This window comes from Lacinutrix jangbogonensis (assembly GCF_000797445.1).
GTDB lineage: Bacteria > Bacteroidota > Bacteroidia > Flavobacteriales > Flavobacteriaceae > Lacinutrix > Lacinutrix jangbogonensis.
The window spans coordinates 173015-230685 of sequence record NZ_JSWF01000035.1 but is presented as its reverse complement, the minus strand read 5'-3'; the positions used below and the strand labels follow the sequence as shown (position 1 = coordinate 230685).

The window sequence follows — 57671 nt, the reverse complement described above, 5'->3', positions numbered from 1 at the left end:
ATAATTCAAAATTAAAGAACCACTATAGGTTATTAAAGGGTTCGCCATTTCATAGATTCTTAGAATCGATTCTTTTCCGCCAGAAACATATACCAGGGAGCTTGATAGATTAATTTCGTTATCTGCAATTTCATAATCAACACTTGGACTCATTTTCAAACCAAATGCATTTAACGAAGCCCCAGCACCAATAACAATACTAGAAGTACTAGAAACTGATATTTGTTGAGCAAATGCGGTTAAGCCAATAAAAAAAGTAAATAAAGTAATTTTTTTCATAGAGTATATTTTAAAATATTAAATTAAATAAATTTATTTTTTTGATACGACTTAGTATAAATATTGCTATTGGTATTAATGAATTTATACTCTAAAAAAGCCTTGGACATATTCAATCCAAGGTTTATAAGATCAACTATTGCTCCGTTACAAAATAACTTAATTCTGAAGAATTTTCATTAGTTAGTGTTGCTAAGGCAATAATTAGTATCGAATTGTTTCCGTGAGAAGTGTTATCACTTAATCTTAATAAATTGGTATCTAAATGTGGAGCTATACCTACCGGAGTCACAACAACTAAACTTGAAATATCATTATGATTAACTTCAATATACGAGCTTAACTGTCCGAAATTTAAATTAGAAACAACTTTCTTGTCAGAAGTTTCACCTCCAATATAAATATCTATTGCACCTATATTCTGGTTTGCGTTAAAATATTTAACTCTTACATTACCTGTTTCTGGAATGGTTTCATCTAATTCTGAAAAAACCATTGTTTTATGAGCTGAACTTCCAATCATACTTGCGTAATATAACTTGCCGTTGCTTAATGTATGCGAAGAAGAAATTAAATGACTATTGTTAGAGTCTGTTACATCAAAAAGCACAGAATACTTGGTCGTTTCCCATTCAAACTCAACTTTATTTCCATAGGCATAATTTTGATTATCAATTAATTCAATTTCCTCTATTCCCCAATTTAGCAATGTGTTCTCTGTATAATAATTCTGCATAAATACATTTGCTTTATGAAATTCTGTAGGTGGTGTAATAGGTTCTTCATTACTATCACTTCCGCTACAAGAAGAAAGAATTAATAGCACAAAAAATAGAAGTGTAGGTTTAATTATTAGCGCTTGCATGAATTTAATTGTTTAGGCTTTTTTTCAAAATTAGAAATCAATTTCTTTAATGTGCTTGGGTACGTTGTTTATTTTTGATAAATTCAGTTCTATTTTTAACATATATGTATTAAATGAAGCGAATATTGTATTTTTTAGTGTTTTTATTTTCTCTTTTAACAGTTGAGGCTCAGGACACAATTTTTGTCAAATCTTTAAATTTATCAAATGTAAAAAACGTTACCACCGACAATAAAGACCTTTATTTTAGAATGGATAATAAACTCTACTATTATAATCAAGAGAAAAGCAAACCTATTGCGAAAACAAAAGGAAATTTAAAATATAGTTGGTTGGAATTCGATTCGGACAGTCAAGATTATGCAGTGATGAATTCGAATTACATACCGCTAAATAGACGGATAAATTGTAAATACTATGAAAATATAATCCCAGGATTTTGCAATAAACAAGCTACAGTGGTAAGAGTAAACAATAATCTCTTTATTTGTTTAAACGGAAAAATACTGCAATACCGAATAGATACTAATTATAAAATAGAACATAAAGGACGTTCCATTCGACATGTTTTTTCTGAACCTGGCAGAAGAATAATCTCAACATATAGTGGCGTATTTTCGGACTCATTATGGACTCAATTTTCTAGCATCAAGATTAAGGGTGATTTAGAATATTCGAATGGTGTATTATCTAAAATTAATGGTAATTACTATTTATGTCAAGACGATCTACTTAAATTAAATATCAATAATTCAACATTTGAAAATGTTTTAGCTACCGAGAATGGCCCAAGGACAAGAAAGTTAGTAGATTTCAAAGGAGTCATCTATGCGATGTATAATTCAGCACTTGGAATTATTGATTTAGATAATTCAATTAATAACAAAATATTAATTAATGATGAGTTTACAGATATTCAAATTCATCAAAATAAACTCTATGCATGTTCAACAAATGGTAATTTATATATTATAGATTCAAAAGGTAGCATAGATGTTTATACTTTCGATTATTCTTTTAATGATATTAGTATTTATGATTCTCAAATATACTTGGGAACTAAAACCAATATGGTTAGATTAAATGAAAACTTAGGTTTAGATGTAGTTTTCGAAAACGAGGAAGTAATTCAATCAATGTTTTTAGATGACTCATTACTATTTACAAACAATAGAGGGTTTCATATATTTTTAGATGGACAAATTAATACAATAATTGATAATATTGAATTTAATAAATTTGCTTTAAGCTTTGATGATAATTATATTTACGCAGGGTCTGTAAATGGATTATACATCATAGAAACCTCAACTATGCGAGAAGTAATTGTTCCAAATTTATTAGATAAGGTGTATATCAAGAATGATAGTTCTTTGCTTAAATATACTTATTTAATAATAATTTTTTCACTATTAATTATAATTTTTTCATTTTGGTTTGTTCTTAAAAGGAGAAAAGATAAAAATCTAAAACATACAATTAGCTCTGAAATTATAATACAAATTATTGAGGATAAACCAAAAGTGATATCCGTAGAAAATTTGGCAGAATATCTTAACACGTCCGTAGTCCAAATTAATAGAAATCTTAAAAGAGAAAATACTACTGCTTTAAAAATTTTAATAATTGCTAAGAAAAAAATTACGAGTGATATGCTTAAAGAAGGAGCTTCAATTAAAGAGATTTCAAAAAGAGTTGGTTACTCAGAAAGATATGTTAAGGAAAAGTTGATTATTGATTGTGCTATAGATTAATGTATTTACTTTTAATATTAGTAGGGTGTAAGTATCATAAATATTTTTAATTTAATTATTGTCAACGCCCTATTTAGTACGTTTTATTGTTGAGATCCCGCAAACAAGCCAGGGTATGGATAGTTCCAGAAGGGTAATTTATTTATTTATTCAGTATATAAGGAGCTTCTTGTTTGTTATAACTTTTTCCTTTTATTTCAATACCTCAGGCATCTTAGCTTGAAAACGTTTTAACCGTGGTAGAGAGACGCCCTGAATGTATCTGTTTTCTGGATGCAGTTTTTCGTAGTTTTGATGGTAATCTTCGCCAATCCAAAATTTTTGAAAAGGATACACTTCTGCAGCAATTGTTTTACCTAGTTTTTTTGCTAAAACGGCTTTCTTTGTTTCAATAATTTTCTTTTGTGCGTCATTCTGGTAAAAAATAATAGAACGGTATTGAGATCCTCTATCTGGACCTTGACCATTAACTTGCGTTGGGTTTTGCGAGGCGAAATAAACATCTACAAGTGTTTTAAAACTAACAATTTTGGGATTGTAAATAATCTCTACAGCTTCTGCGTGGCCTGTTCTACCTGTATTGCTAGCTTCGTAAGTTGGGTTTTTTGTATGCCCTCCAGCATAACCACTAATAGATGCTTCTACACCTTTTACACTTTCGTAGACGGCTTCTACGCACCAGAAGCATCCACTAGCAAAATAGGCTTTTGCCATACCATTCTCCAATGAGACTTCAATAGGTTGTGTCGTTTTTAAATCTTCTTTGTTTTTTTTGTTTTCGGAGTTTTGCGCAGCGTTTTTGCAGTTAAATAATAAACTTACAACGAATAGTAGTAGTATCTTTTTCATGGTTTTTTTAGAATTAGTCGTACAAAGTTAAGTATCCTTAATTATATTTATTTTAAAATTTTGCCAAAAAAAAAGCCTTCATTAAAAATGAAGGCTTACTTTATAATATTAAAATGAAATTATAGTTTTTTAAACATTTTTTCCATTTTTGCTTTTTGTTCTTCAGCTAAAGCCTCATCGACTAAAATACGACCAGAATGCTCATCTGTAATAATTTTTTTACGAGAAGCAATTTCCATTTGTACTTGTGGCGGAATAGTAAAGTATGAACCTCCCGAGGCACCTCTTTCAATTGGTACAACAGCTAAGCCATTCTTTACATTAGTACGAATTCTATGATACGCTTTTACTAAACGCTCTTCAATTTTCTTTTTATAATCTTCAGACTTTTTAAGAAGCGCTTCTTCTTCTTTTTCAGTTTCAGATAAAATAGCATCTAACTCACTTTTTTTGTGCTTAAGGTGTGTTTCACGCTCTTTAACGTGTGCTTTAGTTTTGTCTACAACTTCTTTCTTTTGCTCTATTTGCGCTCTAAATTCTCTAATATGCTTTTCAGCAAGCTCTATTTCAAGCTCTTGATATTCGATTTCTTTAGTTATAGAGTTAAATTCTCTGTTATTTCTAACGTTTTTTTGTTGCTCGTTATACTTTTTTATTAAAGTTTTAGCTTCTTCAATTAGATTCTTTTTGTCGCCAATTTGAGAATCTGTAGACGCTAAATTGTCTTCAAGTTTTTCTAATCTTGATCTTAATCCAGTGACTTCATCTTCTAAGTCGCTAACTTCTAAAGGTAGTTCTCCACGAACATTTCTGATCTCATCTATTCTAGAATCGATTAACTGTAAATCGTATAAAGCTCTTAAACGTTGTTCTACACTTATTTCTTTACTTTTTGCCATACTTTAAAAATACTTAACAGGATTGGTGTTTGTCTTTGATAAAACGACTGCAAAATTAGTAATTTTTTTTGTAAGATGTGCTACTAAACCGTTTTTTGTGTACTGCTCACTTTCATAATGTCCAATATCTGCGAGAAGGATGTTGTTTTCTGCAGAAAAAAAATCGTGATACTTTAAGTCTGAAGTTACAAAAACGTCTGCTCCTGCTGCTTTTGCAGCTTGTATAGCAAAACTTCCAGAGCCGCCTAATACTGCTACTTTTGTAATTGATTTATTTAAATAATTAGAATGGCGAATACTTTCAGTATTCATTTTAGTTTTTAAAAACTTAAAAAAGGCGCTTTCAGGCATTGCTTTTTTTAAAGTGCCAATCATTCCCATGCCTATATTTTGGTTCTTATTTTCTAAGGTTGTTATTTCATATGCCACTTCTTCGTAAGAATGATTTTTAAATAGTGTGTCTATAACTTTTGCTTCCAAATGCTTGGTAAATGTGATACTAATTTGCGTTTCTTCTTCAAAATGAAGATTACCTTTTTTTCCTTTTACCGGATTAGAGCTTTGATTTCCTTTATAAGTTCCAATGCCTTCAATATTAAAACTACAATGACTATAATTACCAATTGTTCCTGCACCAATGTTAAAAATGGCGTGTCTTAAGCTTTCTGCTTCTGATTTTGGAACATAAGTGGTGAGTTTTTTTATTGTTTCTACTTTTGGTATTAATATTTTTCTATTTGTTAAGCCTAATTGCGCGCAAATAATGTCGTTTACACCGTTTATATGGTTATCTAATGCCGTATGGATGGCATAAATAGCAATGTCGTTTTTTATCGCTTTTTGAACCGTACGTTCTACATACGTTTTTCCTGTAAGCTTTTTTAAGCCTTTGTATATAATAGGATGGAAACTGACTATAAGATTACATTTATTAGTTATTGCTTCGTCTACAACCGCTTCAAGGGTGTCAAGCGTGACTAAAACACCAGTGAGTTTTGTGTTTTTATCTCCAACAAGTAAACCTACATTATCGAAGTCTTCGGCATAAGCCAAAGGAGCGAAGTCTTCTAGGTGATTTATAACGTCTTGAATTATCATATAATTTTGAGAATTGATTAGTAATATCAAATAATTTTTAAAATAATTGAGATTTAATTTCAATCATTTTCAATCGCATTTGGAATAACAAATATAAAATTTTTACTTTCGTTACTATGAAACGAGCTTGCTAAAAATTCTATTACCCTTGATAATGATTAATAGCGAACTGCATGTGGTCATAAAAAACACAATAAATATAAACACATGAAATTATTGAGATACCTATTATTTCCTATCGTTCCCATTTATTTTTTAATAACATGGTTGCGTAACAAGTTGTACGATTTGGGGCTAAAGAAATCAAAAGCTTATCCGTTTCCAGTAATTTGTGTTGGTAATATAAGTACTGGTGGAACAGGAAAAACACCAATGGTTGAGTATTTAATAAGACTGTTGAAACAAGATTACAATTTAGCAACTTTAAGCAGAGGTTACGGCAGAAAAACTAAAGGTTTTGTATTGGCTTCTGCGGACTCTTCGGCTGAAAAAATAGGCGATGAACCGTTCCAGTTTTACAATAAATTTAAAGATTCTGTTACAGTTGTTGTTGATGAAAACAGACAAAATGGAATTTCTATGCTAAGAAATATTAAAACGCAGCCTAATTTAATTATTTTGGATGATGCTTTTCAGCATAGAAAAGTAGCAGCTAAACTTAATATTTTACTCACTACGTATTCTAATTTATATAGTAGTGATTTTGTATTACCAACAGGTAATTTACGTGAGCCAAAACAAGGTGCTAATCGCGCACAGATAATAGTGGTTACTAAATGTCCAATTGATTTAGCAACAGATAAAAAGAAAGTAATTGAAGGTAGGTTGAAACCTGAAACGCATCAAAAAGTGTTTTTTAGCAGTATTAGCTATGCTAGTGAGGTAATAGGGAAACAAGATGAAATCGCTATAAATAAGCTATTGCAATTTACACTTGTTACAGGGATTGCAAATGCTGAACCTTTGGTACGTTTTTTAAGAAATGAAGGCCTTGTTTTTAATCATTTAGAATATAGCGATCACCATAATTTTTCTAAAAAAGATATTGAAACTATATCTAAAAGCAACTTAATTATTACAACAGAAAAAGATTATGTAAGATTAATTAGTGAAGGAAGTTTAACTAGTAAACTCTATTATTTACCAATTAAAATAGTGTTCGATAAGCAGGAAGAATTTGATGAATTAGTAAAAAGTAAAATTAAAGATTAAGCAGTTTTTTTAAATTTAAAGCATCGAACAATTTCTTTTCGAAATCCTCTTTTTTAAATGGCTTACTAATAATATCTGTAAAACCAGCTTCGTCAAATTCCTCCATTTTATCCCCAATGGCTACAGCAGTAAGCGCAAAAATGGGAAGCTCTTTATTAAATGTCCTAATAATTTTTGTGGCTACAAGACCACTTATTCCTGGCATGTGAATATCCATTAAAACAATATCGTATTTAGTAGATTTTACTTTTTCAACCGCATCTTCACCATTCTCAACCACTTCGCTTTTAAGCTTCATTTTAGTTAAAATTTTCTGAGTAATCATTTGATTGATTTTGTTGTCTTCAACTATAAGTATTTTAATTTCACTTAATGCATCTTCGTTAATATCTTTAAAGCAACTAATTTCCTCTTTTTCTATTACTTCGTCCGTAAATTCAAGTTGTAGCTCGAAGAAGAACAATGAGCCTCTACCAAGCTCGCTTTTAAGGTAGATTTTGCCTTTTAAAACATCTATTAAACCACTTACTATAGAGAGTCCAAGTCCTGTTCCTCCGTATTTTCTATTAATTTGAATAGAACCTTGAGAAAAACTTTCGAACATATGTTCTTGCTTTTCTTTGCTTATACCTATACCATTATCTTGAACCTCAAAACGGAGGTTATAAAGCTTGTTATTGTTGGTTATTTTTTGAACACGAACCCAAATATCTCCATCTTTAGTAAACTTAATAGAGTTACCAATGAGGTTAATTAATATTTGAGATATTTTAAGTTGATCTGAATTATAATTATGTGGTAAATTTTTGTCAAATTCTAAATGAATTTTAGTGTTATTTCCTGCGGCAGAATTGTTTAAAGAAGAGATAATATTAGCTATTTTCTTTTCTAAATTAAACACTTCCTTTTCAATTATGGATTTGCTAGCTTCAATTTTATTAATTTGAAGGATATTATTAATAAAGGTTAAAAGGTAATCGCCAGAAAATTTTAAAGACTTTAGATGCTTCGTTTGTTCTGGTTTATGGTCTTCGTCCAAGAGTATATTTGTTAAACCATTAATTGCATATAGAGGTGTTCGTAATTCGTGAGTTACTGTAGATAGAAAGTTTGCTTTTGTTTTTGAAGCTAACTCAGCTTTTTCTTTACTTATTATTAGTTCGCTATTCTTTTTGTGTAAAAGGTTGTTAGATTTTAGTCTAATATTATTGTTTTTATAAAGCGATAATGTTAGTAATGACAGTATGGTAATTAATAAAACACTCAAGATTGTAGTTAATTGATTAAGAGTATTTGAGCCGGTTTCATCTTCTAAGTCTGCTGTGCTTTGTTTTTGGTGATTTATTTGCTTTGCGACTAAAAAAGCATTTCTTTTTTCTAGTGATACTAGTAATCTTCTAGCCTTTAGTAAAGAATCGGATAGTTTTAAATGTGCTCTTAAATAGGTGTTTGCAAGTTGGTAATTATCATCTGCTTCTTGTAAATTGCTTAATGTTAAATAGCTGGTATTTAATACGCTGAATATTTTATTTTCTTTAGCAATAGTCATTCCTTCATTAGCGTTTTTTATTGCTAACTCTAGTGTTCCATTCTTGGCTTGTGCTTCTCCCAAAAGGGTTAGGCTAGTACTTAGTAATTTGTTAATTTTGAATCGTTTAGATAAAGAAACGGCCTTGTTAAATGTGCTTTCAGCATTTTTGTAATCTTTTAAAGCGAAGTATGCTTGCCCCTTTTTTAAAACAGATTCTGTTTCATCGTAGGTTAGTTTTTTTTGTTAAATAACGTTTCTGCTGCGTTGTAATTATCTAAAGCCTTTTTAGGTGTTTTAGTTTTCATATACACATCACCAAGTGTTTTATAGGTTTCGGCAATGTTTGTATTATCTTGAGCTAAACGTTGAAATTCTAATGCTTTAATTAGTGTTTTAATTGCTAGGTTCGACTCTTCTAGGAAGTATTGAGTTTTCCCAAGTTTAGAATATACGAGACCTAAGCTTTTTTCATTGTTGAGTATTTTTGCGTTTACAAGTATTTTTTCTAAACTGTCTTTTGCTTCGAAATAGTTAAAAATCTCAATGTTTTCTTGTGCATAAGAAAGATCTTTATTCACTTTATCTAGAAGCGCATCACGTTCTATTTGTGTAAGTTGTTGAGCAAATGAAATTACTCCACAAAATATAAAGAATACATAAAGTGTTTTACGAAATTGTAACATTATTGTAGATAGGTCTAGAGACAAATATAATTATTTGTCCGATAAAAGTTTATGTGTTCTCGACAAATTGACAATTAAATCAATAATACGATTTGAGTATCCAGTTTCATTATCATACCAACCAATAATTTTCACCATGTTACCAATTACAGAGGTCATTTGAGAGTCGAAGATACAAGAATGTGGGTTTCCAACGATATCAATAGATACTATCGGATCTTCGGTATATTCCAAAATACCTTTGTATTTGTTTTCTGAAGCGTTTTTAAAAGCGGTATTAATAGCTTGTATTGATATTGCTTTTTTTACATTAAAAGTGATATCTGTAAGCGAGCCGTTGGCTACAGGAACACGAATGCCACAACCACCAATAACATTTGCTAATTCTGGAAAAATTTTGGTTAAAGCCTTAGCAGCTCCAGTTGTGGTTGGTACTATGGATTGTCCTGCGGCACGAGCACGACGTAAATCGCGATGTGGCTGGTCGTGTAAACTTTGGTCTGTAGTATAAGAGTGTATTGTTGTAATATAAGCTTGATTAATGCCGCAAAGTTTGTTAATAATAGCAATCATTGGCGCTGCATTATTTGTGGTACACGACGCGTTAGAAATTATTGTTTCAGTACCATCTAAAGTGTCTTCGTTGGTTCCTATAACAATGGTTTTAATCGCATCGTCTATTGGTGGCACACTTAAAATAACACGTTTTCCACCATTTTTTAAATGAAATTCTAAAGCTTCAGACGTTTTAAATTTTCCAGTAGCTTCTATAACAAAGTCTGGATTAAAAGGTTTCCAATTTATATTTTTAGGATGGGTTTCGTTAAAAAGAGGTATTTCAATTTTATTAACTATAATACTATTTTCATCATGGGATATTTCACCTTTAAATACGCCATGAATACTGTCGTATTTTAGTAAATGACTTAATGTTCTAGCATCTGCTAAATCATTAATCGCTACAATTTTTATGTTTTTGTGTTCTTGTATTAGCCTAAAGACACGACGACCAATGCGCCCAAAACCGTTTATAGCAACTGTAAGCATTTAATTTATATGCTTTTGAGCCTTGTAAGATGAGCGCACTAATGCACTACTTTCTACATGACGAAAACCTAAACCTAGGCCAATCTCCTCAAACTCTTTAAACTGGTCTGGAGTAATAAATTCTTTAACAGGTAAATGTTTCTTACTCGGCTGAAGGTATTGGCCAATAGTAACAACATCTACATCGTTAGCACGTAAATCGTGCAAAGTTTCTATCACCTCTTCACGAGTTTCACCTAAACCTAGCATAATACCAGATTTTGTTCTACGTTGTCCTTGTTGTTTTAAATATTTTAAAACACCTAAACTACGTTCATATTTTGCTTGAATTCTAACTTCTCGCGTTAAACGTTTTACTGTTTCAATATTGTGCGAGACCACTTCTGGTGCAACATCTATAATGCGATCAATATGTTTTTCTATTCCTTGAAAATCTGGAATTAGTGTTTCTAATGTGGTTTCTGGATTCATTCTACGAACCGCTTTTACTGTTTCAGACCACATAATACTCCCCATGTCTTTTAAATCGTCTCGATCAACACTTGTAAGTACTGCATGTTTAATTTGCATGATTTTTATTGAGCGCGACACTTTTTCTGGTTCGTCCCAATCTACAGTTTCTGGTCTTCCTGTTTTTACGCCACAAAAACCACAAGAACGCGTGCAAACATTTCCTAAAATCATGAAAGTAGCTGTGCCTTCTCCCCAACATTCTCCCATATTTGGACAACTTCCAGAAGCACAAATTGTATTTAATTTGTATTTGTCTACTAAACCACGAAGTTCTGTGTATTTTTTTCCAGTAGGCAATTTAACACGTAACCATTTTGGTTTTGGTTGTCTTACTTTTGTTGTTATCGTTGAAGGAGTTTCTGTAGTCATAGATTTTTCTTTCGAGCTACAAAGATACGAAGTATTCTATAAAATAGTTAAATACCAAACACTAAACCCAATTAGAAAAATAATACCTAATATACTAAGTAAATGTAACGGTTTAGAGGGTCTCCAATTCTCTGGAGTATGCTTGCTACTTATTAAAATATAATTAATAATGGCATAAAAAGGTGCTGTAATAAACGATAGTATTGTTGCTATTTTTATAAGTAGTCCCATTTCTGAAGCAAAGACAAAGAATATAAAAATGGTACCTAAAGCTAAAAGTAAAATCCAGAATGTGTAACCAAATTTCTTTTTTTTGTTTGTGAGTAGCTCAATGGTTTTATTCATAGCTCTTGGAGAAGCATCCAGCGCAGTAAGTGTTGTGCTAAACATAGTTGTAAATGCTGCAATACCAATAATAACATAAGACCAATGACCTAAACTACTAGCATACATTGTTATTAACTGATTTGAAAACACTCCAGCCTTATCACTAAAATTTTTACCAGTATTAAACATTACTAATGCCCCTAGAAGTAAGAAGCCTATCCCAAGAAAAATGGCAGTAATATAGCCAATATTGAAATCTAAAAGTGATGCTTTAGGCGTGATATCTATATCGCTTTTTTTCTTTTCAACTGTCCAGAGCGAATGCCAGACCGAAATATCTAAAGGAGCAGGCATCCAACCCATAAAAGCAATTAAGAAGCTAATTTCTATACTACCTTTAGGTAGCACTTGAACTATAGATAAAGTGTTGGGTGTTTTAGAAAAGGCTAATACTACCGCTAGTATTGTGCTAATGGTTAGTGTTACAATTATAATTTTCATTAATCGGTCTAAAAGCTTGTATTTACCAAAAAACAGAATGGAACCACATATAAATAGAATAATTATTGTCCATATTTTAATTGAAATGAAATCTCCAAATAAAGAAGACGCTAATCCTGCGGTTACAATGGTTACAGCTGTTTGAATGGTAAACATAGTAGCAAATGTGAGTGCGAAATAGGCAACCAATACGCCTTTACCTAATTTGTTATAACCTTCTAAAAGGCTTTCTCCAGTTGCGGAAGCATAGCGTGGGCCAAATTGGAAAAAAGGATATTTAAAAATATTAACTAAAATTAAAGCCCAAAGAAGACCTAAGCCGAAATCGGCTCCAGCTCTAGTAGATTGCACTAAATGAGAGACTCCAATTGCTGCACCTGCAAATAATAAACCTGGACCAAGTTTTTTTAGTGAAAGCATTACTCGTCTTTTTTACATTTAACAACTACAGTTTTTGCCACAAGATCGCCTAGTCGTTTATTTTGTTTATCATTATAAGCTATAATTAGTCCAACTAAAAAAACATAATCAAGTAAGCCAATAAAAAATCTGGCAAATGATTGCCCTAAAGAAATACTTTCAGAATCATCTGTTAAAATTTCTATATTAAAAAACCACTTCCCAATCGATTTACCAGTTAAGCCTTCGCTAATTGGCCATATAACAAATGAACAAGCGAACATTGCCAAAGCAGGTAACCCTTCCAAATGGAAACCGGCGCTTTCTGTTGGTTTTCCATAAAAATAACCAATGGACATTCCAATGAGCCAAAAAACTAAGAAATTAATTAAAAACGCAAATATTCTAATTCTTATTCTAGCAATTTCAAATCCCTTTGATGTTGTTTTAGTCATTTCTTACAATTACCTTTTTATAATTTCAGCCAATAACTTTTTTGCGCGAAGTAATTTTACTTTTATATTATTCATGGGTTCGTTAAGCTCTAGGCTAATTTCAGTATAGCTTAATTCTTGAAAATAACGCAAATTAATTACATCTTGATAATGTGGTTTTAGCATCTTAATGTCACGAAGTAATTTTGCTAGATTTTGTTCCGTAATTAGCTTGTCTTCAGGTGAAGGAGAGTCGTCTAAAACACGATAGATTTTATCGTCTTCATGATCTATTATTTTTGAGTTAATAGAGCTTTTTTCTTTGCGTTGTAAATCTATTTGAATATTTTTGGAAATGGTAATTAGCCATGTTTTAAAGGCGTATTTTTCATCGTACTGATCTATTTTATCAAAAGCTTTAGAGAAGGTTTGTATGGTGATGTCTTCGGCATCATATTCGTTGGTAACCCGTTTTAGCTGAAACCCATAAACATAATCCCAGAATTCATCCAGTAAAAAATTGAATGCTTTTTGATTGTTTTTTTTTGCGTTTGCTATTGCTTCTTCTATTTCCAATGCTTAGGTTTTGAGATAAGATTTGTGATAAATATAGTTAATTGGAAGCCAATTAAAAACAGTTCGAGAAACGGCAGTACATATAGTACATCAATTTCATTTAATTTTTTTGCTGAAAAACCAATCGTTAAATATTGAATAATCAGTCTGAAAGTAACAATACAAATAACAAATTGCCAATTATAAAAGAAGCTTAATAATAGTATTGAAAGCACCCAAAACAAAACTTGCGATATATAAAATATGGCTAATAATACTTTGTGTTTAAATTGGTATCTGTTAGCAGTAGAAACATGACGTCGTTTTTGACGAAACCAACTATTAAAAGTGGTTTTAGGATTAGATGTTGTAAAACTCTCTTTGGTAAAACAAATTGTTGTGTTTTTAGAATTTGCGGCTTCGTTTATAAATAAATCGTCGTCACCAGATCGAACATCTATATGGTTTATAAAACCATTGGTTTTATAAAACTCTTCTCTGTAGTATGCTAAATTTCGACCGACACCCATAAAAGGCATGCCTGATTTTGCAAAAGAAAAATATTGAATGGCAGTTAATAATGTTTCGTAACGTATTAACTTATTAAGGAACGAGTTTTTAATTTTATGGTAGGCTCCATAACCTAACACTATCGTTTTTTCGTTTGTGAAATTGAAACTCATTTCGGTAACCCAATTTTTAGAAATAGGTTTGCAATCGGCATCTGTAAATAGTAAATGATTATATTTTGCTGCCTTTATACCTAGTGTTAGTGCATATTTTTTATTGGCCCAAAAAGCTTCATTATTTTTAACATTAACAACTTTTATGTTGTTATGCTTTTCTGCAAACACTTCCATAATTTCTAAAGTGCCATCTGTTGAAGCATCATTAATTAATACAACTTCAAATTTGGAATATTTTTGATTGAGTATTGAGGGCAGGAATTGTTTTATATTTTTTGCTTCATTTTTAGCACAAATGATTACAGATATTGGAAGATTTTTTGATGGTTTGTTTTTTGCTTTTTTAAAAGCAAAACGACCAAAAAGTACACCGTAAAAAAGAACTTGAATACAGACTACAACCACCAAGCTGTAGAAAATTATATCAAGTAAAATCATAAAATGTTACGAGTGTTGTGGTTCGTTACAGTTATCGAACTGGTCTGAGGTTTTTCCGCAGAAACCACAAGCATCACCATCTTTATTAAACATCGGGTTTTGGCTCGCGCAAGTTCCAGCAAATTTACCGTCTTTTTTTGCCCAAATCTTAATGGCAATTCCAGCGACTGCAATGCCTAATAATGCTAATGTAAGTAGTAAGAGTTTCACGCTAATTTGTGTTTTAAATATAAAGTGTAAAGATAATAGTTTTATCTCATTTTATTGTAAGATGTAGAATTGCTTTTTTTAACTACGATTTTTGCGTTTAATCGTATTTTTTTAAATTGTTGAAGAATATTTATTGTAAAAAGCACTGAATGTAATAAATTGAAGTTCTTAACTTTAAATTAATTATAATTATGAAAAAATTATTAGCAGAATTTATTGGTACTTTTTGGTTAGTACTAGGTGGATGTGGTAGTGCAGTATTAGCTGCAGGTGTTGCAGATGTGGGAATAGGACTTGTAGGCGTCTCTTTAGCCTTTGGTCTTACTGTTCTTACAGGTGCTTATGCATTAGGACATATTTCGGGTGGTCATTTTAATCCAGCAGTGTCCATTGGGTTATTTATGGGTGGACGTTTTGATGGTAAAGATTTACCTGGATATATTGGAGCCCAAGTTGTTGGTGGCGCAGTTGGTGCAGGAGTTTTATATTTAATTGTAAGTAGTTCTGCCGATTTTACTGGTGTTGGCTCTAGCCCGGGTGCTTTTGCAACTAATTTTTATGACGCGAATGTATATGGTGTAAACTTTGGTTTAGTAGGTGCATTAGTTACAGAAATTGTAATGACATTTATGTTTTTAATTGTTATTCTTGGTGCAACGCATAAAAATGCTTCTCCAGGTTTTGGTGGTATGGCTATTGGATTAGCATTAACACTAATCCATTTAATAAGTATTCCTGTTACAAACACATCTGTTAACCCAGCAAGAAGTACAGCGGTTGCAATATTTGCAGGAGCAGATGCTATGGGACAGTTGTGGTTGTTTTGGGTAGCTCCAATAGTTGGTGCTGTTTTAGCTGGAATTGTATATAAAATTATGGCTCCAAATAAGGATTAAATTTAGGTGTATTATAAAAATAAAGAGCCTCGTAAATTTACGAGGCTCTTTTATATTATAGATTTATATAAAATATTAATCTTCAATTTTTAATTCTATTTCCGCAACAGGAGTATCTCGATTGTTATTAGGTTTAACGCCTTTTTCTTCTATAGTAATGCTTAAACCTAACGCGTCTTTAGTGTATGGGATTTGTTGTAAGCGTCTATCTCGGATACTTAAAATACCCAAATTAACTTGTTTGTCTTGTAACTCTGCCCAAATTTGATATTCTTGATTTTCAGGTAAAATTGGTAGAGACACGACATCGATCATGGATGTTTTTTCTTTAGAGTTTATATATGCTACAGTTTTTAAATTTTTAGCACGAAGGTTTCCATTTAGAATATATTTTTCGGTTTCAGGATTGTTTAGCTGAGAAAATTGTTCGGCTAGGGCATTAAGTTTTGAATTGTTTTGGTCTATATCGCTTCTTAGATCGTATAGTTCATCTACAATAACTTGATTTTCATTTACTAAATCTTGATTTTGAAAATAAAAATATACAGAACTACCAGCGAAAACTAATGCTGCGATACTTGCTGCAATCCCGAAATTAAATGATGATTTTTTTTGCTTTTCATTTAAAATAATTACAGGTTTTTCGTCTAAAGATTCTAATATATTGCCAAGCAAATGTGTAGGTGCTTCTTCGGCATTAGCGAAGGCTACTAATTCTAATTTATTTTGAAGTGTATTGTAGGCTTCTTTAATTTCTGGAAAGGTATTTATATAACTTTCTACCTCAATGCTTTCTTGAGTATTAGTTTGACCCGTTAGATATCTTTCTAACAAATCAGATTTTAAAAATGTGTCTTTATTATTACTCATCACATTATAATTAAGGGTTGTAGATTTTTTTCAATTCGCGCAATCCTATTTTTAATCTAGATTTAATTGTTCCTAACGGAATATTTAGTTCTTCGCTTGCTTCTTGTTGGGTCATGCCTTCAAAATAGAGCGCATTTATAACTACCTGATATTTTAATTCTAAACTACTTAAGTGCTTTTGTATGTCTAAAGTGTCTTGATTTAAACTCTTGGTCGTTAATTTATATACGTTGGAATCTCCAATTCGGATTTCTTTTTTAGTCTTATTATTTTGAGATCGGATTTTATCTATTGCAGAGTTATAAAAAATACGATATAACCAAGTAAATAATTTCGCTTTAGAAGGATCGTAAGTCTTCCCTTTTTTCCAAACTTTTATAAAACTTTCTTGAAGAACGTCTTGCGCGATATCATTATCTGAAATCACTTTTTTAACAACGCTTAAAAGCGCGCCAGAATAGTGCTCATATAAGAGTGAAATGGCTTTTTTGTCACCGTTTTTTAATAAAGTTATTATGTCTTGTTCAATGGAAGTACTCAAACTTTGTTAGTGTCTTTTATTAGTTAGTTTAACTTTGCGATTGCAAAGTTATTGTTTAAAGAATATTTACTTCGGCTTCTATCCAGATATTAAAGATACGATAAATTGTTTTTTGTATTAATTTTGAAAGTGCAAGGATGTCTTCGCCTTTGGCGCCACCATAATTAACTAAAACAAGTGCTTGCTTTTTATGTACACCATAATTACCAAAGGTTTTACCTTTAAAACCAGCGGTTTCAATTAGCCAGCCAGCTGGAACTTTTACTTTATTATCTGAAACAGGATAGCTTGGTGCTTCAGGAAAACTTAGTTTCAACGCTTCGAATACTTTAGAAGGAACAACTGGGTTTTTAAAAAAACTACCACTATTTCCAATCTTTTTTGGGTCTGGAAGTTTGCTTTGCCTTATTGCGATTATTGCGTTAGACACATCTTTAATTGTTGGATTGCTTATTTGCATAACTTCTAATTGCGAAGTAATAGCGCCATAATTAGTCTGTAACTGATGTTTCTTCTTAGTAAGTTTAAAATCAACACTTGTAATAATGTATTTGCCTTTAGCTTCATTTTTAAAGATTGAATTTCTGTAACCAAAATTACAATCTTCATTTTTAAAAACTTCAATTTCTAAAGTGTTAAGATTTAGTGCTTCACAAGACACAAAACTATCTTTTAATTCTACGCCATAGGCTCCAATATTCTGAATAGGAGAGGTACCAACATTTCCTGGAATGAGAGACATGTTTTCTAAGCCGCCAAAGTTTTTATCTAAACACCAAAGCACAAATTCGTGCCAGTTTTCTCCAGCATTCGCTTTAATAAATGCATGATCTGCAACTTCATTAATTACAGAAGTTCCTTTTAAATTTATATGAATAACGAGCGCTTCTACATTTTTAGTTAAAAGCATGTTGCTGCCTCCACCAAGCATCAGTTTATTTGGGTAGTCTTCAAGCTTTAAAACTGAAGTTAATTCGGTTAAAGTATTCACCGAAATAAAATGCTTTGCATTTACATCAAGATCAAAAGTATTGTATTTTTTTAATGATATGTTGTGTTGAATGTGCACTATTCTTTATATACTTTTAATGCTTCTTTTATTATATTTACTGCTTTTACTAAGCTCTCTTTGTTGAGTACGTATGCAATTCTAATTTGATTTAACCCAACACCAGGTGTAGAATAAAATCCTGCAGCTGGCGCAACCATTACTGTTTCTCCATCCACATCAAATTCTTCTAAAAGCCATTGTGCAAAAGCATCACTGTTTTTAATTGGTAATTCTGCAATGCAATAAAAAGCGCCTTTAGGATTGGCAACTTTTACACCTTCAACTTTATTTAATTCAGCAATTAAAGTGTTTCTTCTTTCTACATATTCTTCAATAACATCATCAAAATAACTTTGAGGAGTATCTAATGCAGCTTCACTAGCAATTTGTGCTAATGTTGGCGGACTCAATCTTGCTTGAGCAAACTTTAATGCGGTTTGAATAACTTGTTTGTTTTTAGAAACTAAACATCCAATTCTTGCGCCACACATGCTATAACGTTTAGAAACAGAATCGATTACGATTGCATAATCGTCTAATCCTTCTTCCTGTAAAATAGAATAGTGTTTTGCGCCATCGTAAGCAAACTCTCTATAAACTTCGTCTGCTATTAAAAATAAATCGTGTTTTTTTACAATGTCTGCTAGTTTTCTAATTTCTTCTTTAGAATAAAGATATCCTGTTGGGTTTCCAGGATTACAAATTAAAATACCTTTGGTTTTTGGTGTTATTAGTTTCTCGAATTCTTCTATTGGCGGTAATGCAAAATTATTCTCAATTTTCGAAATTACAGGAACTACTTTTACTCCAGATGCTATTGAGAATCCGTTGTAGTTAGCGTAAAAAGGTTCTGGAATAATAATTTCATCATCTACATCCATAATGCTTCCAAAGGCAAATAAAAGTGCTTCACTTCCGCCAGTAGTTACAATAATATCGTCATGTTTTACATGGATATCATTTTTTGCATAGTAGTTTCCTATTTTATGCCTGTAAGCTTCAGAGCCTTCAGATCTTGTGTAGGCTAAAATATCTAAGCCATGCATTTTTACAGCATCTAAAGCTATTTGTGGTGTTTTAATATCTGGTTGCCCAATATTTAAGTGGTATACTGTTTTTCCTTGTTTGTATGCTTTTTCAGCAAATGGAACAAGTTTTCTTATTGGAGACTGAGGCATTGATTGCCCTTTTTTAGAGATCGATGGCATAGAATTAATTTTATAAAACAAAGTTGCAAAAAAAAGTGTAATCTGTGTTATTTAATTTCTTAACTTCAGTTGTTATGAAAATTAAAAAAAGCTTACTTTTTATGCTCTTGTATTTGCCGCTTATTTGTTTTTCACAAGGAGAATATGTTGTAAAAAATAAAAGAGGAGTCGATAAAATTAATTTTAAGTTACTTAATAATGTTATTATTATTCCTGTTGAGGTTAATGGTGTTATGCTTTCTTTTCTTTTAGATTCCGGTGTTAGCAAGCCTATTGTGTTTAATTTCTTAAAGGAGTCAGATTCTTTAGAAATTTTAAATGCTGAAACTATTTACCTTAAAGGTTTAGGGAATAATGGAAAAGTAGCAGCGTTAAAATCTTCAGGAAATACCTTTAAAATAGGAGATGCTGTAAATAATAGTCAGGATTTCTATGTTATTTTCGATTCTTCTATAAATTTTGCACCTAAATTGGGTGTGCCTATTCATGGTATTATTGGATATGATTTATTTAAAGATTTAGTAGTTGATATTAACTATATAAAAAAGCAAATAAAATTAACTAATCCTGAAAAGTATAAATACAAAACCTGTAAGAAATGCGAGACATTTGGATTGGAATTCTACAACAATAAACCTTATTTTAATGTCTCAGTTAATGTTTTAGGTAAAAATATTCCCGTAAAACTATTAATAGATTCAGGTAGTAGTGATGCGTTATGGCTTTTCGAGAATGATAGTCTGGGTTTAATCGTTAAGGATAATTATTTTAACGATTTTCTTGGTTATGGTATAAGTGGCAGTGTACATGGTAAGCGTTCTAAAATTGAGGCTTTTAAATTAAAATCTTTTATATTAAATAGGCCATTGGTGGCGTTCCCAGATTCGTCTTATACTTCTGTGTTGAGGCAAATAAAAGATAGACGAGGAAGTGTTGGAGGTGCCATTTTAAAACGGTTTAATATTACTATAGATTATGATAAAGCAAGAATAGTGTTAAAACGTAATTCAAATTTTAAAAACCATTTTAGTTATAACAAAAGTGGGATTGAAGTCGAAAATGAAGGTATTAGAATAATAACTGAGTACGAACAAAATACAGTGTCAAATAACATGTCTAGAGACACTAATATTATTAATGTACAAGCCGTTTTTGTAAACTCAAGAAAATATATGATTAAGAAAGCGTATACCATTTCTTATATAAGACCAAACTCTCCAGCGTCTAGAAAAGGACTGCAAAAAGGCGACGTAATTATTAGAATTAATGGAAACGATACCATTAAATACAGCTTGCAAGAATTAATATACAAGTTCTATGGAAAAGAAGGTGATAAAATAAATTTGGTAGTAGAAAGGCTAGGCAGGAGAATAAAGGTTGTTTTTAATTTAGAATCTTTAATAAAATAAAAAAGCCAAAAACTAAGGTTTTCGGCTTTTAAAATAGATAAGAGTTTGGATTATTGCTCCATAACGCTTTTACCTTTTGTTTTAGTAAGAACGCTTGTTTTAGAAGGGTCAATAACTTCACCTTTAATTTTTAACGAAACTGTAGGTGTGGCAGCATTAGATAAAACAGTAATTGTTTTTCTAATTGGCATCACACGTTTAGTATCATACTTTACTTCAATTTCACCAGTCATTCCTGGCATAATAGGATCTTTCGGCTTCTTAGGTATCGTACAACCACAACTTGAACTTACCTTAGAGATAATAAGAGGGGCATTTCCAGTATTTGTAAACTCAAAAGTTCTAATGCCATTAGCACCTTTTTCAATTGTTCCGTAATCTACAGTTGTTTCTTTAAATTCGATTTTTGCTATCTTTTCTTGAGCATTAATTGAAAAGGTAACTAATCCGATAAATAATAATGTTATTAAATTTTTCATTTTATTTTGATTTTTAATGGTTTGTAAATTTAGTACTTTTTAATCCTTCTGCAAAAATAATTAGATGTATTACACGCTTACAAGTACATTCAGCACATATAACTATACATTAATACTATTTAATATTTCGCAGAAACAGAAATATAAGTATTTTTGCTAATTAATATTCAAAAACTATTCCAAAGTATGAGCATTCCATCTAAATATGATGCAAAAACTGTAGAAAACAAGTGGTACAGCTACTGGACAGAGCATAATTATTTTCATTCTACGCCAGACGAGAGAGAACCTTACACTATTGTAATACCTCCTCCAAACGTCACAGGTATTCTACATATGGGACATATGCTAAATAATACGATTCAAGACGTATTAATACGTCGTGCACGTTTACAAGGTAAAAATGCCTGTTGGGTACCAGGAACTGATCATGCTTCTATTGCAACAGAGGCGAAAGTTGTTGCACGTTTAAAGGGACAAGGAATTGATAAAAACGATTTAACACGCGATGAATTTTTAAAGCATGCTTGGGATTGGACCGATGAATATGGTGGAGTAATATTAGAACAGCTTAAAAAATTAGGATGTTCTTGCGATTGGGAAAGAACAAAGTTTACAATGGATGACGATATGTCTGAAGCTGTCATTAAGGTTTTTGTTGATTTACATGAAAAAGGTTTAATATATAGAGGTTACCGAATGGTAAATTGGGATCCTGAAGCAAAAACAACCTTGTCTGATGAAGAAGTAATTCATGAAGAACGTCAAGGAAACTTATACTACATTAATTATAAAATTGAAGGAAGTGAGGAAACGTTAACCATCGCAACCACAAGACCTGAAACTATTTTTGGAGATTCAGCAATATGTATAAATCCTAACGATGAGCGTTTTGCGCATTTAAAAGGCAAAAAAGCAATTGTTCCCGTTTGTAATAGAGTTATTCCTATAATAGAAGATGAATATGTAGATATTGAATTCGGTACAGGTTGTTTAAAGGTAACACCTGCTCACGATGAAAACGATAAAGTTTTAGGAGACAAGCATAAATTAGAAGTTATAGATATTTTTAATGATGATGCTTCTTTAAATAGCTTCGGAATGCAATTCGAAGGTCAAGATCGTTTTGTAGCAAGAAAAGCAGTTACTAAATTATTAGATGAAACAGGTATTTTAATAAAAACTGAAACGCATATTAATAAAGTAGGAACTTCAGAAAGAACAAAAGCGGTTATCGAGCCCAGATTAAGTGACCAATGGTTCTTAAAAATGGAAGAGTTAGTAAAACCTGCTATCGAAGCCGTTTTAGGTGAAAATGCTGAAATTAAATTATTTCCTAAGAAATTTGAAAATACGTATCGCCATTGGTTAGAAAATATTCGTGATTGGAATATTTCACGCCAGTTGCTTTGGGGACAACAAATCCCTGCGTATTTCTATGGCGACGGAAAAGAAGAGTTCGTAGTTGCAGAAAATATAGAATCCGCAGTTGAGAAAGCACAAAAAGTAACAGGTAAATCAGGTCTAAAAGCTGAAGACTTAAAACAAGATACAGATGCTTTAGATACATGGTTCTCATCTTGGTTATGGCCAATGTCTGTGTTTGATGGTATTCGTAATCCAGAAAACGAAGAAATTAAATATTATTATCCAACAAACGATTTAGTAACTGGACCAGATATTTTATTCTTTTGGGTAGCACGTATGATTATTGCAGGTTACGAGTATAAAGATGAAAAGCCTTTTAATAATGTATATTTAACAGGTTTAGTGCGTGATAAGCAACGACGTAAAATGTCTAAATCTTTAGGAAACTCTCCAGATGCTTTAAAGCTTATTGAAGAGTATAGCGCAGATGGTGTCCGTGTTGGTATGCTATTTAGTAGTGCGGCAGGAAACGATTTAATGTTCGACGAAGCACTTTGTCAACAAGGTAAAGGTTTTGGAAACAAGGTTTGGAATGCCTTTAACTTAACAAACTTATGGGACGTTAGTGATACAATACCGCAACCTAACTCAAGTAAAATAGCATTAGATTGGTACGAAGCTAAGTTTCAAACGGCTTTAGTAGAAATTGAAGATCATTTTAGCAAATATCGCTTAAGTGATGCTTTAATGTCAATTTATAAGTTGATTTATGATGATTTCTGTGGTTGGTTATTAGAAATAGTTAAGCCCGCTTATCAACAACCAATTGACGTAAAAACGTATAATAAAGTGATGGCGGTTTTTGAGGATAACTTGAAAATATTACATCCTTTTATGCCATTCTTAACAGAAGATATCTGGCAATATATTGCAGAGCGTACTCCAGAGGAAGCCCTAATAGTTGCGAAATGGCCGGAAGCGAAACCTATAAATGAAGATTTAACCTCTCAATTTGAATTTGCTTCGGAAGTTATTTCTGGAATAAGAACAGTAAGAAAAGAAAAGAATATTGCCTTTAAAGATGCGATAGGTTTTTCTGTAATTAATAATGAAAAATCGAATACGACATTCGATGAGGTTATATCTAAGTTGGGTAACCTTGAAAGTATAGACTACGTTAATGAAGCTGTAGAAGGCGCTTTAACCTTTAGAGTAAAATCTAATGAGTATTTTATACCAATGGATGGCGCAATTGATATTGAGGCTGAAATTATAAAACTGACAGAAGAATTAAGTTACACTGAAGGTTTTCTTAAATCTGTTCAAAAGAAACTCTCTAACGAGCGTTTTGTTGCTGGAGCTCCAGAACAAGTAGTTGCCAGTGAGAAAAAGAAAGAAGCAGATGCTTTAGCTAAAATAGAGACTTTGAAAGCTAGTTTGGAGAGTTTGAAATAAAAAACAACTAAATTTTTTTAATAAAGATTATTAAACCTCACAGATTTTTAAAGCCTGTGAGGTTTATTTATTATGGTCATAAAATGAATCATCATGTCTAACAAAACTAAATATTCTATACTCACAGCGCTAGTGATTATTGCAACCTTATTAATTAAAGATTATTTAATTAATGAAGAGCAAGTAGAAATTGTATCTGGAGGAACAATAATAAAGAATGATACCAACGCATACTTCTTACCAACAAGTACCACGGGACAAATTGTGCATCATGAAGGTTATTCTTTAAGTTATAGCGAACCACACGAACAAGCAGAATGGGTTGCATACGAACTTAAAAAGGCGCATTTAAGCAGTACTCATTTTAAGCGACCATACTTTGAAATAGACAAAGCTGTTAAAACTAAATCGGCCCATTGGCGAAATTATAAAAAATCGGGTTACGATCGCGGACATTTGTGCCCAGCAGGAGATAGAAAATACAGTCAATTTGCTCATGACGAAACCTTTTTAACAAGTAATATTTCTCCTCAAAAACACGCTTTTAATGCTGGAGTTTGGAATCGTTTAGAACAAAAGACAAGGTATTGGGCAGATAAATACGATGGTGTTTTTGTTGTTTCGGGAGGTGTTTTAAAAGGGGAAATGAAAACTATTGGAAGCGAAAAAGTGGCAGTGCCAAATCAGTTTTATAAAGTATTGATTGATAATAATTCTGGCGAAACTAAAGTGCTGGCATTTTTAATGCCTCATGAAGAGTCTAAACAACCTTTGTATCAATATGTAGTCTCAGTAGATACAGTAGAAAAACTTACTGGTATCGACTTCTTTTCAGAATTAGAGGACGAACAAGAAAATAGATTAGAGGCTTCTAATAGTTATAAGAATTGGAGTTTTAAATAAGTGTTTTGTTATTCACTCGAGTTCACTAAAAAGGGAATCCCATAATCTATTCTTAAAGCCCTAATTTTTTTCGCACACCTTTCCAGCGTAGTTTTCTAATAAAAAGACCTTGCTCCAAAGTAACTAAAGGTTCAATGTTTTTCTTTTCAGCTTTAAAATATCCAAAGACTGTATTTATAAAATACATAAGACTTTTTTTGCTAATCGCACTTTTTAAGGCAGAAAACAGTGTTAAAGGCAATCCAAAGCGCATTTTATATAGCGCTTCGCCTTGTAAATATTTACTACTTTTATGGTATGACTTACCTGTAGGTTTTAGGTGTTTAACTTTTAAAGATTTGTCCGTTTTTATTGTCCAACCATAAAATTGTGCTAATAAAACATCCATCGTGTCCCAGCCAATACTTTGTTTTAGGCCACCAATATTTGCAAAGCACTCTTTTCTGTACGCTTTAAATGGACCGCGAACATGGTCTTTAGATGCTATAGTCTCGTAAACCCATTCGTCATTTTTTTCTATAAATGCTAATCCGCCAGCGATACCAATTTTCTCGTTAGTTTGAAAAAGAGTTGCTATGGAAGCTAAATAATTTTCTGGTAAAATAATATCTGCATCAAACTTGCATATAATATCATAATTGTTATCCAAGGTTTCAAAACCTCTGTAAAAGGCATTGATTACTTTGCTGCCTGGAATATGTTCTTTTGATGATGTAATGGAAAGACCTTGAATCCAATCGTTTTTAGTTGAAAATTTATCAATTATTTCTTGAGTACGGTCTGTAGAATGGTCATTAACCACTACCACTTTTTTTGGTAAAAGTGTTTGATTAGCTAAAGATTCGAGCATTAATGCAATGCAGTCTTCTTCGTTATGTGCAGGGATGACGATGTAAATATTCATGTAAACAAATTACACTATTAAAAAACCAAAATCCAAAGCCAATTGAATAAGTTTTTGGGTTCTTAGAGATTATCTTTTTAGAACTGGCTCATACCTTTCAGCATAAACTATATAATACCTATTTGTGAAATAACGCAAAATAGGACGAATACCAATTTTTTTAGTGGGATTAGTCCATTTTTGACGATCGATAATTTTCCAACCTGCTTTTTCTAAAAGCCAATCAAATTGCCAGTCTTCAAATTCATGGTAATGCCTGTCCCATTTATCAGTTTTACTTCTATAAGCCGAAGAAAACCATAATCGCATTGGAATACTAGCAACTAATTTATCTGCTTTTATAGATTTTAAAACCGTATAAGGAGATATTAAATGCTCAAAAATTTCGAAAGCCGTTACAACTTTAGCATTAGAATTTTCAATAGCTGAGGTGTTTTCATCTAAATCTTCGCCTGAAGTATTTTCGATTTTAAAACCACCACTTTTCATGGTTTCTGTAAACGGATTTGATATGCCTAAATCTAGAATCTTCTCATCGTTAGAAATGTGTTTTTCTAAAAATTGATAAGTAAGTTTATATCTTTTATGTGGAAATTTACCTTCGTACACGAATAGTTTTTTTGTCTTTTCCACGACTGCAGAAATTTCTTAATATTTTTAAAGTTTTGACCTTTAATGTTTATAAATTATCGCATTAATATTCATGCCAGCGCCAACGCTAGCAAACATAATAACATCACCTTTATTAATTTCTTGATTCTCAAGTTCACCTTTTAAAATCATATCATATAATGTAGGGACTGTTGCTACGCTTGAGTTTCCAAGCTTATTAATAGTCATTGGCATAATGCCTTCAGGCATTTGCATGTTATGAAGTTTATAAAAACGTTTTACTATAGCTTCATCCATTTTTTCATTCGCTTGATGAATCAATATCTTTTTGACATCAGTTATAGAATAACCACTTTTTTCTAAACATTCTTTTAGAGCTAAAGGGACATTGGTGAGTGCGAATTCATAGATTTTTCTGCCGTACATTTTAATGTAACGACGTTTATTTTCAATTTCTGGATGATTAGTTTCTCCAAAATAAATAAAATGAGCTTCATCTAAAGCAAAAGTTGCAGAATAATGTGATATAATGCCACCTTCGTCTGCAGTCTGTTCAACAATTACAGCTCCTGATCCATCACTATAGATCATGGAGTCTCTATCGTGTTTGTCTATAACTCTAGACAGTGTTTCGGTACCAATAACCAAACAGCGTTTGGCTATTCCAGATTTAATAAATGCATTTGCTTGAATAACACCTTCAATCCAACCTGGACATCCAAAAAGTAGATCGTAACCAACACATTTTGGATTTTTAATTTGCAACAAGTGTTTTACACGAGAGGCTATACTTGGAACAGTGTCACTTTGCTCAGAATTATGTTTCAGATCTCCATAATTGTGCGCAACAATAATATAATCTAATGTTTCTTTATCAATTTTTGCATCTGCAATAGCTTTTTCTGCAGCATAAAAGGCAATATCAGAATTTAATAAATCTGGTTTTATATACCGTCTTTCTTCAATTCCTGTTATGGCTTTAAATTTTTCTACAATAACTTCATTAGGTTGATTTATTGTCGAGCCATCAGCATTTAGAAATTCATGACTGTAGAAGTCTTCATTTTTCTCAATGCCTTTTGGAATGTACTTACCTGTACCTGTAATCTTAATGTTCATAGAAAAGGAAATTGCCTTTAGTTAATATGCTAATATAAGCATCAAAAACTAAAAGCAATTTATTAGTTTAATAATTTTACGATGTCCAAAACGATATTAGGCTTCCATATAGGCTTCAATTGGTGCGCAAGTACAGATTAAATTTCGGTCGCCATAAGCATCATCAACACGTCTTACGCTTGGCCAAAACTTAGTATCATGTACATAATCTAAAGGAAAAGCGGCTTTCTCACGAGAGTAAGGTAATAACCATTCGTCACTTGTTATCATAGCCATTGTGTGTGGTGCATTTTTTAACGGATTATTATCGTCATCTTTATTCGCTTCTGCTATTTCTTTTCTAATAGAAATCATAGCATCACAAAAACGATCCATTTCTGCTTTACTTTCACTTTCTGTCGGTTCAATCATCATGGTTCCTGCTACAGGAAAAGATACCGTTGGCGCATGAAAACCATAATCCATTAAACGCTTAGCAATATCAACAACTTCAATACCATTGGCTTTAAACGGACGACAGTCTATAATCATTTCGTGTGCTGCGCGACCACGTTCTCCAGAATACAATGTCTCGAAAGTACCTTGTAAACGTTGTTTAATATAGTTGGCATTTAATATAGCAACTTCAGTAGATTTTTTAAGTCCTTTTACGCCTAGCATTTTTATATAACCGTAAGAGATTAAACACGCTAAAGCAGAGCCAAAAGGAGCTGCGGAAATCGCTGTAATGGCTTGGTCTCCTCCAGTTTTAATAATTGGATTCCCAGGTAAAAACGGTACTAATTGTTTTGCAACACAAATTGGTCCAACTCCTGGGCCGCCACCTCCATGAGGAATAGCAAAAGTTTTGTGTAAGTTTAAGTGGCAAACATCTGCACCAATATTTCCAGGATTAGTTAATCCAACTTGAGCATTCATATTGGCACCATCCATATATACTTGACCGCCATTATCGTGAACAAGTTGAGTAATCTGTTTGATTGCAGATTCGTAAACACCATGAGTAGAAGGGTAAGTTACCATTAGAGCAGCTAAATTATCTTTATGCAATTCGGCTTTCTCTCGTAAATCGTCTACATCAATATTGCCTTCTTCGTTAGCTTTTGTAACCACAACTTTCATTCCAGCCATTACAGCACTTGCCGGATTTGTTCCATGTGCAGAGGATGGAATTAAGCAAATATTTCTATGATTGTCTCCACGAGATTCGTGATACGCTTTTATAACCATTAATCCAGCATATTCACCTTGAGCACCAGAATTTGGTTGTAAAGATGTGCCTGCAAAGCCTGTGATTTCAGTTAATTGGTCTTCGAGAGTTTTTAAAACTGTTAAGTATCCTTTAGCTTGTTCAACGGGAACAAAAGGATGAACATTACCCCAATTAGTATTACTTAATGGCAACATTTCTGCTGCTGCATTTAATTTCATTGTGCAAGAACCTAAAGAAATCATTGAGTGATTTAATGATAAATCTTTACGTTCTAGATTTTTTATATAACGCATCAATTCTGTTTCAGAATGATGTGTGTTGAAAACGTTTAAAGTTAAAAATTCTGTTTTACGCTGAAGTGTTTCAGAAATATTATTCGCTTCAGAAATGTTAGCAATAGCGAAAGTTTCCTTTCCTAATGCTTCAGCAAAAATTGAAATAATTTCATTGATGTCTGAAACTCTTGTTGTTTCATTTACAGAAATAGTAACAGTTTCTTCATTTGGATAGTAGAAGTTTACTCTTTGCTTTTCGGCAAAAGTTTTAACAGCTGAAGCATTTGCTTTTATTTGAATGGTATCGAAGAAAGAGGTATTCGTTTGTTCAAGACCTAATTTCACTAAAGCATTAGCTAAAGTGGAGGCGGTATTGTGTACTTGGTTTGCAATAAAAGTTAAACCTTTTGGACCATGATAAACAGCATACATTCCTGCCATAACAGCCAATAACACTTGTGCCGTGCAAATATTAGAAGTAGCTCTATCTCTTTTAATATGTTGCTCTCTGGTTTGTAAAGCCATACGAAGTGCACGGTTCCCATTTTTGTCTTTCGAAACACCAATTATACGACCTGGAATATCACGTTTGTAAGCTTTTTTAGTCGCGAAATATGCCGCATGTGGTCCACCATAACCTAATGGAATTCCGAAACGTTGTGTTGTTCCTACCACCACATCTGCTCCAAATTCACCAGGTGCTTCTAATTTTACGAGGCTTAAAATATCTGCGGCAACAGCAACTTTAATTTGTGCTAATTTCGCTTTTTCAATGAATGTTTTTATATCGCTAACTTGTCCGTTTTTTCCAGGATACTGTAAAAGAGCTCCAAAAAAATCAGAAGAAAAATCAAAATCATTTTCATTTCCAATGACTAATTCTACACCAATTGGAGCAGATCGCGTTTGTAATAATGATAAAGTTTGTGGTAATATGTTTTCTGATACAAAAAACTTATTGATGCCAGCTTTCTTTTGAGCACGTTCGCGAACAGCGAACAGTAAACTCATAGCTTCTGCTGCCGCAGTACTTTCATCTAAAAGTGAAGCGTTTGCTAATTCCATTCCAGTAAGGTCTGTAACCATGGTTTGGAAGTTTAACAGTGCTTCTAAACGACCTTGTGCAATTTCTGCTTGATAAGGTGTATAGGCAGTGTACCAGCCTGGGTTTTCTAAAATATTACGTTGGATAACAGCAGGTAAAATTGTTGGATGGTAGCCTAAACCAATATATGTTTTATAAATACTATTTAATTTAGACAATTCATTTATGTGAGACGAATATTCGAACTCGCTCATGGCAGCATCTAAATTTAAGTCGGTTTTTAAACGAATATCGTCCGGAACTGTTTCGAAAATAAGTTGATCCATACTATCGACACCAATGGCATCGAGCATTAGTTTTTGATCGTTTTCTCTTGGTCCAATATGGCGAAGTGCGAAAGTATTTGTATTCATGTAGTTGTGTGTAGATTTTGTCATGCAAAAATAACAAAAACTTAAGGCATTATTTCTTAAATAAATGAAAGTTTTTAACCAAAGCGCATGGTTATTAACAGTTTGATTAACTTTGTTTAATGCGAATAATAAAACAGCTTTTCGATTTTTACTTGAACAGTAGTATTCATGTAGCTTTAGCTGTTTGTGCTTTGAGTTGGATAACGTTGAATCAGTTCAACATTTTTTACGATGAAAACATATTGTATTTTATTTTCTTTGCAACCATTACTGGTTATAATTTTGTAAAGTATTTTGGGATTGCAAAGTTTCATCACAGAAGCCTAACTGATGCTTTAAGAATTATTCAAGTCTTTTCGCTTATTTGCTTTGTATTACTATGCTATTATGCGATACACTTACAATTAAAAACATTGATTTCTATTGCTGTTTTTGGTATCATTACTTTTTTGTATGCTATTCCTTTTATTCCAAAAAATTTCTATTTAGATAATCAACAAAACCTTCGTGATGTAAGCGGACTTAAAGTTTATGTTATTGCTTTGGTTTGGGCAGGTGTTACTGTGTTTTTGCCTTTAATTAATAACGACTTTAGCATCAATACAGATGTTTACATAACGACGTTTCAAAGGTTTGTTTTTGTTATTGTTTTAATGTTGCCTTTCGAAATTAGAGATTTAGATTTCGATAGTTTAAAACTAGCAACTATTCCTCAGAAAATAGGAGTGAAGTACACAAAGATATTTGGATTATTTTTATTAGTTCTTTTGTTTTTTGCTGAATTTTTAAAAGACGAATTAAGTCATGGAAGCATAATTATGACCTTACTAATTTCTCTAATAACTTTATCTTTTCTGGTTCTTTCAAATAAAAAAAGGAACTGTTATTACAGTTCCTTTTGGGTTGAAAGTATACCAATAATTTGGTTACTTATTATTTTGTTTTGCTAGTTCTTGTTCGAAAGCAGATTGAATTTTATTTTTTTCTGAAGCTTGTAATTTCACTTCTTTATGGTTTATTAAATTAGTTAATTTAGCATTGTTTTTTGAATACTTTCTGCAAGCTGCACACCATATTAAATGAAGGTTTAACTTTACTTTTTCCCAAAGGGTAGCTTCCTTATATTGCATTTTATCGCAAGAATGGTTTGCTTCTTCGCAACTTGTAAATCTTTTTGTGCTCATTATTAATACCAGTTTTTTTCAAGACAACCAGCCATAGCAGTTCGTGCTCTGTGAATGATTACCCAAAGATTAGACGCAGTAATATTTAATTCATTACAAATAGCTTCGGTATTGTAATTTAAAATGGTCTTCATTTCGAATACTTGAGCTTGTTTTGCTGGTAATTTATCCAAGCAATTATGTATTGCTACACCTAATTCTGTATTTTCAATTGTGTCTTCTGCAGTTTTATCGAATGGGTCTGCTACGCGTTCTTCTAGCCAATCGCCTTCTGTTTCAGAATCGCTATTGTAGCTCATTCTTACTTCGGCTTTGCCTTTTTTAGAATTTATTTTGCGATAATGGTCGATGATTTTTCTTTTTAATATTGAAATGAGCCATGTGCGCTCACTAGCTTCACCTTTAAAGTTTTTCATAGACTTTAAACCTGCTAAAAAGGTTTCGGAAACTAAATCTTGAGCCATGTCTCTATCGCTTACACGAGAAACTGTGTAATTAAAAAGATAATCGGAATACAAATTAATCCATTGATTAGGATCTATTTTGTGATCTGGCATAGTTTGCAATTGTTTTTTCAAAAGTAGAGAAAAAATATCATTTCTACTTCGTACAACTTATAATATAATATCCAAAACCCTTCATATGCAATCCCGAAAGCAAAGCATAGAACGAACCATTAAGGTTATGTAAGCTTTCTCGTTTAAGCGCATTTAAAGTAAATATTTTTTTTAGTATAAAACCCACAATAGCAAATGGAACGTGAAGCACTGATGGAGCAACTCTAAAAGAAATATCTTCGGCTTTCACATTCTTGAAACCTAAAGATTCTAAGTCTTTTATAACATTATTAATTGACCCTAAATTGGTTAAACTCCAATGGTCGCAAAGTCTTCGATGAGAATAGTGTGCGCCATAACATAATTCGCTTTCTTCTTTTTTTAGAAACGCATCTGCAATTACAAAACGTCCTCCAGGTTTTAAAATGCGGTAGGCCTCTTGTAAAGATTCTTTTTTGTGTCCAGAATGGCATAGGCTTTCTATTGCTAAAGCAGAATCAAAGGTGTTTGATTTAAATGAAGTATTATTATAGTTTTCGTTTAAAATAGTTCCTTTTTTGCCTTTAAGTAATGCGTTGCCTTTTTTACTTGAAAACTAGACAATGTCACTCCAAAGGCAGATACGTTTTTATTTTTTTTTAAAGCAAAACTCATAGTGCCACCAACACCACAACCTAAATCTATTAAGTTAGATTTGTCTTTTGGGATATTTATACGTTTTAAGACTTGGTTGTTCATCTCGTTAAGCATTGTTTTTCTGGCAAATACACTGTTTTTAAATGGGCTATAATAACCAAAATGCATGTTTAAATCTTTACTCCAAAATTCATAATCTTCTGTAGCTTCGTCATAAAAATCTATCATTTCTATTTTCGTTTGCTCTACTTTATCTTGTTGATTTATGGTTATGGATTTCATAGTGTTTTCGTTTTAATTAAATATGTGATTCTTAAATGTAGAAATGCTATAATTATAGAAATTGCTATCATACTAAAAATTAGTATACTACTTGATGGTATGAAAGCGCAGTACATTAATAGAAATATAACTAATATCGAAACGGTTGTTAAAGCGTATATATTATATAAAGTTGAAACTTCTTTTGTTAACTGCTTTTCGTTGTAAGCAATTATTACACTCATAATAATTTGAGCGATTCCTAAAACTATTAGAAATAGTAGGCCTAAATAAATGGTTAGACCGAGTATTAAGTTTATTATTATTAATACTTTGTTGATTTGATATAGATGTTTCATGTGTTTTAGTTTGTTTTAAACTTTCAGAAAATATTGAAAGTTTATATTAAATTTTTTTATTTGAATAATTTTAGAACAGATTTAGTAATCCAGTTTCGTTTTTGATCTACCAATTTATTTATCATTACATCCATTGTTTCTGTTAATTCATGTAAGGCTTTAGTTTGCTTAATTAGTTCTTTGGTTTTTTCGCTATTATCATTTTTTATAGAGGATACTTCTTCTAAAACTTTAATCACTGGTTTTATTTCGCGTCTACTTCTCTCTTTAGCAATAATTCTTGATAATTCTTGTACGTCTTTTTCGGTTGTAAAAAACTCCTTCCGTTCTCCTGGAACTAAAGTTTTGGTTACAATTCCCCAATCCATCAATTGGCGTAGATTCATAGATGTATTGCCACGAGAAATTTTAAGGTCTTCCATAATCTCTTCCATGGTTAATGGTTTTGTAGAGATAAAAAGCAAAGCTTGAATTTGAGCCATTGCCTTGTTAATCCCCCAAAGAGTACCTAAACTTCCCCAAGTACTAATAAATTTATCTTTTGCTTCTTGGTATTCCATACAGCAAATATATAATAAATTTCGAACTTTCAGTAATTATTGAAAGTTTATTTTTATTGTCATTCAGAGCTCAGCGAAGAGTCTCAAATTTACACATAAAAATAGCGTTGAGATTCTTCTCTAAGTTACTATTTAACTTGTAAATGAATGTGGTCATCATGTCTTACAGCATTGCAGCCATGAAATCGTATTTTATTATAATTAATTAAGCCAAGATTTTGTTTTAAGTAAGGCTCAATAAATATTTTTTGAGTTTCTTTTTTCGATATAAAAGTTAGAATAAGTTTTTTTGTGCTAGTTGTATCAAAGTCCAAATCATTGATTTTCCCTAAAGTTAAATATTTAGTAAAATCGTATTGCCAATAGCCTTTTTTTATACAGCTTTGGCTACTGTATTTGTCTTTTACATAAACGCCATAACCTGATAAAGCAGGTTTTTCATCTGTGATTTTCCCATTCTTGGTTTTGTAAATAAAACAGATATCAATCTTTTTTCCATCATTATGACTTCTATGAGGCAATAATGGGAAGCCATCAAAGAATGGAAAGTTTGCATCTAGATAAACTATCTTAATATTGTCATTAACTAGGTTTTGTGAAGATTCAATAAGAAGTTTATTTAACTCTGGTACTACATAATTTCTAAATAAAAGCGGATAGAATAGGTTTCTAGGTTTTAAATTTTCCTTAAAAACAGGTAATTGAACTCTTCCAAAATATTCTGCAATTGGAGGAATAATGATTAAATTAAATACTAAATATAAGATAGGAAAGGCAATTGTTTTCTTCAAGTTTCGGAATTTACAGAGCATTAATGTAAGAATCCAAATCAATCCGCCAACTTGCGTGAATGCAGTTAAAAATGCAATCCATAGCATGTGAAGAAATGTTTTAAATAGTTTCATAAACAAGAAAAGACGTTGGTTTTTAGTTCAACGTCTTTTTAATCTCTTTTATTTTATATCTGTCATTCAGAGCGCAGCGAAGAATCTCAAAAAAGAATAAGTATAATGAGATTCTTTGCTACGCTCAGAATGACATTTAGTTATTTTATCAATCCTGCGCGTTTTAATAAAGCTTCAGGTTTTGGAGCTTGACCTCTAAAACGTTTGTATAAAGTCATTGGGTTTTCTGTTCCACCTTGAGACAAGACATGCTCTTTAAATTGAGTTGCTATTTCCTTGTTGAAAATACCTTTTTGTTTAAAATAATCGAAGGCGTCGGCATCTAATACTTCAGCCCATTTGTAGCTATAATAACCAGAACTGTAACCACCTTGAAATATATGGGCAAAAGCTGTACTCATGCAATTTTCTTCAACATCAGGATATAAATCGGTGTCTTTAAAAGCTTCAGTTTCGTAAGTCTTTACATCTTTAATATTTGCTGGGTTTTTACTATGCCATGACATGTCTAATAAGCCAAAACTAATTTGTCTTAATGTTTGCATGCCTTCATGAAAAGTAGCAGACTCTTTAATTTTATTTACTAAATCCATTGGTATTACTTCTCCAGTTTCGTAATGCTTAGCAAACAATTCTAAAGCTTCTTTTTCGTAACACCAGTTTTCCATAACCTGACTCGGTAATTCTACAAAATCCCAAAACACACTTGTTCCAGATAAACTTGGGTATATTGTATTTGCAAGCATACCATGTAAGGCATGACCAAATTCGTGAAATAACGTAGTAACCTCATTAAAAGTTAATAAGGAAGGTTTGCTTTTTGTTGGTTTTGTAAAGTTGCAAACAATAGAAACGTGTGGCCTTTCTTCATTACCATCTTTTACAAATTGTGGTTTATAGCTCGTCATCCAAGCGCCATTTCTTTTGCCTTTTCTTGGAAAGAAATCAGCATAGAAAATGGAAATTAAGTCGCCATTATCATTTGTTACCTTATAAGTTAAAACATCTTCGTGGTATTTGTCGATATCATTTATCGTTTCAAAATGTAAACCGAAAAGTTTTTGTGCCACTGTAAAAGCGCCATCTATTAAATTTTCTAATTTAAAGTATGGTTTTAATTGTTCATCATCTAAACTGAATAATTTTTGTTTCAATTTTTCAGAATAATAAGCAGAATCCCATTTTTCTAATCTTTCAATATTATCTAATTCTTTAGCAAAGTTTTCAAGATTCTTATATTCATCTATTGCTGCTGGTTTTGCTTTCGAAAGTAAATCGTTTAAAAAATTTAGAACGGTTTCTGGAGTTTCTGCCATACGTTCTTCTAGTACAAAATGCGAATGTGTTTTGTAGCCTAATAAATTGGCGCGTTCAAAACGTAAGTTTGCAATTTCTAATACTATATTTTGATTGTCTAAGCCATCACCTTTAAATGCTTTGCTTCCTGCAGCTTTAGAGAGTTCTTCTCTTATAGCCCTATTATCGGCATAAGTCATAAATGGAATATAGCTTGGGTAATCCAAAGTAATTAACCAACCCTCTTTGTTTTTGCTTTCTGCAAGTTGTTTTGCCGCTTCTTTGGCGCCTTCTGGTAAGCCAGACAAATCACTTTCTTTAGTTAAGCATAATTCATACTTATTAGTTTCGGCTAAAATGTTTTCTCCAAATTGTAATTTTAGTTTAGCTAGTTTTTTATCTATTTCACGAAGCTTGTTTTTATCATCTTTATTTAAATTAGCACCATTTCTTGAAAAGCTTTTATATTTCTTATCTAATAAAGTGTGTTGTTCTGTGGTAAGTTGTAAGCTTTCCTTTTTATCGTGAATCGTTTTAACACGTTTAAATAAGTCTTGGTTTAAAGTTATATCATTTCCGAATTCTGAAAGAATAGGCGATATTTCTTGAGCAATCTTCTGGATGTCTTCACTAGTTTCTGCTGAATTTAGGTTAAAGAAAATACTAGTAACGCGATCTAATTGTTGACCTGAGAATTCTAAAGCTTCAATAGTATTTTGAAAAGTTGGAGTAGCTGGATTTTTAATAATTGCATCAATTTCTGACTTGGCTTCTTCAATAAGAATCAAAATGGATGGTTTAAAATCCTTGTTTTCAATTCGAATGAATGGCGCTGAGTTGTATTTGGTCGAAAATATAGTTGTTAATGTGTTCATTTTCAGTATTTTGTATATTTTTTTTTTAAAAGTTGTAATAAAAGATGTAAAAAATCGAAATAATCTTTAAATTTGCAACAGATTTTTTCTCGAGAGTTGGTTACTCTCTTAAAAATTATTGATTAATAGCGATGAAAAGCCTCAAATTTATTTGAGGCTTTTTTTTATGCTATTAACTCTCGAAACTTGTTTTTTTAGCTTAAATATGTATTTTGACGATTTTTCAAGCATTTCGTCTAAAAAGTTATTTTTTTTTGTTCTTATTTTTTGGTTTGATAAAATTTTAGGACTTTCGCTGTAAGTTTTTTTGATGTGAGTCTTACTCATAAATAGAAAGATTAATAGCTAGTGAAAGCCCAGGGGACTGGGCTTTTGCGTTTTCTGCTATTTAAGGTTTCTAGAAGCTTCTTCTACTTTAAGTTTTAAACCTTCTTTATACACTATAATTTTATCTAAAACACATTGGTCACTAGTACCAATTATTTGTGCTGCTAATATACCAGCATTTTTTGCGCCATTTAAAGCTACTGTTGCCACAGGAACGCCTCCGGGCATTTGTAAAATAGACAAAATAGAATCCCAACCATCTATAGAGTTTCTGCTTTTTACAGGAACACCAATTATTGGTAAAGGCGATAAAGCAGCTACCATTCCTGGTAAATGTGCTGCGCCTCCAGCTCCAGCAACAATTACTTTTATACCACGGGTATGTGCGTTTTTACTGTAATCGAATAATTTTTCTGGTGTTCTATGTGCCGAAACAATATCTACTTCTACTTCTATATCGAAACCTTTTAATATATCTATTGCTTCTTGCATTATAGGAAGATCGCTATCGCTTCCCATTATTACGCCTACTTTGCTCATGGTGAATTTTAGTATTGGTTCGTGTTTATGTATACAAAAATACGTTTTTTAGTTTTTTAATGTCATTGGTTAATACCGATAATTTAATCTTATTCATTATTTCTTGATTGTAGTTCTGCATTTCGCGATGTAAAACCTGCATCTCACGACATTTATTTTTGTAAGCCTTGATTTTGTTGCAGTTTTGGATTGCAATTAGTTGATAAACAAAACACCCTTTGCTGGTTTTTAGGTAGAGGGTTTTGTTACAAAACTTAATAATACTAAACTATAAATACTAAAATTATGAAAAAAAAACTTCTCACAATGCTTTTAATATTTTGCTTCTGTAAAGGTTTCAGTCAGGAAATTAGTAAAGGAGGTAATTTCTATATCAACGCGTCTCGAAACTGGAATGAAATTTCTACATTAAAAGAAGGAGTAACTAAGAATGATGCAGTAATAAACACATTAAAAGGTGCAAATTATAAATTGAAAGTAAGTGCTATTAACGATAGTATTGTTTATTTCAAATTTTTGTACTTCAATAAAAATGATACTTTAAGAGCAGCCTTAAACGGTATAAATAAAGACAAAATTTTTAATATGCCTATTTCAGATTTTGAGAGTATGACAGACGTTTATTACAATAGAGTGGATTGGCGTATTGGTGTTTTTACAGTTCCTTTTAAGATAAGGTTAGATGATTTTGCATTTACAGCAAATGTAAATATGGGTTCAAGTATTAGTGCTAAAATAAGAACTGATAGAAAAGAGGCTAATGCTTTAATGATAGAGCCACTATTATCTATTGGTATTGCTGGCGTTGAATTAAACGATGAAAATGCAACTATTACTGAAGATACACCAACAAGTTTGTTTGCATTCTCTTTTTCTGGAGGCGTGTTAGTTCATATTACAGAGGAAGTCAATATGGGTTTTTTTCTTGGTATGGACAAGCTATCTAATACAGACCAATCCAAAGTTAATTGGAAACATAATGGCAACTTGTGGATGGGCATAGGTTTTAATGTCAGTTTTTCAAATAACAAAAATAATGCTTCTACAAAAAATCAAGGTTAAACTTTTAAATATTAATTAAATTAAACACAATTATCATGAAAACAATTATGCTTTCCCTAACCAAAATAGCAATTTTACTATGTGCTATAACTATTACAAATGCGCAAACAACATTTACAGTAGACAATACACCAGATAGTGGTGCGCAATTTTCAAACTTACAAGATGCAATTGATGCTGCCAGTGATGGAGATATAATTTATGTGCAACAATCGGGTGCTGCTTATTCATCAACTGCTGCTGACGGAAATTTAAGACTAGATAAAAGTTTAACATTAATAGGTCGTTCTCATTCTGATGAATTTTACAGAACTCAAATTGTTACTTTAATTTTAGAAGATGGATCAAGTAATTCCATTATAAGAGGATTCAATATCACAGGTAGTGGATTAATCATAAAGTCGTTAAATGATAATGTTGTTTTAAATAATTATAGTATTGAAGATAACTTCATTAATGGAGTTAGTATTGGCAGACAAAGTTCAACTCAAGCTGATTATACCGTTTCAAATGTTAGCGTTACTGGCAATGTTGTTATTAACAAAATGGACGTTGGGACAGATGTATCAAATATTATTTTAAGTAATAATTACTTTACGGGTAGTTCCAATGGCGGTTCTGCTTTTGACATTTCAGAGCCTTTAAATGTAATTATTTCAAATAATATTTTTAGACCAGGCAGTGGGTCTAACTTTTATATGAGATCGCCAGGTGTGCTAAATATTACCGATTCAGTTTTTCTTATATCTAGCATATTTAGAATTTCAGGGGATTTTAGTTTAAATAATTGTGGTTTTACAAATACTAGCGGAAATATGGTAGTTCCTGATAATGGTGTTGCTGTTCAGAATATAAACAATGGGATATTTAATGTCGATAGTAACGATTTTGCTGATTGCTTTTTCAATTTTCAGTTTTTACCAAGAAATTGTGATGTGCCTGCTGGTTCTCCTTTGATAGGAGCAGGAGCAAATGGTGGAAACATAGGTTTTCAACAAAATTTCATTTTTAAATATTTAGGTAATCCAAAAGGCGTTCCTGAAGTAAAGGTAACTAACTACACAGGCGCAACTACAAGTAATGGCACAGTTACATTTAACATTGAAGCTAAATCTAACTAAGATCAGTCATGAAACAATATATAACACTTTTAACGCTGCTTTGCTTTTGCACGTTTACAACAGCGCAAAACATAACTAATGCAGAGTATTTTATAGATACAGATCCTGGTGTTGGACAAGGTACAACCTTAACAATTAACAATACAGGTACTGATATCACAGATACATTTACAGTAAATGTCGGTAATTTATCTGTGGGTTATCATAGATTATACACACGCGTACAAGATGCTAATGGCGTTTGGAGTCATTACGATAAAATGCTGTTTTATGTTGCTGAAAATACTGCAATAACAAATCCTGCATTGCCAAATATTACAGCCATAGAGTATTTTATTGATACGGATCCTGGTTTAGGTTTGGCTACAAGTGTTGCTGTTAATACTATTGGCACTGATATTACCGATAGTTTTACAATAAACATAGGTGTCTTAACTCAAGGGTTTCATAGGTTTTATACACGTGTACAAGATGCAAATGGTATTTGGAGTATGTATGATAAGTTTTTATTTTATGTATCGGATGGTGCACCAATTACTAACCCAACATTACCAACTATTGTTGCCGCAGAATATTTTTTGGGAGTTACAGATCCTGGTTTTGGGAACGCAACTGCGGTAGCTTTAACACCAACTGGGAATAATGAACAATTTATGATTGATGTAGATTTTTCTGGTTTTACAAGTTGTACCACAACTCCATTTCATTTAAGAGTACAAGATACAAATGGTGTTTGGAGTCTTTATGATTTTGATCCTGCAGTACTTATAGATTTTGAAGCGCCAATTGCTGATGCAGCCACCCTTAACGAAGTACAAGGCGTGTGTGAGGTTACAAACATTACTGCCCCAACAGCAACTGATGGTTGTACATTGACACAAATGGTTGGTACTACTGATGCGGTTTTTCCTATAACTTTAAACACAACTATAACTTGGACGTACAATGATGGTAATGGTAATACATCTACACAAGCTCAGAATGTGGTTATTACAGACAGTACGGATCCAGTGGCATCTGGTCAAAATATTACTGTAGATCTTGGTGTAAACGGCAGTGTAACCATTACTAGTGCAGATGTAGATAATGGATCAAATGATAATTGTGGTTCTGTTGCACTAAGTATTATGCCAGACACTTTTACTTCTGAAGGTGTGTTTTCTGTAACGCTTACCGCTACCGATATAAAAGGAAATACTAATGATACAGTTGTCCAAGTTACTGTTACAGGGACTTTGAGTATAAATACAATAACTTTAGAAAACCTTGTTGAAATATATCCTATTCCTTCAAAAGAAATAATTTTTATTTCTACAGAAGTTGGGCTAAAACAACTTATTATTTACGATTTAGTAGGTAAAAAGGTAAAAACTCAAAAACAAAATTTAAATCAAATTTCTTTACATAACTTAAGTAAGGGCATATATTTATTAGAATTAACATCCTTAAAAGGAAATAAATTAATCAAAAGAATAATTAAGAATTAAAACGAATTTTTTAAAGAAACTCCTCGAAATTAAAACATTTAGAGTTTCTAATTTGTAAGATTTATTTATTATAAGACATAAACACAACGTTAATTGGTCTTTTATTTCGAGTGCAGTCCAAAATAAATATCAAGAAAACATTTTTTAGAATTCTAGCTGGAGCAGAAAATTCACTTTACAACGAAAAAACATTTAAAGATGCTTCTGTAAAAATAAGTATAGGAATACCATTAAATCTCTTTACTAAATAATAAAATATTATATTTAATAACTAACCAATAAATAATTAAAATTATGAAATCATTTACAGCCAAAGTAGAAATTTGTAAAAACAAAACTAAAAAACTTAAAATAACTTTTGAAGGTGTGTCAAATACATTTGATGATCTTAATAAATTTGAAATTAAAAGTGTTAAGGATATAAATTTAGAGGGTTTTGAATTAGTTATTATTCAGATTTCGCATTCTGATGGAGTTACAATCAATGAAGGTAAAAATAGACATAGTATTACATGTGATATTCAGACAGAAGTTGATTTGGAAAACAAAATAGCATTATTGTATAATGATGATAAAAATAAGGGAATAGCTACTCCAGAGCAATCAGGAAATGGAGGCGTAGTTGGTGTAATATCTTGCTAATATCTTGAAAAAACTAGCCTTCATACTACTAACACAATTTGTTTTCGCTCAACAAATCCCAATAGATTCTATCTCTTACGAGTATTTCTATGAAAAAGAGCTAGAACAAATTGTGTTATTAAAAAAGCATCAAAAAATTAAATCTTTTAATGCTAAAAAGCAATTAGAAATTGCAGATCTCTACAGAAGTATTAACTGTGAAGATTCTGCTTATGCAAGTTACTATAAAATATATGAGCATGAAAAAGAAACTAGAACTTTTAGTGATGAAGAATTTAAAGAATTGCTATTTAGCATACACAAAGTAGAAACGAGCAAGCATAATTATACCAAAGAGCGGCGCTTTTTTTTAAACGCATTAATTGCACTGTCAAAAAACGATACTAACGATAAATGGAAAGCCAAAACAGAGCAAGAGATTGCTATCGATTTTTTTGTGGACTCTTCTGATTACGATGCGGGTTATCATAAAATGCTAGCCATTCAAAGTACAAATTACTATAAAAATAATAAGGAGTTTAAAGCTGCAACGTTATCTACTCTTGGGAATTTTAATATTACACTTAAAGAGTATGAGACAGCTTCCAGTTTATTAAACGAATGTTTTTTACTTGCAAAGCAAAACGATGATTATTTGCATCAATCGTATGCTAAAATCAATATGGCAGTAAACCAACTAAATCAACAAAATTATGAAGCTGCAATTAATAATTTAAATGATATTAAGACCATACCAAATAAAAAATACTTAGTTAAAATAAATAGGATTGTACACAAGCTTAAAAAACGCGTTTACGATAGTTTAAAAGATGCTAAAAATAGCAACATTCAAAAACTATATGTACAAAAATATGATAGTTTAGTAAACGACTTCCGTAAAAACAGCAATTTCTACGAAATAGATGTGGCATACCAAGTTAAAGAAAAAGATAGAAAAATAAAAGAACTAGCGGCTGCTCAAGAAGCTTCTAAAAAAAATAAAATAGTGTATAGTATTCTTCTGTTTTGCGTATTTCTACTCGCTTTATATTCTTTTGTGCGATGGAAAAAAGTAGATAGAAGAAAAAGGCTTTTAACAATAGAAAATCAATCGTTAAACATAGAGAACGAAAAAACAAAAACAGAATTAGAAACCGTAAAATCTTTGGTGACTAACGATTATATTTTGCTTAAAAACAAATCTAAAGTGTACTTAAAAGAGCTTATTTATGTAAATGCAGATGGCCATTATTTAAACTTATATACCAATACTAAAAAGGAATTTGTAAGAGGTAAGATTTCGGAAATTGAAACACAATTGCCACCAAATTTTATAAAATGCCATCGCTCTTATATTGTGAATCAAAATTGTATAAAACAATTTGCAAATACAGAAGTTTTTATGGTAAATGGAGATGCCATTCCGTTATCTAGAGGTTTTAAGTTTTAAAAAGGATTATGAATTATAGTACTGACCTAAGATTATTTTACGTAAAAAATGAATTGAAGCGAAGGGTTAAACAAAAATCGTCGATACTAAAATTTTTAGTAACATAAATTATTGCGAAACATTTGAGGACTAATCTTAAAAATCTATAAACTTTATTTTTGTGCCGCAGCAATAGAAATTTTTAGAAAAATAATACTCAGTCTTGATTTTTTTGTTTCGTTTTTTTATCAATAAAAAAATAAAAAAATAAAAATAGAAAGATTGTAAATAATTAAAAAAATATTAATTGTTGAATAGCCCAGTATTTATAGGTAATTCCATTTTCTTAAAATCCAACTTATGCATTTTTTGCACTAGTTTAATTTTTATTCACTGGTTTGGCTAAAGTACATTTTTTACACATTGATTTTGTGTAAATATTCTATTGTTTTGAAATCACTCTAATCGTTTTCTTAACCTCCTCAGCAACTTTACGTGCTAAACTTAAATCTTTGTTTACAATAGTAACATGTCCCATTTTACGAAAAGGTCTCGTTTGTTTTTTTCCGTAAATATGAGGTGTTACGCCTTCCATTTTCATAATCTCTGCAATGTTTTCGTAAATAACATCACCAGTATAACCTTCTGCACCTACTAAGTTTACCATAATACCGCCAACTTTACTTTCGGTTTTTCCTAAAGGTAAATTTAATATGGCACGAATATGTTGTTCGAATTGAGACGTATAACTTGCCTCAATGGTTTGGTGACCAGAATTATGAGGCCTTGGTGCCACTTCGTTTATTAAAATGTTGTCGTCTTGTGTTTGGAATAGCTCTACTGCTAACAAACCCACGTGGTTAAATGCTTTAGAAACATTTAAAGCGACATCCTGCGCTTTTTTTGCAATAGCGTCTGAAATTCTAGCAGGACAAATTACATATTCTACTTGGTTAGCTTCTGGATGAAATTCCATTTCCACAACAGGATATGTTTTTACTTCTCCATCACTATTTCTAGCTACAATAACTGCTAGTTCATTTTTAAAATCGATAAGTTCTTCAGCAATACATTCTCCAGCAGGTAAACCTTTTAAATCGTCCATAGATCGCACCATTTTCACGCCTGTTCCATCGTAACCAAACTGTGCGCTTTTCCATACGAATGGGAATTTTAAACCACCATTTAAGATAGTGTCTTCAATTTCTGAAGCATATGCAAATCGAGAAAAATTGGAGGTTGGTAGATTATTATCTAAATAGAATAATTTCTGCTTTGCTTTATTTTGAATGATTCTTAAATTCTTAGAACTAGGGTATACTTTGATGCCTTCATTTTCTAATTTTTCAAGCGCATCAACATTTACGTTTTCAATTTCAAAAGTCAATACATCAACTTGTTTCCCAAAATTGTAAACGGCATCAAAATCCATTAAGTCACCTTGAGTGAAAGCGTTGCAAGCCATTTTACACGGCGCATCATCACTTGGGTCTAAAACATAGGTTTGGATATCGAATTTTCTGGTGTTGTAGAGCATCATTTTGCCTAGTTGCCCACCGCCAAGAATACCTAATTTAAAATCTGAAGAGAAATAGTTCATAATATTTAGCGTAAAAACGGAATTCTTTAAGTTAAAACAGTGTTACAAAAATACGTTTTTTAATGCAAAATGAACCTAAAATGATAACGCAAAAATCGTATTTCGATTAACAAATACGTATCTTTGCGACTTTCATAAAATGAATGTAATGATTAAGCTGCACGACAAATATTTTAAGCCTTTTATCTCTGCTAAAGAGATAGATGCTGCTGTAGCTAAAATGGCAGAAGATCTTGCTAACGATTTAGGAGATGAAATACCTGTATTTGTTGGCGTTCTTAATGGTTCGTTTATGGTAGTTAGCGATTTTGTAAAAAAATATCCTAAACCTTGTGAGGTTACTTTTATCAAGTTGGCGTCTTACGAAGGCGTAAAATCTTCAGACGATATTCAACGTTTAATTGGCTTAACTCAGGATTTAACAGGTAGAACAGTTGTTATTATCGAGGATATTATAGATACAGGAAGAACACTCCATGAAATACATCGCATTTTTAAAAATGAAGGTATAAAACAATTGCTAATCGCAACTTTGTTTTATAAACCAGAAGCATATAAAAAAGACTTTAAACTACATTACGTTGGTATAGAAATTCCTAATAAATTTATTGTTGGCTACGGCTTAGATTATGATGGATTAGGAAGAGATTTACCAGAAGTATATCAATTAAAAACAACACAACACATGACTAATTTAGTACTCTTTGGACCTCCAGGTGCAGGTAAGGGAACACAAGCTAATTTCTTAAAAGAGAAATATAATTTGGTTCACATATCTACTGGAGACGTTTTTAGATTCAATATTAAAAACGAAACAGCTATGGGTATTTTGGCTAAATCGTTTATGGATAAAGGAGCATTGGTTCCAGATCAAGTGACTATAGATATGTTAAATGCAGAAGTAGAGAAAAATGCAGATGCTAACGGATTTATTTTTGATGGTTTTCCAAGAACCAATGCACAAGCCGAAGCTCTGGATACCCTAATGGAAAGTAAAGATTCGCAAGTTAATGCAATGATTGCTTTAGAAGTTGAAGACGAAGTTTTAGTTGGAAGACTTCTTGAACGCGGAAAATCTAGCGGAAGAGCAGACGATGCAGACGAGAGTATTATTAGAAATAGAATTAAAGAATATTACACAAAAACGGCCATTTTAAAAGACTATTATTCTGCGCAAGATAAATATTTTGGAGTAGATGGTTTTGGTAGTGTTGAGGCTATTACAGAACGTTTGTGTACTAGTATTGATGAATTATAATTCCTTTTTAAGGAATAATTTTATTTAAAAAGTGGATTCTTGCTTTCGCAGGAATGACAAATAAAGGAATACATTTGAGTAAGTATAAGAGTGCGTAACTTTTAACTTTTTACTCATAACTTTAAACTTATTATGACTGAAGGAAATTTTGTTGACTACGTAAAAATGCACGTTACCTCTGGAAAAGGAGGTCAAGGTTCTACACATTTACATCGCGAGAAGTATCTTGCAAAAGGTGGGCCAGATGGAGGAGATGGTGGTCGTGGAGGACACGTGATTTTAAGAGGAAGCTCTAACCTTTGGACATTAATACACTTAAAATTTAAAAGACACGTTCGCGCTGGACATGGCGGAAGCGGAAGTAGTGGTAGAAGTACTGGTGCAGATGGCGAAGATATGTATGTTGAGGTGCCTTTAGGTACAGTAGTTAAAGATACAGAAACCGACGAGACTCTTTTTGAAATTACCGACGAAGGTGAAGAAAGAATTATAGCCCTAGGAGGAAAAGGAGGTCGTGGAAACTGGCATTTTAAAACGTCTACAAACCAAACACCACGTTATGCACAGCCTGGAATTCCTATGGAAGAAAAGGATGTTACTTTAGAGCTTAAACTCTTAGCAGATGTTGGATTGGTTGGTTTTCCAAATGCAGGAAAATCGACACTATTATCTGTAATTACTTCTGCAAAACCTAAAATTGCAGATTACGAGTTTACAACATTAAAACCAAATTTGGGTATTGTAAAACATCGTGAGTTTCAAAGTTTTGTAATGGCAGATATTCCTGGTATTATTGAAGGAGCAGCCGAAGGAAAAGGTCTTGGCTATTACTTTCTCCGTCATATAGAACGTAACTCGATTTTACTGTTTTTAATCCCTGCAGATGCGCCAGATATTAAAAAGCAGTATGATATTTTGTTAGACGAATTACGTCGTTACAATCCGGAAATGTTGGATAAAGACAGATTTATTGCTATTTCAAAATGCGATATGTTGGACGATGAACTTCAAGCTGAATTAAAAGTAGAATTGGATAACGAGTTACCAATTCCGTATCTGTTTATATCAAGTGTTGCACAGCAAGGTTTAGTAGAATTAAAAGATTTGCTTTGGAATGCATTGAATGAATAAATAAAGCTATAGTTTATGAGAGCTTATATTAAATCTATTGTTGAAATTAATGACAATGCACTTAGTCGTTATTTCTCTTTTTTTATACAAGCACTCATCTTAATTTCTGTAGTTGCATTTTCAGTAGAAACTATTCCAGATTTAGAACCGTTTACAAAAAGCATATTAAGAATTATTGAATTCTTTTGTGTTATTGTTTTTACTATAGAATATATACTAAGAATTTATGTAGCGGATAGCAAAGCTAAATTTGTATTTAGTTTTTTTGGAATTATAGACTTTCTTGCCATTTTACCTTTTTACTTGTCTTTTGGATTAGATTTAAGATTCTTAAGATCATTACGCTTTTTAAGACTTTTTAGAGTCTTAAAATTGGTGAGATATAATAAAGCAATTAAGCATTTTTCTAAAGCTATAAAATCGGCTAAAGAAGAGATTTTCTTATTTCTGTTTATTACACTCTTACTTATTTATTTTGCTGCAGTTGGTATTTATTATTTTGAACATGAAGCACAACCAGAACATTTTTCTTCTATTTTTGATAGTTTATGGTGGGCAATTATTACGTTAACAACAGTTGGTTATGGTGATGTTTATCCAATAACAGTTGGAGGTCGCGTATTTACTTTTTTTATATTAATGATAGGTTTAGGTATTGTCGCTATACCAACCGGGATAATTTCTTCGGCATTAACGAAGTCTGTAGATTCTAAAGATAAATAGTAAGTTTAATCGAGATCAATTAAAACTCTAAATCCTGTTTAAATTTTTGAGATTGTCTTCTAGAGACTTCTACTTCATTACCATCGTTTAAAGCTATTTTTAGCTTACCATTAAACCAAGACGTTACATTTTTAATGCTTTTTAAATTTACAATTTGTTGTCGGTTTACTCTAAAGAAATGAGACTCTGGTAGTTTAGCTTCAATTTGATTTAAGGATTTATAAATAAGAGGTTTCTTATCTTCAAAATGTACTCTTGTATAATTACCTACAATTTCAAAAAGAGAAATATCTTTTAATAAAACCATCCAACAATGTTCGCCTTCTTTAATAAAAATTTGAGAATTCTCTGTTAAAGCTTTCGTTTCAATCGTGTTGTCCTTTTCTTCTAGAATAGGTAGTAATTTTTTAATAGATTTAGCAAATCGGTCTTTATTTATTGGTTTCAATAAATAATCAAAAGCGTTATATTCAAAAGATTTAATCGCGTACTCATCATAAGCTGTAGTGAATATTACAGTAGGGATTTCGTCTAAAGCTTCTAAAAGCTCGAAACCATCTTTTTCCGGCATGTTAATGTCTAAAAACAGCAATGCAGGACTCGTTTTGGCAATTAGTGTAACGGCATCGTCTACATTCTCGGCTTCACCAATAATTTCAATTTCTGGATGGTCTTTCAATAATTCTTTTAGCTCTTGCCTTGCTAAACGAGAATCTTCTACTATTACAGCACTTATTTTTTGCATTATATTGGTAGTTTAATTGTGGCTATAACATTTTCACCTTTGGCCTCTACAACAAAACTAGCCTTATCTTTATAGAGTAGAGAAAGCCTTTTTTTTATATTTTCAAGTCCAACTTTAGTAGTCGATTTAGTATCTGTTAAGGTTCCAGAATTGCTAACCTTTATTTCTAGTATTTTATTAGCTTCTAATATTGTTAAATCGATAGTTCCACCATCTCGTAAATTAGAAATACCATGCTTTATTGCATTTTCAATAAGCATCTGAATAATCATTGGAGGAATCTCTACATTTAATAAGCTTTTATCAATTTTAGAGTCAAATATTAAACGATCTTCAAATTGAATTTTCGATAATTCAATATAGTTTTCAACCATTTCTAATTCATCTTTTAGAGCAATAGTATCAACTTTATTTTTTGTGAGCGAGTAGCGTAACATCTCAGACAAACGGGTAATCATTTCTCTAGATTTCTCAACGTCTTCCAGCATAAGTCCACGGATATTGTTTAAACTATTAAACATAAAATGTGGATTAATTTGACCTTTTAAAGTATTCAGCTGAGACTCTTTTAATGTAGATTCTAGTATTAACCGCTCTTCTTTATTTTTTCTAAAACTAAGCGTTATTTTTATAATGCGATAACAAGCAAACCAAAAGAAGACATATATAAAAGTGAGAATAAAATTTGAAATAATTAGACTAAGATTTATTATTAATTTGGTTTCATGAAAAGCATCATATAATACATAAGCAAAAAAGACTAAGCTTAGAGAAAACAGTATTACAGTGAGTATTATACTTACTGAGATTTTAATAGTTTCTTTAATGCTTATGCTGTTAAACGCTACTTTTCTTTTGAGATAATAATGAAATAATGTGGTCCAAAAAACGGCTACAACTAAAAATAATACACCTTCCAATAGGGTATATGTTTTATCTAGATTGGATGCATTTACTATTTTAAATAACGTATTAAGTAGCGCTAATGTTCCCCAACCAAAAAGCTGTAAAATCCAAAACCAAATAGTATTTGATAGTCTCATATAAAGACTAAAGTTACTCATTTTTGTTTTTCAAACCCATTAGTACGGTGTTGATTTTTTCAAAATCTTCAGTACCAACAAAAAAAGTTTTTGTGTTAGATTTTACTTTTATGGCATTACCCGTGTTTACATTGTATAACCATCCTTGTGGTGTTAGTCTAATGCCAATACCATAAAGCGCTGGAACTTTTATTTTTTCTATAGAATCGTAATGAATGTCTTTAATTTTTAAAGAACGTTTAATAAGGCCTATTCCAAATTTAGCTTCAATTTTTTCTTTATCTATTGTTATCGTTAATTTATAAAACGATAAAAGAATGAGTAAAAACAGTAGTAAAATCGATACTAACATAATCCATGGCATTGGATTGTTACCAGTTTGTAAAATAAAAATAGTTAGCGTAGTAATTGCAACTATACTAATAATAACTGTTATTAGTTTCCCGTATTGTGTGTGTTTATAGAGTGTCATATTTTTAATATTAAAAGCGTTCGTTAATCCAATCTGAAATTATCTTTAAAGCATAAGGTGAAAAGGTTTCTTCAATTTGACTATATTCTTGCATACGTCCTGTTTTTGCTGTCTGAAACAAATGGTTTAAGCTTTCTAATTCGGTTATAGTTACATCTTTATTCTTTGCAGCTTTTAGCGCTTTTTCAATATTTTCTAAATTCAATTTAGGCAACACTTGGAGATCTTTACTTCCATTTAATGCTAAAACGGGACAGGTTGTTTTTTTTAAATAATCTTTAGGCTCAGTTATAATAAAAGTACTTAACCATGGTGAAGCTATTTGAGCCGATAATTGAGTTATCATAGCATCAGTGATATATATAGCATAAGGGCTATTTTTATTTTCTAACTTCTTTTTCAAGGTATTAATAGCTAAGCGAACTCCAGACTTTATTTTACTGCTTTCAGTTTCAGTTTTTAAAACATTATAGGCTGCGGAAGTTAATGCTTTATTAAATTGAAGGGTCTCTTCTGTTGCACCAGCGTTTTTCCCCATTTCCCAACTTTGAGACTCTAAAACTTCTCGACCGTTAACTCCAGGACCAGCTAACATGACTATAAAAGCAATCTCTGTATTTTTAGAAGCGACAATAGGAGCAACGAGACCACCTTCACTATGTCCAATTAAACCAATTTTAGAAGTGTTTATGTCTTTTCGAGTTTTTAAATAGGCTATGGCTGCATCAATATCTGAAGCAAAGTCGAAAGAGGTCGCTGTTTTAAAATCACCTTCGCTTTCGGCGACTCCTCTCTCATCAAAACGAAGAACGGCAATACCATTATTTGTTAAATAATCTGAAAGTACTAAAAATGGTTTATGATTAAATTGTTTTATTTCGCTATTTCTATCTTGAGCTCCAGAGCCAGATATTAAAATAGCTACAGCAGGATTCTTTTTATTTTTTGGTAAAGTAAGTGTGCCTGCTAACTTAATATTATCGGCTTCTGTATTTTTAAAAAACACATTTTCTGAAATATAATTAAAAGGTGCTATAGGTTCTTGTGGTCTGTTTGTATTTTGTGCAGATAAAGAACTTAAAAATGAAAGTAATGTGATAATGATAAAAGTGATTACTCGGGTCATAACTATTTGTTTTTTGATTACTCCTCAAATATAAAGTGTTAATCATATTTAAAAGTTAAAATTATGACGAACGGTTTCTTAGAGATACTAAATGGTTTTATTTTCGTTATTTTTATAAATCCTATTATGAAAATTATAAAACTATTTATTCTAATACTTTGCGTTTCGTCTTGTGCACCAATTTATGTAAAATACGATTACGAGAAAACTACTAATTTTTCGGACTATAAAACCTATAATTTCTTCAGTAATATTGATTCAGGTTTAAACGAATTAGATGAAGAACGGCTGATCTCAGCATTAGAAACCAAGCTAAATATAATGGGCTTACAAAAAACTGAACACGCTAGTTTTTTAATAGACATTAAAAGCGAAGCATTTGATGAGAATTCAAGAAGCAGACTTGGAGTGGGAGTTGGTGGTGGAAATAATGGATTTGGTGGTGGTGTTTCGGTTGGTATTCCTATTGGTCAGCCAAATGTTAACAGGCGAATTACTGTGGAGTTTGTAGACGATTCTAAAACAGGATTATTTTGGCAAGCCATTAGTGAATCTGCATTTAAACACAACGAAAAACCTGAGAAGCGCGAAGTTAGGTTTCAGGCTATTGTAGAAAAAATGATGGAAGGTTATCCTCCAAAAAGTAAATAAATCCTTTTCTAATTTTTTTTAATTCATTGATTATTTATATTAAAAGCGTGTTCTTAGTTTAATCATTGAGACTGTTTTTATTAAGAACTCGGTTTATTCTACTGTAATCCTAATACCTTCACTATGGCTACTAAACTCTGGTGCATACATACTTTGTATAGTAGTAATACCATTACTCATGTTTCCAGCATTGCTCACGCGTAAATCATATTCAAAAACATAAATACCTTTTGGTAAATAATCGAAGAAGAAGTTAGTAGAGGCATCTTTTGTGGCTTCATAATATCCTAAACCATCCTGGTATTTATAACTAGATAAAACATTTACGGGTTCTAAGCCGGCTGCTCGCATATCTTTCATGTGCACAAATTCCATGGCACGATCACTTCGTAACTCTATGCGAACACGAACTAAATCTCCAACTTCAAGCTTCGTGTCTTTGGTAATATCTGTAATCACTTCACCTTTATCTGTGTTTGTTTTTTTGAAGAGTTTTTTCTTCAACTTTAAAGGTGTTTCAGCAGAAGTAATTTTATCTAAATCCTCGAAATATTGCCAGTATAAATTTCCCCAAGCAATACCATTTCCTTTTTTGGTGATTTTTACATCCGCCATTTTAGGAGTGATTTCAGTACCAGGCCAACTGGTTTTATAATAGCCTGTTCCTGCCTCTACTTTTACAGCTTCCAATGTTGAAGGTGAAATAGGTTGGTCTCCAACTATTACTTCTACCATATCTGTAACACTCAACCAATCGCTCCCTTGAAGCAATAAAGCATAAACAGCTTCGGTAGTTGCTTTAGTCGTTTTCCAACGGTTGGTTTGCTTGTTTTTAAGCAACCAAATTTTAAGTTCGTCTATTGTACTTTTGTTTTCAGCTTCGCTTTGTATAGTAGTTCCAGCTTCAGAAAACGCTTCAATCATTAACGCTTGTGTTTCTATTGGTGCTTGATACCAATACCAAGAATTTGTATTTTCTTTCCAATACATCCCTAATTCTTCGCTTGTAATACTTGTTTCTTTTAATGAATTTAAAATTTTAGCCGATGTCACTCCATCTTTATTTCTATGAGCAACCAAAGCCATCATGCCTTTTGCATATAATGGCCTTTTTAACCAATAGGTTTTAATTTGAGAATGGTAATAGTCCATAATCTCGCTAACCTCTTTACTCGGCTTATTTTCTGGGAAGAAACTTCTCATATACAAATAGTGTAATTGCGTGTAACTTAATCTGTCGCTATTTAAGTCGGCATCTTTATCGTATTTTCTAATGTCTTTGTATTCTTTTATAAATTCAGCATCAAGATATCTTAAAGCTTTATTTATCATAGATTCTTCGTTTTTGCTCTGAATGACATTCAATTTATCAAGATGCCCGAAACCAGTAATAATATGTTGTGTGATGTAACGGTTTGGACGATAATCTCGAAACCATGACCATGCTCCACTTGACATTTGGTTTTGTTTTAGTTTTCTTTTCGCACGCGATAATTCGTTATTCATTTTATTTAAATCGAATAACAAAGCAATACGTTTTTTCTGTTCGGTTTCACTTTGCGCATCACGTAACCAAGGTGTTTCTTGAATTAAAATAGATTTTAATTCTTGATTTTTTTCTAAGTTGCTTAATAAAGCATCAGTGTTTTTCCATTGGTTAAAAACGTCTTGAATTCTAGGATTTGAGTTTGCAATATGGCTAGCTAAAGCATTGGCATAAAAACGTGAGAAGGTTTGCTCGTTGCACTCGTAAGGGTACTCCATTAAATAGGGTAATGCTTGCACTGCATACCAAGCTGGATTACTCGTCATTTCTAAGGTAAGCTTATGGTTTTTAAGCGTGGTTGATGTATTTGTCTTCAACTTATCTAAAGTGAATGTTTTTGTTTGATTGCTTCTAATCCATAGTGGTAAACTTTCTGTCACCAACATTCTGTTGGTTAACACAGGTAATACGTTTTGTTCACCGTCGCTATAGTTCCCAGATTTCGCTATTATTTTATACTGAATCGCTTGTACATCATCTGTTACATTTAGATTCCAAGTGACACTTGTATTGCCTTTTGCATCGACTGTAAATCCTAAATCGTTATAAGCATTCGATAGTTTGCCGTCAATAGATTCTCCAGTCAAAGCATCAAACAACTGGAGCACTGCAACACCTTTTAATTCTTTGTCTGTAAGATTAGAAATTTTAGTTGATATTTTAATAGTATCACCTTGACGTAAAAAACGTGGTACGTTTGGTAACACCATCAATTCTTTTTGGGTTACTGTCGTTAAAGATGTGGTTGCATTTTCTAATGTTTTAGTATGTGCTAATAATTGCAATTTCCATTTGGTTAATGCTTCTGGAGTTGTAAAACTGAAACTAACTTCACGTTTCTCATTTGTTTGTAATTGTGGAAAGAAAAAAGCAGTTTCTTGAAGGTTTTTACGAATTTTAACTTTTGAGTAATCTTCTAAAGCATCTGGAATATTTACTCCATTTGTTGTAACAACGATTACACCATTTGCACCTTTTGATCCATATAATGCTGAACCTTCAGCTCCTTTTAGAACGTTAACTGAAATAATATCATTTGGATTTATTGAGTTAAGAATCCCAGTTGTTGAAACTTTACCATCAATAACAATTAAAGACTCATTATTTCCTGATATTGAACGATTACCTCTAAGTACAATTCTTGTTCCTCCTTCAGGTTCATTAATATTTAGTCCAGAGACTTTTCCAGATAGACCATTTACAACACTTGGATTGTCAGCCATCATTAATTCTTCAGTTCTTACTTCTTGATAAACTGTCGTTTTTTTGTTAGATTTCCTCTTAATTCCTAAAGCTGTTATAACGACTTCATCTGAAGTGTTTTCTTCCATGTAAATTTTAAAAGTATTCTCTTTTCCTATCGTAATAACTTTCTTATTACCTACATAGGTTAATACTAATTTATCTCCTTTTTTAACTTTAATAGTAAATGCACCATCAAAATCTGTTGTGGTACCTATAGTTGTGCCTTCAATAATAATATTAACTCCAGGAAGAGGTAAGTTATCTTTGTCGTAAACGATTCCTGTAACAGTGCCTGCTTTTAAGTCTTTATCATAGATAGAGATAGCTCTTTTTTGTTTAAGCTTTCTTATATACTGTTGGTAAACCCAGTGGTTATTCAAATCAAAACCAAACCAATTTAATTGGTCGTATTGTTGCTTTGGTGCATAGCTTTTAAAAGACGTATTTCTATTCACATTAAAACTAGTATTCCCAAAACTTTTATGTGCATTACGTCTAAGACTAGAATAATACATCGCGCGATTAATAGGTTTAAAAGTCCAATTATGTGGTTTAAATTCATCTAGAGACGCATCGTACATGCTAGCTAACAATTCGGCAGCAACTTTATCACCTTTTGGACCTTTTATTTTAAATGTCCAAGTTTCGTCTGTTCCTGGTTGCAATTTATCTCTAAAAGTTAGTGTTTCAATTTCTAAGTCCGTTTTAGGATAAGGCACATTTATTTTAACCGTATTGGTATGAAAGCTATTAAAAGCTGCAAAGCTATAATGCACAACAAAACCACCAAGGTCTTTTGGGCTTAAAGGAATACGTATGGTTTTATTATTACGATTTAGTTTAATAATGTACGTATTAATGATTTTGTGTTCTTTTTCAATAGCTACAGTTACCCAAATATTTTCTGCAGCAGTTGCTAACGTTAATTCTACGGTGTCGTTAGTTGTGTATTGTTCTTTATCTGTTGTAATACGGAATAACTGGTTGTCTGCTAAATACTCATCTTTATCACTAAACAATCTGGTTTTAGCTTCATCTTTTACATCTTGACCAAATTTATCTTTGGTTTCAAGCATTACAATATATTCGCCAGATTGCCACCTTTTAATAGTACCGAGATCTAAAGTTTTAGACTTTTCGGTATCAAATGTTTTATCGAAAACCAGTTCGCCTTTTTTCCAGTTTTCTGGTTTGTGTTCGTTTGTAAAAGCTTCGTGTGGGAAACGGTGTTTAAATTCTGTTTTTGTAAAATTATGGTAATCTGGTGCTCGCCAAGTTCTAGGTCGTAATACATTATTTGGCGCTTTTAATTTGTAGATTTTAAGTGTGCCTTTTGCAGGAACAAACTCACCATTTAAGTTTTTTGTATCTATTGTTATTTGGTGGTCTTTATTTGTTTTATCCAAACTGTTCTCCATACCAATAGTTGCAGTTAAAGCATGGTAACCAACGTTTACAATGGTTGTTGCACTTCGTGTTTCGCCATTAATATCTGTAACATCTGCTGTAATTTCATATTTAAAAATGGGTAAACTTTTTTTGTCTACACTTTCGTCTGGAATAGCTTTAAAGGTAATATCGTAATTTCCAGAGGCATCTGTAGTGGTTTCACCGTGCATAATTTCTTGACCTTGATCTTGCGTTGCAGGACGTCTCCAATAATACCAACGTGGATATTGTACATTTCGTTTTACTCTGTAAACCACTTTAGCATCGCTAATGGTTGACCCTGCAAAAGCTAAAGCTTCACCTGTAACTTTTACGCTGTCGTTAATTTTTATGGTTTCGGTAATGGGTTTGAAATTGGTTTCGAACTTAGGTCGTTTATATTCTTCAACAGAAATAGTTGCATTACCATTATGAGAATGTTTGCCTCGTAAGCGAACGGTAAACCTACCAGTCAATCCTCCATCTGGTAAAATAAATTCTCCTGCTACAGAACCATAGTCGTTTGTTTTTAATTCGAGTTCTTTTACCGTTTCACCATTAACATTAACTAATATGGCTTTTATTTTTTGGTCTGGTAAAACTTCAGATTTATTATCTTCCGTTTTCATAGAAATACCCTTAAAATAAACAACTTGTCCAGGTCTGTAAATACTTCTGTCTGTAAAAACAAACATAGTGTATTGCGGTTTGTCGTCATTTTTATTACGGTCTCTGTAATAACTATTTATATATAGTTTTGGGTAATAGGCAATATCGCTAGAAGTCGAAATTTTTACATTTGCATTGTTACGTCTTTTACGCGATTTATTAATAGTTAATTTACCATTAGAGTCCGATGTAGTGTATGCTGTTTCAACTTTTTCATTTCCATAAGTGTATTCTAATTCGACTTTTGCATTTGCAATAGGTTCGCCATTATTTCTATCTATAAATTGCAAGTATTTTTTTGCTGAATCGTCATATTCCAATAGCGCAATATTAGTAATCTGTACTAGCGTGTGCGCCTTAAAGTTTTCTTTTAATGCTGAAGTGTTAGCTGTGATTATATAACG

The 57671-nt window shown here is 31.8% G+C and carries 53 protein-coding genes (2 of these 53 running past the window's edge); 16 read left to right on the top strand and 37 right to left on the bottom strand.

Annotated features, from left to right (window positions below):
- Both RH82_RS15365 and RH82_RS15360 read right to left on the bottom strand, forming a co-directional pair.
- On the bottom strand, positions 1-279 hold the 5' portion of the coding sequence (locus RH82_RS15365) for a hypothetical protein (RefSeq protein WP_034062059.1). The gene continues 237 nt to the left of window position 1, outside the view; the window shows 279 of its 516 coding nt (coding positions 1-279); the start codon lies at positions 277-279; the stop codon falls past the left edge of the window.
- Between the two features lie 136 nt (positions 280-415).
- Positions 416-1144 carry a DUF4397 domain-containing protein gene (locus RH82_RS15360; protein WP_034062058.1) on the bottom strand — a complete coding sequence of 243 codons (729 nt, stop codon included), beginning with the start codon at positions 1142-1144 and terminating at the stop codon, positions 416-418.
- Between the two features lie 251 nt (positions 1145-1395).
- Between RH82_RS15360 and RH82_RS15355 the strand changes: the two genes are divergently transcribed.
- On the top strand, positions 1396-2898 hold the full coding sequence (locus RH82_RS15355) for a hypothetical protein (RefSeq protein WP_156112498.1): 1503 nt from the start codon (positions 1396-1398) through the stop codon (positions 2896-2898).
- 192 nt (positions 2899-3090) lie between these two features.
- On the opposite strand, the gene msrA is transcribed toward RH82_RS15355, so the two are convergent.
- The 3 genes from msrA to RH82_RS15340 all read right to left on the bottom strand — a co-directional run bounded on the left by msrA (position 3091) and on the right by RH82_RS15340 (position 5744).
- Positions 3091-3747, bottom strand: coding sequence for a peptide-methionine (S)-S-oxide reductase MsrA (gene msrA / locus RH82_RS15350; protein ID WP_034062054.1), 657 nt, complete (start codon positions 3745-3747; stop codon positions 3091-3093).
- Between the two features lie 119 nt (positions 3748-3866).
- Positions 3867-4646: a zinc ribbon domain-containing protein gene (locus tag RH82_RS15345; RefSeq protein ID WP_034062052.1), complete on the bottom strand. Its 780-nt coding sequence runs from the start codon at positions 4644-4646 to the stop codon at positions 3867-3869.
- Positions 4647-4649: 3 nt separating this feature from the next.
- Complete coding sequence (locus tag RH82_RS15340) at positions 4650-5744, bottom strand: Nif3-like dinuclear metal center hexameric protein (RefSeq protein ID WP_034062050.1); 1095 nt, start codon at positions 5742-5744, stop codon at positions 4650-4652.
- Positions 5745-5951: 207 nt separating this feature from the next.
- On the opposite strand from RH82_RS15340, the gene lpxK reads away from it, so the two are divergent.
- Positions 5952-6956: a tetraacyldisaccharide 4'-kinase gene (gene lpxK, locus RH82_RS15335; RefSeq protein ID WP_034062048.1), complete on the top strand. Its 1005-nt coding sequence runs from the start codon at positions 5952-5954 to the stop codon at positions 6954-6956.
- On the opposite strand, the gene RH82_RS15330 is transcribed toward lpxK, so the two are convergent.
- The 9 genes from RH82_RS15330 to RH82_RS15290 all read right to left on the bottom strand — a co-directional run bounded on the left by RH82_RS15330 (position 6946) and on the right by RH82_RS15290 (position 14649).
- Positions 6946-8568, bottom strand: a complete 1623-nt coding sequence (locus tag RH82_RS15330; RefSeq protein WP_241148085.1) for an ATP-binding protein — start codon at positions 8566-8568, stop codon at positions 6946-6948. The genes lpxK and RH82_RS15330 overlap by 11 nt on opposite strands.
- A 149-nt stretch (positions 8569-8717) precedes the next feature.
- A complete protein-coding gene (locus RH82_RS18960; protein ID WP_034062046.1) occupies positions 8718-9170 on the bottom strand; it encodes a tetratricopeptide repeat protein in 453 nt (150 codons plus the stop codon).
- A 30-nt stretch (positions 9171-9200) separates the two neighbouring features.
- Positions 9201-10217: a type I glyceraldehyde-3-phosphate dehydrogenase gene (gene gap, locus RH82_RS15320; protein ID WP_034062044.1), complete on the bottom strand. Its 1017-nt coding sequence runs from the start codon at positions 10215-10217 to the stop codon at positions 9201-9203.
- The gene (lipA, locus tag RH82_RS15315) at positions 10218-11099 is read right to left on the bottom strand and encodes a lipoyl synthase (protein WP_034062042.1); all 882 of its coding nucleotides are present in this window, start codon (positions 11097-11099) and stop codon (positions 10218-10220) included.
- 36 nt (positions 11100-11135) lie between these two features.
- Positions 11136-12347 (bottom strand): Nramp family divalent metal transporter, encoded by a 1212-nt coding sequence (locus tag RH82_RS15310; protein WP_034062040.1) that lies wholly within the window; start codon positions 12345-12347, stop codon positions 11136-11138.
- On the bottom strand, positions 12347-12781 hold the full coding sequence (locus RH82_RS15305; RefSeq protein WP_034062038.1) for an RDD family protein: 435 nt from the start codon (positions 12779-12781) through the stop codon (positions 12347-12349). The genes RH82_RS15310 and RH82_RS15305 overlap by 1 nt, the downstream gene beginning before the upstream one ends.
- Positions 12782-12790: 9 nt before the next feature.
- On the bottom strand, positions 12791-13336 hold the full coding sequence (locus RH82_RS15300; RefSeq protein WP_034062035.1) for an RNA polymerase sigma factor: 546 nt from the start codon (positions 13334-13336) through the stop codon (positions 12791-12793).
- Entirely contained in the window at positions 13327-14439 is a 1113-nt protein-coding gene (locus tag RH82_RS15295) for a glycosyltransferase (RefSeq protein WP_034062034.1), read from the bottom strand. Before RH82_RS15295 ends, RH82_RS15300 begins: the two co-directional genes overlap by 10 nt.
- Before the next feature lie 6 nt (positions 14440-14445).
- Entirely contained in the window at positions 14446-14649 is a 204-nt protein-coding gene (locus RH82_RS15290) for a hypothetical protein (RefSeq protein ID WP_034062033.1), read from the bottom strand.
- A 191-nt stretch (positions 14650-14840) separates the two neighbouring features.
- Here RH82_RS15290 and aqpZ point away from each other — a divergent pair, with 191 nt between their 5' ends.
- Positions 14841-15545, top strand: coding sequence for an aquaporin Z (aqpZ, locus tag RH82_RS15285; protein ID WP_034062031.1), 705 nt, complete (start codon positions 14841-14843; stop codon positions 15543-15545).
- A gap of 75 nt (positions 15546-15620) precedes the next feature.
- Here the strand turns inward: aqpZ and RH82_RS15280 are convergent, their stop codons facing one another.
- From RH82_RS15280 to RH82_RS15265, 4 genes are read right to left on the bottom strand one after another with little or no spacing between them, the layout of a single operon-like run.
- A complete protein-coding gene (locus tag RH82_RS15280; RefSeq protein ID WP_034062029.1) occupies positions 15621-16415 on the bottom strand; it encodes an anti-sigma factor domain-containing protein in 795 nt (264 codons plus the stop codon).
- A 10-nt stretch (positions 16416-16425) separates the two neighbouring features.
- The gene (locus tag RH82_RS15275) at positions 16426-16956 is read right to left on the bottom strand and encodes an RNA polymerase sigma factor (RefSeq protein ID WP_034062027.1); all 531 of its coding nucleotides are present in this window, start codon (positions 16954-16956) and stop codon (positions 16426-16428) included.
- A gap of 55 nt (positions 16957-17011) precedes the next feature.
- On the bottom strand, positions 17012-18025 hold the full coding sequence (gene murB / locus RH82_RS15270) for a UDP-N-acetylmuramate dehydrogenase (protein ID WP_034062025.1): 1014 nt from the start codon (positions 18023-18025) through the stop codon (positions 17012-17014).
- On the bottom strand, positions 18025-19215 hold the full coding sequence (locus tag RH82_RS15265; RefSeq protein WP_034062024.1) for a pyridoxal phosphate-dependent aminotransferase: 1191 nt from the start codon (positions 19213-19215) through the stop codon (positions 18025-18027). The genes murB and RH82_RS15265 overlap by 1 nt, the downstream gene beginning before the upstream one ends.
- A 74-nt stretch (positions 19216-19289) precedes the next feature.
- Here RH82_RS15265 and RH82_RS15260 point away from each other — a divergent pair, with 74 nt between their 5' ends.
- Entirely contained in the window at positions 19290-20624 is a 1335-nt protein-coding gene (locus RH82_RS15260) for an aspartyl protease family protein (RefSeq protein WP_034062083.1), read from the top strand.
- A gap of 50 nt (positions 20625-20674) precedes the next feature.
- Here RH82_RS15260 and RH82_RS15255 read toward each other — a convergent pair whose 3' ends face one another.
- Complete coding sequence (locus RH82_RS15255; RefSeq protein ID WP_034062022.1) at positions 20675-21103, bottom strand: DUF1573 domain-containing protein; 429 nt, start codon at positions 21101-21103, stop codon at positions 20675-20677.
- Between the two features lie 186 nt (positions 21104-21289).
- On the opposite strand from RH82_RS15255, the gene RH82_RS15250 reads away from it, so the two are divergent.
- Positions 21290-23926: a valine--tRNA ligase gene (locus RH82_RS15250; protein ID WP_034062020.1), complete on the top strand. Its 2637-nt coding sequence runs from the start codon at positions 21290-21292 to the stop codon at positions 23924-23926.
- Positions 23927-24019: 93 nt separating this feature from the next.
- Positions 24020-24829 carry a DNA/RNA non-specific endonuclease gene (locus tag RH82_RS15245; RefSeq protein ID WP_034062017.1) on the top strand — a complete coding sequence of 270 codons (810 nt, stop codon included), beginning with the start codon at positions 24020-24022 and terminating at the stop codon, positions 24827-24829.
- Positions 24830-24881: 52 nt separating this feature from the next.
- Here RH82_RS15245 and RH82_RS15240 read toward each other — a convergent pair whose 3' ends face one another.
- From RH82_RS15240 to gcvP, 4 genes are all read right to left on the bottom strand, one after another.
- A complete protein-coding gene (locus RH82_RS15240; RefSeq protein WP_034062015.1) occupies positions 24882-25733 on the bottom strand; it encodes a glycosyltransferase in 852 nt (283 codons plus the stop codon).
- A gap of 69 nt (positions 25734-25802) precedes the next feature.
- Complete coding sequence (locus RH82_RS15235) at positions 25803-26342, bottom strand: methyltransferase (RefSeq protein ID WP_034062012.1); 540 nt, start codon at positions 26340-26342, stop codon at positions 25803-25805.
- 63 nt (positions 26343-26405) lie between these two features.
- The gene (locus RH82_RS15230; protein WP_034062010.1) at positions 26406-27464 is read right to left on the bottom strand and encodes a 3-oxoacyl-ACP synthase III family protein; all 1059 of its coding nucleotides are present in this window, start codon (positions 27462-27464) and stop codon (positions 26406-26408) included.
- Positions 27465-27560: 96 nt separating this feature from the next.
- Positions 27561-30410, bottom strand: a complete 2850-nt coding sequence (gene gcvP, locus RH82_RS15225; RefSeq protein WP_034062008.1) for an aminomethyl-transferring glycine dehydrogenase — start codon at positions 30408-30410, stop codon at positions 27561-27563.
- 119 nt (positions 30411-30529) lie between these two features.
- Between gcvP and RH82_RS15220 the strand changes: the two genes are divergently transcribed.
- On the top strand, positions 30530-31360 hold the full coding sequence (locus tag RH82_RS15220) for a UbiA prenyltransferase family protein (protein ID WP_034062006.1): 831 nt from the start codon (positions 30530-30532) through the stop codon (positions 31358-31360).
- Here RH82_RS15220 and RH82_RS15215 read toward each other — a convergent pair.
- The 8 genes from RH82_RS15215 to purE form a co-directional block, all read right to left on the bottom strand.
- Positions 31337-31594 carry a hypothetical protein gene (locus RH82_RS15215; protein WP_034062004.1) on the bottom strand — a complete coding sequence of 86 codons (258 nt, stop codon included), beginning with the start codon at positions 31592-31594 and terminating at the stop codon, positions 31337-31339. The two genes, RH82_RS15220 and RH82_RS15215, sit on opposite strands and share 24 nt — an antisense overlap.
- Positions 31595-31596: 2 nt before the next feature.
- A complete protein-coding gene (locus RH82_RS15210; protein ID WP_034062002.1) occupies positions 31597-32151 on the bottom strand; it encodes a sigma-70 family RNA polymerase sigma factor in 555 nt (184 codons plus the stop codon).
- Between the two features lie 43 nt (positions 32152-32194).
- Positions 32195-32698, bottom strand: a complete 504-nt coding sequence (locus RH82_RS19295) for a methyltransferase domain-containing protein (RefSeq protein ID WP_156112502.1) — start codon at positions 32696-32698, stop codon at positions 32195-32197.
- Complete coding sequence (locus tag RH82_RS18475) at positions 32692-33069, bottom strand: class I SAM-dependent methyltransferase (RefSeq protein WP_156112497.1); 378 nt, start codon at positions 33067-33069, stop codon at positions 32692-32694. The genes RH82_RS19295 and RH82_RS18475 overlap by 7 nt, the downstream gene beginning before the upstream one ends.
- A 394-nt stretch (positions 33070-33463) precedes the next feature.
- Positions 33464-33967 (bottom strand): GbsR/MarR family transcriptional regulator, encoded by a 504-nt coding sequence (locus RH82_RS15195; RefSeq protein ID WP_034061997.1) that lies wholly within the window; start codon positions 33965-33967, stop codon positions 33464-33466.
- 128 nt (positions 33968-34095) lie between these two features.
- Positions 34096-34872 carry a hypothetical protein gene (locus RH82_RS15190; protein ID WP_034061994.1) on the bottom strand — a complete coding sequence of 259 codons (777 nt, stop codon included), beginning with the start codon at positions 34870-34872 and terminating at the stop codon, positions 34096-34098.
- A gap of 140 nt (positions 34873-35012) precedes the next feature.
- Entirely contained in the window at positions 35013-37043 is a 2031-nt protein-coding gene (locus RH82_RS15185; protein ID WP_034061993.1) for a M3 family metallopeptidase, read from the bottom strand.
- 384 nt (positions 37044-37427) lie between these two features.
- Positions 37428-37910 carry a 5-(carboxyamino)imidazole ribonucleotide mutase gene (gene purE, locus RH82_RS15180; RefSeq protein WP_034061990.1) on the bottom strand — a complete coding sequence of 161 codons (483 nt, stop codon included), beginning with the start codon at positions 37908-37910 and terminating at the stop codon, positions 37428-37430.
- A 285-nt stretch (positions 37911-38195) separates the two neighbouring features.
- Here purE and RH82_RS15175 point away from each other — a divergent pair, with 285 nt between their 5' ends.
- The 5 genes from RH82_RS15175 (at position 38196) to RH82_RS15155 (ending at position 43651) form a co-directional block, all read left to right on the top strand.
- Positions 38196-38972 (top strand): hypothetical protein, encoded by a 777-nt coding sequence (locus tag RH82_RS15175; RefSeq protein ID WP_034061989.1) that lies wholly within the window; start codon positions 38196-38198, stop codon positions 38970-38972.
- 35 nt (positions 38973-39007) lie between these two features.
- Positions 39008-40093, top strand: coding sequence for a right-handed parallel beta-helix repeat-containing protein (locus RH82_RS15170; RefSeq protein WP_034061988.1), 1086 nt, complete (start codon positions 39008-39010; stop codon positions 40091-40093).
- A gap of 8 nt (positions 40094-40101) precedes the next feature.
- Positions 40102-41580: a T9SS type A sorting domain-containing protein gene (locus RH82_RS15165; RefSeq protein ID WP_034061987.1), complete on the top strand. Its 1479-nt coding sequence runs from the start codon at positions 40102-40104 to the stop codon at positions 41578-41580.
- 294 nt (positions 41581-41874) lie between these two features.
- On the top strand, positions 41875-42222 hold the full coding sequence (locus RH82_RS15160) for a hypothetical protein (RefSeq protein WP_034061986.1): 348 nt from the start codon (positions 41875-41877) through the stop codon (positions 42220-42222).
- 4 nt (positions 42223-42226) lie between these two features.
- Positions 42227-43651, top strand: coding sequence for a LytTR family DNA-binding domain-containing protein (locus RH82_RS15155; RefSeq protein ID WP_034061984.1), 1425 nt, complete (start codon positions 42227-42229; stop codon positions 43649-43651).
- Positions 43652-44072: 421 nt separating this feature from the next.
- Here RH82_RS15155 and RH82_RS15150 read toward each other — a convergent pair whose 3' ends face one another.
- Entirely contained in the window at positions 44073-45230 is a 1158-nt protein-coding gene (locus RH82_RS15150; protein WP_034061983.1) for a 5-(carboxyamino)imidazole ribonucleotide synthase, read from the bottom strand.
- A gap of 148 nt (positions 45231-45378) precedes the next feature.
- On the opposite strand from RH82_RS15150, the gene RH82_RS18265 reads away from it, so the two are divergent.
- From RH82_RS18265 to RH82_RS15135, 3 genes are all read left to right on the top strand, one after another.
- Positions 45379-46488: an adenylate kinase gene (locus RH82_RS18265; protein WP_081979277.1), complete on the top strand. Its 1110-nt coding sequence runs from the start codon at positions 45379-45381 to the stop codon at positions 46486-46488.
- Between the two features lie 132 nt (positions 46489-46620).
- Positions 46621-47619: a GTPase ObgE gene (gene obgE, locus RH82_RS15140; RefSeq protein WP_034061982.1), complete on the top strand. Its 999-nt coding sequence runs from the start codon at positions 46621-46623 to the stop codon at positions 47617-47619.
- A gap of 15 nt (positions 47620-47634) precedes the next feature.
- On the top strand, positions 47635-48342 hold the full coding sequence (locus tag RH82_RS15135) for an ion transporter (protein WP_034061980.1): 708 nt from the start codon (positions 47635-47637) through the stop codon (positions 48340-48342).
- A gap of 19 nt (positions 48343-48361) precedes the next feature.
- On the opposite strand, the gene RH82_RS15130 is transcribed toward RH82_RS15135, so the two are convergent.
- From RH82_RS15130 to RH82_RS15115, 4 genes are read right to left on the bottom strand one after another with little or no spacing between them, the layout of a single operon-like run.
- Complete coding sequence (locus RH82_RS15130) at positions 48362-49087, bottom strand: LytR/AlgR family response regulator transcription factor (RefSeq protein WP_034061979.1); 726 nt, start codon at positions 49085-49087, stop codon at positions 48362-48364.
- Positions 49087-50151 (bottom strand): sensor histidine kinase, encoded by a 1065-nt coding sequence (locus tag RH82_RS15125; RefSeq protein WP_156112496.1) that lies wholly within the window; start codon positions 50149-50151, stop codon positions 49087-49089. Before RH82_RS15125 ends, RH82_RS15130 begins: the two co-directional genes overlap by 1 nt.
- Positions 50144-50602: a hypothetical protein gene (locus RH82_RS15120; protein WP_034061975.1), complete on the bottom strand. Its 459-nt coding sequence runs from the start codon at positions 50600-50602 to the stop codon at positions 50144-50146. The genes RH82_RS15125 and RH82_RS15120 overlap by 8 nt, the downstream gene beginning before the upstream one ends.
- 10 nt (positions 50603-50612) lie before the next feature.
- A complete protein-coding gene (locus RH82_RS15115) occupies positions 50613-51728 on the bottom strand; it encodes an alpha/beta hydrolase family protein (protein ID WP_034061973.1) in 1116 nt (371 codons plus the stop codon).
- A 126-nt stretch (positions 51729-51854) separates the two neighbouring features.
- On the opposite strand from RH82_RS15115, the gene RH82_RS15110 reads away from it, so the two are divergent.
- A complete protein-coding gene (locus RH82_RS15110; RefSeq protein WP_034062081.1) occupies positions 51855-52379 on the top strand; it encodes a DUF4136 domain-containing protein in 525 nt (174 codons plus the stop codon).
- 93 nt (positions 52380-52472) lie between these two features.
- Here RH82_RS15110 and RH82_RS15105 read toward each other — a convergent pair whose 3' ends face one another.
- A protein-coding gene (locus tag RH82_RS15105) for an alpha-2-macroglobulin family protein (protein ID WP_034061970.1) crosses the window boundary here: on the bottom strand, positions 52473-57671 show its 3' portion. Its footprint extends 1380 nt past the window's final position; the window shows 5199 of its 6579 coding nt (coding positions 1381-6579); its start codon lies off the right edge, out of view — the gene reads right to left on this strand; its stop codon occupies positions 52473-52475.

Coding starts and splice junctions, on each gene's coding strand:
- RH82_RS15210 (WP_034062002.1), bottom strand. CDS start 32,151: ATGCCAGATCACAAAATAGATCCTAATCAATGGATTAATTTGTATTCC.
- RH82_RS15245 (WP_034062017.1), top strand. CDS start 24,020: ATGTCTAACAAAACTAAATATTCTATACTCACAGCGCTAGTGATTATT.
- RH82_RS15170 (WP_034061988.1), top strand. CDS start 39,008: ATGAAAACAATTATGCTTTCCCTAACCAAAATAGCAATTTTACTATGT.
- RH82_RS15195 (WP_034061997.1), bottom strand. CDS start 33,967: ATGGAATACCAAGAAGCAAAAGATAAATTTATTAGTACTTGGGGAAGT.
- RH82_RS15125 (WP_156112496.1), bottom strand. CDS start 50,151: ATGAGTAACTTTAGTCTTTATATGAGACTATCAAATACTATTTGGTTT.
- RH82_RS15240 (WP_034062015.1), bottom strand. CDS start 25,733: ATGAATATTTACATCGTCATCCCTGCACATAACGAAGAAGACTGCATT.
- RH82_RS15130 (WP_034061979.1), bottom strand. CDS start 49,087: ATGCAAAAAATAAGTGCTGTAATAGTAGAAGATTCTCGTTTAGCAAGG.
- RH82_RS15165 (WP_034061987.1), top strand. CDS start 40,102: ATGAAACAATATATAACACTTTTAACGCTGCTTTGCTTTTGCACGTTT.
- RH82_RS15120 (WP_034061975.1), bottom strand. CDS start 50,602: ATGACACTCTATAAACACACACAATACGGGAAACTAATAACAGTTATT.
- RH82_RS15310 (WP_034062040.1), bottom strand. CDS start 12,347: ATGCTTTCACTAAAAAAACTTGGTCCAGGTTTATTATTTGCAGGTGCA.
- RH82_RS15250 (WP_034062020.1), top strand. CDS start 21,290: ATGAGCATTCCATCTAAATATGATGCAAAAACTGTAGAAAACAAGTGG.
- RH82_RS15160 (WP_034061986.1), top strand. CDS start 41,875: ATGAAATCATTTACAGCCAAAGTAGAAATTTGTAAAAACAAAACTAAA.
- RH82_RS15110 (WP_034062081.1), top strand. CDS start 51,855: ATGAAAATTATAAAACTATTTATTCTAATACTTTGCGTTTCGTCTTGT.
- RH82_RS15305 (WP_034062038.1), bottom strand. CDS start 12,781: ATGACTAAAACAACATCAAAGGGATTTGAAATTGCTAGAATAAGAATT.
- lpxK (WP_034062048.1), top strand. CDS start 5,952: ATGAAATTATTGAGATACCTATTATTTCCTATCGTTCCCATTTATTTT.
- lipA (WP_034062042.1), bottom strand. CDS start 11,099: ATGACTACAGAAACTCCTTCAACGATAACAACAAAAGTAAGACAACCA.
- RH82_RS15280 (WP_034062029.1), bottom strand. CDS start 16,415: ATGAGTAATAATAAAGACACATTTTTAAAATCTGATTTGTTAGAAAGA.
- RH82_RS18475 (WP_156112497.1), bottom strand. CDS start 33,069: ATGAAATCCATAACCATAAATCAACAAGATAAAGTAGAGCAAACGAAA.
- RH82_RS15260 (WP_034062083.1), top strand. CDS start 19,290: ATGAAAATTAAAAAAAGCTTACTTTTTATGCTCTTGTATTTGCCGCTT.
- RH82_RS18960 (WP_034062046.1), bottom strand. CDS start 9,170: ATGTTACAATTTCGTAAAACACTTTATGTATTCTTTATATTTTGTGGA.
- RH82_RS18265 (WP_081979277.1), top strand. CDS start 45,379: ATGATTAAGCTGCACGACAAATATTTTAAGCCTTTTATCTCTGCTAAA.
- RH82_RS15220 (WP_034062006.1), top strand. CDS start 30,530: ATGCGAATAATAAAACAGCTTTTCGATTTTTACTTGAACAGTAGTATT.
- RH82_RS15135 (WP_034061980.1), top strand. CDS start 47,635: ATGAGAGCTTATATTAAATCTATTGTTGAAATTAATGACAATGCACTT.
- RH82_RS15355 (WP_156112498.1), top strand. CDS start 1,396: ATGGATAATAAACTCTACTATTATAATCAAGAGAAAAGCAAACCTATT.
- purE (WP_034061990.1), bottom strand. CDS start 37,910: ATGAGCAAAGTAGGCGTAATAATGGGAAGCGATAGCGATCTTCCTATA.
- gap (WP_034062044.1), bottom strand. CDS start 10,217: ATGCTTACAGTTGCTATAAACGGTTTTGGGCGCATTGGTCGTCGTGTC.
- RH82_RS15265 (WP_034062024.1), bottom strand. CDS start 19,215: ATGCCATCGATCTCTAAAAAAGGGCAATCAATGCCTCAGTCTCCAATA.
- RH82_RS15215 (WP_034062004.1), bottom strand. CDS start 31,594: ATGAGCACAAAAAGATTTACAAGTTGCGAAGAAGCAAACCATTCTTGC.
- RH82_RS15295 (WP_034062034.1), bottom strand. CDS start 14,439: ATGATTTTACTTGATATAATTTTCTACAGCTTGGTGGTTGTAGTCTGT.
- RH82_RS15115 (WP_034061973.1), bottom strand. CDS start 51,728: ATGACCCGAGTAATCACTTTTATCATTATCACATTACTTTCATTTTTA.
- gcvP (WP_034062008.1), bottom strand. CDS start 30,410: ATGAATACAAATACTTTCGCACTTCGCCATATTGGACCAAGAGAAAAC.
- RH82_RS15255 (WP_034062022.1), bottom strand. CDS start 21,103: ATGAAAAATTTAATAACATTATTATTTATCGGATTAGTTACCTTTTCA.
- RH82_RS15150 (WP_034061983.1), bottom strand. CDS start 45,230: ATGAACTATTTCTCTTCAGATTTTAAATTAGGTATTCTTGGCGGTGGG.
- RH82_RS15175 (WP_034061989.1), top strand. CDS start 38,196: ATGAAAAAAAAACTTCTCACAATGCTTTTAATATTTTGCTTCTGTAAA.
- aqpZ (WP_034062031.1), top strand. CDS start 14,841: ATGAAAAAATTATTAGCAGAATTTATTGGTACTTTTTGGTTAGTACTA.
- RH82_RS15230 (WP_034062010.1), bottom strand. CDS start 27,464: ATGAACATTAAGATTACAGGTACAGGTAAGTACATTCCAAAAGGCATT.
- msrA (WP_034062054.1), bottom strand. CDS start 3,747: ATGAAAAAGATACTACTACTATTCGTTGTAAGTTTATTATTTAACTGC.
- RH82_RS15345 (WP_034062052.1), bottom strand. CDS start 4,646: ATGGCAAAAAGTAAAGAAATAAGTGTAGAACAACGTTTAAGAGCTTTA.
- RH82_RS15340 (WP_034062050.1), bottom strand. CDS start 5,744: ATGATAATTCAAGACGTTATAAATCACCTAGAAGACTTCGCTCCTTTG.
- RH82_RS15185 (WP_034061993.1), bottom strand. CDS start 37,043: ATGAACACATTAACAACTATATTTTCGACCAAATACAACTCAGCGCCA.
- RH82_RS15360 (WP_034062058.1), bottom strand. CDS start 1,144: ATGCAAGCGCTAATAATTAAACCTACACTTCTATTTTTTGTGCTATTA.
- obgE (WP_034061982.1), top strand. CDS start 46,621: ATGACTGAAGGAAATTTTGTTGACTACGTAAAAATGCACGTTACCTCT.
- RH82_RS15190 (WP_034061994.1), bottom strand. CDS start 34,872: ATGAAACTATTTAAAACATTTCTTCACATGCTATGGATTGCATTTTTA.